Source organism: Cellulomonas aerilata (assembly GCF_007991755.1).
Lineage (GTDB): Bacteria > Actinomycetota > Actinomycetes > Actinomycetales > Cellulomonadaceae > Pengzhenrongella > Pengzhenrongella aerilata.
This window is the reverse complement of the sequence record NZ_BJYY01000013.1, coordinates 285,884-341,002: the sequence shown is the minus strand read 5'-3', so window position 1 is coordinate 341,002 and position 55,119 is coordinate 285,884. Positions and strand designations below refer to the sequence as shown.

The 55,119-nt window shown below is 74.8% G+C and carries 56 protein-coding genes and 2 tRNA genes (2 of these 58 only partly in view); 41 read left to right on the top strand and 17 right to left on the bottom strand.

The genetic code is table 11. The features are described 5' to 3' along the window. The 3 genes in view from CAE01nite_RS09735 to CAE01nite_RS09725 are tightly spaced (each overlapping or abutting the next) and all read right to left on the bottom strand, a layout consistent with a single transcriptional unit that may run on beyond the window. Nucleotides 1-480: the 5' portion of a carbohydrate ABC transporter permease gene (locus CAE01nite_RS09735; protein WP_146903378.1), read on the bottom strand. Its footprint begins 468 nt before the window's first position; 480 of the gene's 948 nt are visible here — the first part of the coding sequence; the start codon lies at nucleotides 478-480; the stop codon falls past the left edge of the window. After that, complete coding sequence (locus CAE01nite_RS09730; RefSeq protein WP_246131124.1) at nucleotides 477-1,490, bottom strand: carbohydrate ABC transporter permease; 1,014 nt, start codon at nucleotides 1,488-1,490, stop codon at nucleotides 477-479. The genes CAE01nite_RS09735 and CAE01nite_RS09730 overlap by 4 nt, the downstream gene beginning before the upstream one ends. Then, a complete protein-coding gene (locus tag CAE01nite_RS09725) occupies nucleotides 1,487-2,902 on the bottom strand; it encodes an ABC transporter substrate-binding protein (RefSeq protein ID WP_146903375.1) in 1,416 nt (471 codons plus the stop codon). The genes CAE01nite_RS09730 and CAE01nite_RS09725 overlap by 4 nt, the downstream gene beginning before the upstream one ends. A 234-nt stretch (nucleotides 2,903-3,136) precedes the next feature. On the opposite strand from CAE01nite_RS09725, the gene CAE01nite_RS09720 reads away from it, so the two are divergent. Further along, nucleotides 3,137-4,288 (top strand): ROK family transcriptional regulator, encoded by a 1,152-nt coding sequence (locus CAE01nite_RS09720; protein WP_146903372.1) that lies wholly within the window; start codon nucleotides 3,137-3,139, stop codon nucleotides 4,286-4,288. A gap of 17 nt (nucleotides 4,289-4,305) precedes the next feature. On the opposite strand, the gene CAE01nite_RS09715 is transcribed toward CAE01nite_RS09720, so the two are convergent. Next, complete coding sequence (locus tag CAE01nite_RS09715; protein ID WP_146903370.1) at nucleotides 4,306-5,409, bottom strand: AAA family ATPase; 1,104 nt, start codon at nucleotides 5,407-5,409, stop codon at nucleotides 4,306-4,308. 150 nt (nucleotides 5,410-5,559) lie between these two features. Between CAE01nite_RS09715 and CAE01nite_RS09710 the strand changes: the two genes are divergently transcribed. After that, nucleotides 5,560-6,414 (top strand): SRPBCC family protein, encoded by an 855-nt coding sequence (locus tag CAE01nite_RS09710; protein WP_146903367.1) that lies wholly within the window; start codon nucleotides 5,560-5,562, stop codon nucleotides 6,412-6,414. Between the two features lie 140 nt (nucleotides 6,415-6,554). Here the strand turns inward: CAE01nite_RS09710 and CAE01nite_RS09705 are convergent, their stop codons facing one another. Then, on the bottom strand, nucleotides 6,555-7,994 hold the full coding sequence (locus tag CAE01nite_RS09705; RefSeq protein ID WP_186816495.1) for a PAS domain S-box protein: 1,440 nt from the start codon (nucleotides 7,992-7,994) through the stop codon (nucleotides 6,555-6,557). A 184-nt stretch (nucleotides 7,995-8,178) separates the two neighbouring features. Here CAE01nite_RS09705 and CAE01nite_RS09700 point away from each other — a divergent pair, with 184 nt between their 5' ends. From CAE01nite_RS09700 to CAE01nite_RS09670, 7 genes are all read left to right on the top strand, one after another. Next, complete coding sequence (locus CAE01nite_RS09700; protein ID WP_146903361.1) at nucleotides 8,179-8,391, top strand: hypervirulence associated TUDOR domain-containing protein; 213 nt, start codon at nucleotides 8,179-8,181, stop codon at nucleotides 8,389-8,391. Between the two features lie 87 nt (nucleotides 8,392-8,478). Next, the gene (locus CAE01nite_RS09695) at nucleotides 8,479-9,651 is read left to right on the top strand and encodes a LolA family protein (protein WP_146903358.1); all 1,173 of its coding nucleotides are present in this window, start codon (nucleotides 8,479-8,481) and stop codon (nucleotides 9,649-9,651) included. A gap of 14 nt (nucleotides 9,652-9,665) precedes the next feature. Then, nucleotides 9,666-10,634, top strand: a complete 969-nt coding sequence (locus tag CAE01nite_RS09690; protein WP_146903356.1) for an ABC transporter ATP-binding protein — start codon at nucleotides 9,666-9,668, stop codon at nucleotides 10,632-10,634. Further along, nucleotides 10,621-11,538, top strand: coding sequence for an ABC transporter permease (locus CAE01nite_RS09685; protein ID WP_146903353.1), 918 nt, complete (start codon nucleotides 10,621-10,623; stop codon nucleotides 11,536-11,538). The genes CAE01nite_RS09690 and CAE01nite_RS09685 overlap by 14 nt, the downstream gene beginning before the upstream one ends. A 108-nt stretch (nucleotides 11,539-11,646) precedes the next feature. Next, nucleotides 11,647-12,564, top strand: coding sequence for a pentapeptide repeat-containing protein (locus tag CAE01nite_RS09680; RefSeq protein WP_146903350.1), 918 nt, complete (start codon nucleotides 11,647-11,649; stop codon nucleotides 12,562-12,564). A 92-nt stretch (nucleotides 12,565-12,656) separates the two neighbouring features. Next, nucleotides 12,657-13,055, top strand: a complete 399-nt coding sequence (locus CAE01nite_RS09675; protein WP_146903347.1) for a YciI family protein — start codon at nucleotides 12,657-12,659, stop codon at nucleotides 13,053-13,055. Then, a complete protein-coding gene (locus CAE01nite_RS09670; protein ID WP_146903344.1) occupies nucleotides 13,033-14,376 on the top strand; it encodes an RNA polymerase sigma factor in 1,344 nt (447 codons plus the stop codon). The genes CAE01nite_RS09675 and CAE01nite_RS09670 overlap by 23 nt, the downstream gene beginning before the upstream one ends. Before the next feature lie 37 nt (nucleotides 14,377-14,413). Here the strand turns inward: CAE01nite_RS09670 and CAE01nite_RS09665 are convergent, their stop codons facing one another. Then, the gene (locus tag CAE01nite_RS09665; RefSeq protein WP_146903341.1) at nucleotides 14,414-14,662 is read right to left on the bottom strand and encodes a YbdD/YjiX family protein; all 249 of its coding nucleotides are present in this window, start codon (nucleotides 14,660-14,662) and stop codon (nucleotides 14,414-14,416) included. After that, complete coding sequence (locus CAE01nite_RS09660; RefSeq protein ID WP_146903339.1) at nucleotides 14,662-16,953, bottom strand: carbon starvation CstA family protein; 2,292 nt, start codon at nucleotides 16,951-16,953, stop codon at nucleotides 14,662-14,664. The genes CAE01nite_RS09665 and CAE01nite_RS09660 overlap by 1 nt, the downstream gene beginning before the upstream one ends. 209 nt (nucleotides 16,954-17,162) lie before the next feature. Between CAE01nite_RS09660 and CAE01nite_RS09655 the strand changes: the two genes are divergently transcribed. From CAE01nite_RS09655 to nagB, 6 genes are all read left to right on the top strand, one after another. Beyond that, nucleotides 17,163-17,540 (top strand): VOC family protein, encoded by a 378-nt coding sequence (locus CAE01nite_RS09655; RefSeq protein WP_146903337.1) that lies wholly within the window; start codon nucleotides 17,163-17,165, stop codon nucleotides 17,538-17,540. An 86-nt stretch (nucleotides 17,541-17,626) separates the two neighbouring features. After that, nucleotides 17,627-19,582: a DNA helicase RecQ gene (recQ, locus tag CAE01nite_RS09650; protein WP_371862894.1), complete on the top strand. Its 1,956-nt coding sequence runs from the start codon at nucleotides 17,627-17,629 to the stop codon at nucleotides 19,580-19,582. Between the two features lie 46 nt (nucleotides 19,583-19,628). Further along, on the top strand, nucleotides 19,629-20,243 hold the full coding sequence (locus tag CAE01nite_RS09645) for a GXWXG domain-containing protein (protein ID WP_146903334.1): 615 nt from the start codon (nucleotides 19,629-19,631) through the stop codon (nucleotides 20,241-20,243). Nucleotides 20,244-20,343: 100 nt separating this feature from the next. Further along, nucleotides 20,344-20,676, top strand: a complete 333-nt coding sequence (locus CAE01nite_RS09640) for a DUF2087 domain-containing protein (RefSeq protein ID WP_146903331.1) — start codon at nucleotides 20,344-20,346, stop codon at nucleotides 20,674-20,676. A gap of 278 nt (nucleotides 20,677-20,954) precedes the next feature. Further along, complete coding sequence (locus CAE01nite_RS09635; RefSeq protein WP_146903328.1) at nucleotides 20,955-21,890, top strand: DUF72 domain-containing protein; 936 nt, start codon at nucleotides 20,955-20,957, stop codon at nucleotides 21,888-21,890. A 207-nt stretch (nucleotides 21,891-22,097) separates the two neighbouring features. Next, entirely contained in the window at nucleotides 22,098-22,880 is a 783-nt protein-coding gene (nagB, locus tag CAE01nite_RS09630; RefSeq protein WP_146903325.1) for a glucosamine-6-phosphate deaminase, read from the top strand. 4 nt (nucleotides 22,881-22,884) lie between these two features. Here nagB and CAE01nite_RS09625 read toward each other — a convergent pair whose 3' ends face one another. Further along, nucleotides 22,885-24,645, bottom strand: coding sequence for a glycosyl hydrolase family 28-related protein (locus CAE01nite_RS09625; protein ID WP_186816494.1), 1,761 nt, complete (start codon nucleotides 24,643-24,645; stop codon nucleotides 22,885-22,887). 178 nt (nucleotides 24,646-24,823) lie between these two features. On the opposite strand from CAE01nite_RS09625, the gene CAE01nite_RS09620 reads away from it, so the two are divergent. Further along, nucleotides 24,824-25,192: a DUF3039 domain-containing protein gene (locus CAE01nite_RS09620; protein WP_146903319.1), complete on the top strand. Its 369-nt coding sequence runs from the start codon at nucleotides 24,824-24,826 to the stop codon at nucleotides 25,190-25,192. Further along, nucleotides 25,189-26,997, top strand: coding sequence for a DEAD/DEAH box helicase (locus tag CAE01nite_RS09615; protein ID WP_146903316.1), 1,809 nt, complete (start codon nucleotides 25,189-25,191; stop codon nucleotides 26,995-26,997). Before CAE01nite_RS09620 ends, CAE01nite_RS09615 begins: the two co-directional genes overlap by 4 nt. A gap of 122 nt (nucleotides 26,998-27,119) precedes the next feature. On the opposite strand, the gene CAE01nite_RS09610 is transcribed toward CAE01nite_RS09615, so the two are convergent. Beyond that, the gene (locus CAE01nite_RS09610) at nucleotides 27,120-27,371 is read right to left on the bottom strand and encodes a hypothetical protein (protein ID WP_146903313.1); all 252 of its coding nucleotides are present in this window, start codon (nucleotides 27,369-27,371) and stop codon (nucleotides 27,120-27,122) included. 250 nt (nucleotides 27,372-27,621) lie between these two features. Between CAE01nite_RS09610 and CAE01nite_RS18105 the strand changes: the two genes are divergently transcribed. After that, entirely contained in the window at nucleotides 27,622-27,777 is a 156-nt protein-coding gene (locus CAE01nite_RS18105) for a hypothetical protein (protein ID WP_186816493.1), read from the top strand. 79 nt (nucleotides 27,778-27,856) lie between these two features. Here CAE01nite_RS18105 and CAE01nite_RS09605 read toward each other — a convergent pair whose 3' ends face one another. Next, complete coding sequence (locus CAE01nite_RS09605; RefSeq protein WP_246131149.1) at nucleotides 27,857-29,140, bottom strand: nicotinate phosphoribosyltransferase; 1,284 nt, start codon at nucleotides 29,138-29,140, stop codon at nucleotides 27,857-27,859. Between the two features lie 178 nt (nucleotides 29,141-29,318). Here CAE01nite_RS09605 and clpS point away from each other — a divergent pair, with 178 nt between their 5' ends. From clpS to rdgB, 6 genes are all read left to right on the top strand, one after another. Continuing rightward, a complete protein-coding gene (clpS, locus tag CAE01nite_RS09600; RefSeq protein ID WP_246131122.1) occupies nucleotides 29,319-29,612 on the top strand; it encodes an ATP-dependent Clp protease adapter ClpS in 294 nt (97 codons plus the stop codon). Next, nucleotides 29,612-30,406, top strand: coding sequence for a DUF2017 family protein (locus tag CAE01nite_RS09595; protein WP_146903304.1), 795 nt, complete (start codon nucleotides 29,612-29,614; stop codon nucleotides 30,404-30,406). Before clpS ends, CAE01nite_RS09595 begins: the two co-directional genes overlap by 1 nt. Nucleotides 30,407-30,416: 10 nt before the next feature. After that, entirely contained in the window at nucleotides 30,417-31,232 is an 816-nt protein-coding gene (murI, locus tag CAE01nite_RS09590; protein ID WP_146903301.1) for a glutamate racemase, read from the top strand. Between the two features lie 10 nt (nucleotides 31,233-31,242). After that, nucleotides 31,243-32,031, top strand: coding sequence for an MBL fold metallo-hydrolase (locus CAE01nite_RS09585; RefSeq protein ID WP_146903298.1), 789 nt, complete (start codon nucleotides 31,243-31,245; stop codon nucleotides 32,029-32,031). 41 nt (nucleotides 32,032-32,072) lie between these two features. Beyond that, nucleotides 32,073-32,840: a ribonuclease PH gene (rph, locus tag CAE01nite_RS09580; protein WP_146903295.1), complete on the top strand. Its 768-nt coding sequence runs from the start codon at nucleotides 32,073-32,075 to the stop codon at nucleotides 32,838-32,840. A gap of 83 nt (nucleotides 32,841-32,923) precedes the next feature. Beyond that, a complete protein-coding gene (gene rdgB / locus CAE01nite_RS09575) occupies nucleotides 32,924-33,589 on the top strand; it encodes an RdgB/HAM1 family non-canonical purine NTP pyrophosphatase (protein WP_146903292.1) in 666 nt (221 codons plus the stop codon). On the opposite strand, the gene CAE01nite_RS09570 is transcribed toward rdgB, so the two are convergent. Continuing rightward, a complete protein-coding gene (locus CAE01nite_RS09570) occupies nucleotides 33,528-34,001 on the bottom strand; it encodes a DUF3054 domain-containing protein (protein WP_146903289.1) in 474 nt (157 codons plus the stop codon). The two genes, rdgB and CAE01nite_RS09570, sit on opposite strands and share 62 nt — an antisense overlap. A gap of 129 nt (nucleotides 34,002-34,130) precedes the next feature. On the opposite strand from CAE01nite_RS09570, the gene CAE01nite_RS09565 reads away from it, so the two are divergent. Next, entirely contained in the window at nucleotides 34,131-35,846 is a 1,716-nt protein-coding gene (locus CAE01nite_RS09565; protein ID WP_146904042.1) for an ATP-binding cassette domain-containing protein, read from the top strand. Nucleotides 35,847-35,912: 66 nt separating this feature from the next. On the opposite strand, the gene CAE01nite_RS09560 is transcribed toward CAE01nite_RS09565, so the two are convergent. Further along, nucleotides 35,913-36,338 (bottom strand): YsnF/AvaK domain-containing protein, encoded by a 426-nt coding sequence (locus CAE01nite_RS09560; protein ID WP_146903287.1) that lies wholly within the window; start codon nucleotides 36,336-36,338, stop codon nucleotides 35,913-35,915. Between the two features lie 160 nt (nucleotides 36,339-36,498). Between CAE01nite_RS09560 and CAE01nite_RS09555 the strand changes: the two genes are divergently transcribed. Further along, nucleotides 36,499-36,954 carry a PNPOx family protein gene (locus tag CAE01nite_RS09555; RefSeq protein ID WP_146903284.1) on the top strand — a complete coding sequence of 152 codons (456 nt, stop codon included), beginning with the start codon at nucleotides 36,499-36,501 and terminating at the stop codon, nucleotides 36,952-36,954. Between the two features lie 34 nt (nucleotides 36,955-36,988). On the opposite strand, the gene CAE01nite_RS09550 is transcribed toward CAE01nite_RS09555, so the two are convergent. Beyond that, nucleotides 36,989-37,552 (bottom strand): NUDIX hydrolase family protein, encoded by a 564-nt coding sequence (locus CAE01nite_RS09550; protein WP_146903282.1) that lies wholly within the window; start codon nucleotides 37,550-37,552, stop codon nucleotides 36,989-36,991. Between the two features lie 120 nt (nucleotides 37,553-37,672). Between CAE01nite_RS09550 and CAE01nite_RS09545 the strand changes: the two genes are divergently transcribed. Further along, complete coding sequence (locus CAE01nite_RS09545; protein ID WP_146903279.1) at nucleotides 37,673-38,053, top strand: thioredoxin family protein; 381 nt, start codon at nucleotides 37,673-37,675, stop codon at nucleotides 38,051-38,053. Between the two features lie 101 nt (nucleotides 38,054-38,154). Here CAE01nite_RS09545 and CAE01nite_RS09540 read toward each other — a convergent pair. Both CAE01nite_RS09540 and bcp read right to left on the bottom strand, forming a co-directional pair. Beyond that, nucleotides 38,155-38,235: transfer RNA gene (locus CAE01nite_RS09540), tRNA-Leu, on the bottom strand. A 40-nt stretch (nucleotides 38,236-38,275) separates the two neighbouring features. Further along, complete coding sequence (bcp, locus tag CAE01nite_RS09535; protein WP_146903277.1) at nucleotides 38,276-38,746, bottom strand: thioredoxin-dependent thiol peroxidase; 471 nt, start codon at nucleotides 38,744-38,746, stop codon at nucleotides 38,276-38,278. 137 nt (nucleotides 38,747-38,883) lie between these two features. Between bcp and CAE01nite_RS09530 the strand changes: the two genes are divergently transcribed. The 3 genes from CAE01nite_RS09530 to CAE01nite_RS09520 all read left to right on the top strand — a co-directional run bounded on the left by CAE01nite_RS09530 (nucleotide 38,884) and on the right by CAE01nite_RS09520 (nucleotide 39,690). Then, nucleotides 38,884-39,180, top strand: a complete 297-nt coding sequence (locus CAE01nite_RS09530) for a GroES family chaperonin (RefSeq protein WP_146904039.1) — start codon at nucleotides 38,884-38,886, stop codon at nucleotides 39,178-39,180. Nucleotides 39,181-39,264: 84 nt separating this feature from the next. Continuing rightward, the gene (locus tag CAE01nite_RS09525) at nucleotides 39,265-39,534 is read left to right on the top strand and encodes a hypothetical protein (protein WP_146903274.1); all 270 of its coding nucleotides are present in this window, start codon (nucleotides 39,265-39,267) and stop codon (nucleotides 39,532-39,534) included. 80 nt (nucleotides 39,535-39,614) lie between these two features. Then, nucleotides 39,615-39,690: transfer RNA gene (locus CAE01nite_RS09520), tRNA-Lys, on the top strand. Nucleotides 39,691-39,945: 255 nt separating this feature from the next. Here the strand turns inward: CAE01nite_RS09520 and CAE01nite_RS09515 are convergent. Continuing rightward, nucleotides 39,946-40,635 carry a FadR/GntR family transcriptional regulator gene (locus CAE01nite_RS09515; RefSeq protein ID WP_146903271.1) on the bottom strand — a complete coding sequence of 230 codons (690 nt, stop codon included), beginning with the start codon at nucleotides 40,633-40,635 and terminating at the stop codon, nucleotides 39,946-39,948. Nucleotides 40,636-40,748: 113 nt separating this feature from the next. Between CAE01nite_RS09515 and CAE01nite_RS09510 the strand changes: the two genes are divergently transcribed. The 6 genes from CAE01nite_RS09510 to CAE01nite_RS09485 all read left to right on the top strand — a co-directional run bounded on the left by CAE01nite_RS09510 (nucleotide 40,749) and on the right by CAE01nite_RS09485 (nucleotide 47,059). After that, entirely contained in the window at nucleotides 40,749-41,612 is an 864-nt protein-coding gene (locus CAE01nite_RS09510) for an amidohydrolase family protein (RefSeq protein ID WP_186816492.1), read from the top strand. Between the two features lie 230 nt (nucleotides 41,613-41,842). Next, entirely contained in the window at nucleotides 41,843-43,228 is a 1,386-nt protein-coding gene (locus CAE01nite_RS09505) for an enolase C-terminal domain-like protein (protein ID WP_146903266.1), read from the top strand. Next, entirely contained in the window at nucleotides 43,225-43,980 is a 756-nt protein-coding gene (locus tag CAE01nite_RS09500) for an SDR family NAD(P)-dependent oxidoreductase (protein WP_146903263.1), read from the top strand. Before CAE01nite_RS09505 ends, CAE01nite_RS09500 begins: the two co-directional genes overlap by 4 nt. After that, the gene (locus tag CAE01nite_RS09495) at nucleotides 43,977-44,963 is read left to right on the top strand and encodes an aldo/keto reductase (RefSeq protein ID WP_246131121.1); all 987 of its coding nucleotides are present in this window, start codon (nucleotides 43,977-43,979) and stop codon (nucleotides 44,961-44,963) included. Before CAE01nite_RS09500 ends, CAE01nite_RS09495 begins: the two co-directional genes overlap by 4 nt. An 11-nt stretch (nucleotides 44,964-44,974) precedes the next feature. Beyond that, nucleotides 44,975-45,841 carry a fumarylacetoacetate hydrolase family protein gene (locus tag CAE01nite_RS09490; protein WP_146903260.1) on the top strand — a complete coding sequence of 289 codons (867 nt, stop codon included), beginning with the start codon at nucleotides 44,975-44,977 and terminating at the stop codon, nucleotides 45,839-45,841. A gap of 81 nt (nucleotides 45,842-45,922) precedes the next feature. Beyond that, nucleotides 45,923-47,059 carry an ROK family transcriptional regulator gene (locus tag CAE01nite_RS09485; protein WP_146903257.1) on the top strand — a complete coding sequence of 379 codons (1,137 nt, stop codon included), beginning with the start codon at nucleotides 45,923-45,925 and terminating at the stop codon, nucleotides 47,057-47,059. A 42-nt stretch (nucleotides 47,060-47,101) separates the two neighbouring features. Here CAE01nite_RS09485 and CAE01nite_RS09480 read toward each other — a convergent pair whose 3' ends face one another. Then, entirely contained in the window at nucleotides 47,102-48,070 is a 969-nt protein-coding gene (locus tag CAE01nite_RS09480; RefSeq protein ID WP_146904033.1) for an acetylxylan esterase, read from the bottom strand. A 133-nt stretch (nucleotides 48,071-48,203) separates the two neighbouring features. Between CAE01nite_RS09480 and CAE01nite_RS09475 the strand changes: the two genes are divergently transcribed. From CAE01nite_RS09475 to CAE01nite_RS09455, 5 genes are all read left to right on the top strand, one after another. After that, nucleotides 48,204-49,541 carry an ABC transporter substrate-binding protein gene (locus CAE01nite_RS09475; protein WP_146903254.1) on the top strand — a complete coding sequence of 446 codons (1,338 nt, stop codon included), beginning with the start codon at nucleotides 48,204-48,206 and terminating at the stop codon, nucleotides 49,539-49,541. A 2-nt stretch (nucleotides 49,542-49,543) separates the two neighbouring features. Further along, nucleotides 49,544-50,482, top strand: a complete 939-nt coding sequence (locus tag CAE01nite_RS09470; protein ID WP_222595871.1) for a carbohydrate ABC transporter permease — start codon at nucleotides 49,544-49,546, stop codon at nucleotides 50,480-50,482. After that, nucleotides 50,479-51,420, top strand: coding sequence for a carbohydrate ABC transporter permease (locus CAE01nite_RS09465; protein ID WP_146903251.1), 942 nt, complete (start codon nucleotides 50,479-50,481; stop codon nucleotides 51,418-51,420). Before CAE01nite_RS09470 ends, CAE01nite_RS09465 begins: the two co-directional genes overlap by 4 nt. A gap of 7 nt (nucleotides 51,421-51,427) precedes the next feature. Then, nucleotides 51,428-53,749 (top strand): glycosyl hydrolase family 95 catalytic domain-containing protein, encoded by a 2,322-nt coding sequence (locus CAE01nite_RS09460; protein ID WP_146903248.1) that lies wholly within the window; start codon nucleotides 51,428-51,430, stop codon nucleotides 53,747-53,749. 95 nt (nucleotides 53,750-53,844) lie between these two features. After that, a protein-coding gene (locus CAE01nite_RS09455) for a beta-galactosidase (RefSeq protein WP_146903245.1) crosses the window boundary here: on the top strand, nucleotides 53,845-55,119 show its 5' portion. 777 nt of this gene lie beyond the right edge of the window; only the first 1,275 of its 2,052 coding nucleotides appear in the window; the start codon lies at nucleotides 53,845-53,847; its stop codon lies off the right edge, out of view.

Here is a 55,119-nt window from a genome sequence, read left to right as displayed (position 1 = left end):
CGCGAGCAGGATCGCGGGGAAGAAGTAGACCGCCAGGAACAGCGCGCTGATCCGGCGCCGCCCGAAGAACTCCAGGCGGCTGACCGCGTACGCGCCCGGCACCGCGACCAGCATCGACAGGGCCACCGTGGCCAGCGCCACGACCAGGCTGTTGCCGATGAAGGTGAGGAACCCCTGGCCGCCGGACTGCACGGAGCGGAGCACGTCGGCGTAGGTGTCCGGGTCCACCTGGTCCGGTGGCACCCACAGGGCGCCGGGGTCGCGCAGGACGGCGTCCAGCGGCCGCAGCGACAGCACCACCATGTAGTAGAAGGGGAAGACCGAGACGAGCAGCAGCACGACGACCACGAGAGGCCGCAGCAGGCGGATCGTGGCGTTCTCCACCGCGTCCCGGGACAGGCCACCGCCTGCCGACCGTGGGCGCCGGCTGCGGCCGCCGTCGACGGCGGTGCGGGCGGGAGGGGTCCGGGTGGTGCTCATGCCACCTCCTCCGGTCGGCCGAAGAGCTTGAGGTACGCCGTCACGGCGACCGCGAGGATCGCGGCGAGCACGAGGGACTGCGCCGCGGCGGCGCCGATGTCCCCGCGCGCGGTGAGGAAGTCGAAGACCCGGACCGAGACCACCTCGGTGCCCGCGCCGCCGCCGGTCAGCAGGTAGATGTCGTCGAAGTTGTTGAACGTCCAGATGAAGCGCAGCACGCTCAGGACGGCGATGGTCGGCAGGAGCTGCGGCATGAGGATGTGCCGCAGCCGCTGGGTCGGCGTGGCGCCGTCCACCCGCGCGGCCTCGTCGAGGGTGTCCGGGACGGCCTGGAGCCGCGCGGTGAGGAAGAGGAACGCGAACGGGAAGGACCGCCACGCCTCGAACGCGATGACCGTCAGCAGCGCGGTGGGGACCGAGACGTCCAGCCCGAGCAGGGAGACCTCGTCGGACCGCGAGCTGAGGAAGGCGACGGGCTCGTCCCAGCCGAGCAGCCGGGTCCCCCAGTGGTTCACGACGCCGAACTGCGGGCTGAGCATCGTCGTCCACACGAACGTCGCCGCCACGACGGGCGCGACGTACGGGAGCAGGAGAGCGGCCCGGATGACCCCCCGGCCGCGGAACGGGTGGCGCAGCGCCAGCGCCGCCACGAGGCCGACGAGGATGGCGCCGGCGGTCCCCAGCACGGAGTAGAGGACCGTCGTGAGCAGCGACTCGGCGAAGCCGGACGACGTCAGCACGTCGACGAAGTTCTCCACCGTGTAGTCGCCGATGATCCCGGTGGTGCGGAGGTTGAGCAGCCGCACGGACTGGAACGCGAGCGAGACCGTCCACAGGACCGGCAGCACCACGACCGCGACGACGATGACGACGGTCGGCGTGATGAGCAGGAGCCCGGTGCGGCTCTCCTCCCGACCCCGGGCGGACCTGCGCCTGCGGGGCCCGCGGGGCGACGGCGCGCCGGGGGCCTGGCCCCCGGCCACGACCGCCGGCCCCGCGATCTGGCTCACGAGACCGATTCCTGGATCTCACGGGCGGCCTCGGCGGCCTCCGTCGCCGCGTCCTCGGCAGGCGTCCCCTGCGTGACGTCGTTGACCGCGGTCGCGACCGGCTGCTCGCCCTGCAGCGCGCCGAGCAGGTCGCCCTGGCCCTGCGGCAGGGCCCACCGCGCGATGCGCTCCGGGCCGGTGCCCAGCTCCTCGAGCACCTCCGGACCGTAGAACTCCGACAGCGGGGCCTTCCGGTCGACGCCGACCTCCATGTCGCCCCACGCGTCGGAGTATTCGGTGGGGTTGTCGGAGGTGCCCAGCCGCACCGGGACCTTGCCCTCCGGCGCGATTTCGATCCACGGCAGGTACCCGTCGGAGAGCATGTACTGGATGAGCTGCTGGGCGGGCTCGGAGTCGGCCCCCGCGGTGACGGTCCACGAGGTGATCTCGCCGAACTGCGCGGGCTCGCTGCCGCCGGGACCCTCCAGGGCCGTGACCACGGCGCTGTTCTTGGCCAGGAAGGCCGGGTCCGCCGCGCACTCGGCGCAGGACGGCAGCGCCTCGTCGCGCAGTCCGGCCATCTCGTCCAGGATGAAGCTCGACCAGATGAACATCGCCGCCTGCCCGGCGAAGTACGTGGCGCGCACGGTGTCGACGTCCTGCGCTCCGGGCACCGAGTAGTTCTGGATGAGGTTCCCGTAGAAGTCGAGCGCCTCGACGCACTCGGCGCTGTCGAGCTGGATCTCGCCCTCCTCGTCGACCAGCTGGCAGCCGTTGCCGAGCGCGACATGCTCGAACGTCTGCTCGGTGAAGGCGTCGCCCGGCGCCGTCGCACCGACGAAGCCGGCGACCTCGGGGGAGTGGAGCGCCTCGGCGGCCGCCAGCACCGCCTCGTAGGAGGTCGGTGCGTCCAGGCCGGCCGCCTCGAACAGGTCGGTCCGGTACACGAGCAGCTGCAGCCACGACTCGCTCGGGATGGCGAGCTGGGTGTCGCCGTCGGAGGTCAGCTCGATCGCGCTCTCGGCGAACGTGTCGGCGCCGAGCTCCTCGAGCACGGCGCCGACGGCGTCCGTGTCGACCAGCTCGTTGGCCGAGAGCGTGCGCACCTGGGGCAGCGAGATCCCGCCGATGACGTCGGGGAGGTCACCTGCCGCCGCGGACGACGTGAGCAGCTGGTCGAACTGGTCCTCGGCGACGGGGATCAGCTCGACCTCGACGCCGCTCGCGGCGGTGAACTCGTCGACGATCGCCTGCGTCGCGGCGACCCGGTCGGGCAGGTCCTCCTGGATCCACAGGGTGATGCTCCCGCCGGCCTCGTCGGTGCCGTCCCCGCCGTCGCCGCCGCCGTCGTCACCACCGCCGCTGCAGGCGGCCAGTGCGGTGACGGCCACCAGGCCGGCGGCAGCGAGGGTCCGTCGTCTCGTCCGTGTCATCGCCGAGCTCCTTCTCGGTGCGGCAGGTCGAGCCTCGACGCTCCGTCGCGCCGGCGCGCGGACCGTCGTCGGCCGCGTCGACCCTCCTGCACATCAGCCACGACGCTAGCGACGCTATGCATAATGGTCGAGCAGAAGACGCCCACGCGTTGCGCAAACGTGACGTGGGCGTCGGGCCGCTGTGCCGCAGGTCCCCGGTGGACGTGGGACCGCACGACGACGCGGAGGTGCGCCATGCCGTCCGGCCCCGGCGACGTGTTCGAGCTCATCCGGCACGGTCGCGCACGCACGAGGGGGGACCTCCTGGGCCTCACCGGGCTGTCCCGGATGACCGTGGCCCAGCGCGTGGACGTGCTGCTGGCCGCGGGGCTGATCCGCGAGGCCGGGTCCGAGCGGGCGTCCGGCGGGCGCCGCCCCGCGCGGCTGGAGCTCGACGTCACGCACTCGGTCGTCATCTCCGCGACGGTCGACACCACGCACTCGCGCACGGCGCTGACGGACCTCTCCGGCCGCATCCTGGCCGACCGGCAGCTCGACGTCGCCGTCGAGGACGGCCCGGAGGCGGTGCTGTCCGGGATCGCCGGCGCCGCACGCGACCTGCTGGACGGTCAGGGCCTGCCGGCCGCACGGGTCAGCGGGTTCGGCATCTCGGTCCCCGGTCCGGTGGACCCGGCGACGCTGCGGCCGAGCCAGCCGCCGATCATGCCGGGCTGGGACGCCTACCCGGTCGCCGAGCACCTGCACGACGGCTTCGGCGTCCCCGTCCTCGTCGAGAACGACGCCAACGCGATGGCGCTGGGGGAGTACTCCTCGGGGTACCTCGACTGCCGGGCGCTGTGCCTGGTCAAGGTCTCCACCGGGATCGGCACCGGCATCGTCATCGACGGCCGCGTCTACCAGGGGATCGACGGCGGGGCGGGGGACATCGGCCACGTGCGGCTGTCCGGGCACGACGACGCCGTCTGCCAGTGCGGCGCCCGCGGGTGCCTGGCCGCGGTCGCCAGTGGACGCGCCGTGGCCCAGGCGCTGACCGCGGAGGGGATCCCGGCCGCCTCCGGGCGTGACGTCCGCGCGCTGCTGTCGCGCGGCGACGTCGCGGCGACCCGCCGCACCCAGGAGGCGGGCCGGGTGATCGGCGGCGTCATGGCGACGGTGGTGTGCCTGGTCAACCCCGGGGTGCTGCTCGTCGGCGGCGCGCTGGCGTCGTCGGCGCTGATCAGCGGTGTGCGCGAGACGCTGTACCCGCGCTCCCTGCCCCGCGCGACCCGTCACCTCGAGGTGCGGCTCGCCTCGCTCGGGGAGGACGCCGGGATCGTCGGCATGACCCGGATGGTGGTCGACCAGGTGTTCGCCCCCCGCGCGGTCGACGCGATGCTGGGCGCCTGAGCCCGCCGTCCCGACGGTCAGCGCTGCGGCCACGCCCACGCCGGACCGTCCAGCGACGGCTGCCCGGCGATCGTGGTAGCACCCCCGGACTTCTCCAGCTCGACCAGTCGCGCCTGCGGCCGCAGGGCACGGACCAGGTCGGGGGAGTGCGTGACGACCACGACCTGGCTGCGCTCGGACGCGTCGACGACCAGGGCGGCCAGGGCGGGCATGAGGCTCGCGTGCAGGCTGGACTCGGGCTCGTTGAGCACCAGCAGGCCGGGCGGGCGGGGCGAGAGCAGTGCCGCGGCGAGCAGCAGGAACCGCAGGGTCCCGTCGGACAGCTCGGCGGCTCCCAGGGGCCGCCGGATGCCCGGCTGGCGCAGGGCGAACCGGCACCCGCCGTCGTCGTCCTCGGTCGTCAGCAGGGCCGAGCCGTCGAAGGCGGACGCCACGGCGTCCTGCAGCGCCTGCGCCCACCCGATCCGCTCGATCGTCAGCAGCGCGGCCGCGAGGTCGTCCCCTCCCGCGGCGAGCACCGGGGTGAAGGTCGCCACCCCGGGCCTGCGGGCGTCGGCGCCGGAGTCGGTCCGGAAGTGGTCGTAGAACCGCCACCGCGTGGCCTGCTGCCGGATCGCGTACAGCTCGGGGGTCTGCGACGGGTCGGCGAGCGCCGACATCAGCGACTCGTGGTCGCCGACCGTCCAGGGCGCCGCCTGCCACACGCCGTCGGCGTCGCGGGTCCGCACGCGCGGGCCGCGGCGCTCGGCGAGCAGGGTCGCCGGGCGCAGCACCGGCCCCGCCCACACCGCCTCGGTCTTGACCTCCGGGTCGAGGTGGAACGGCCCCAGCGGCGGCAGGCCCAGGTCGATCGCGTAGGACAGCTCGTCGCTGGCGAACCCCAGGCGCATGGCCACGGGGCCGCGCTCGCGGACGCCCGCGTGCAGCGCGGACCGCATCCCGCCCTCCTTGGCGAGGGTCGAGATGGCACCCTCGCGCACGAGGTCCGCCAGCAGGCGCAGCGCACGGTAGACGCTCGTCTTGCCCGTGCCGTTGGCGCCGGTGACGACGTTGAGCGTGTCGAGCTCGGTCACCACGTCCCGCAGCGACCGGTAGTTCTCGATCGCGACGGTGCGCAGCATGGCCGCACCCTAGCGGCCGGTGCAGGCCGGTCCCGAGCGGCGACCTGCTCGGCGCGCGAGCGCCGACGCCTTCGGCCATGCTGGACGGGCACGGTACCGACGGGGCAACGAGGTGACGCCTCGTCATCGAGGTCAACGTGAGGAGAGGTCATGACGACGAAGGTCGAGAAGTCGATCCTGGTGAACGTGCCCGTGAGCGTCGCGTACAACCAGTGGACGCAGTTCGAGGAGTTCCCGCACTTCATGGGCGGTGTCAAGAAGGTGACGCAGCTGACCGACGACCGCCTGGAGTGGGTCGCCGAGATCGCCGGCGTGAAGCGTCAGTGGGAGGCGAAGATCCTCGAGCAGGTCGTCGACCAGAAGGTCGCCTGGGCCGCCTCGGAGGGCGCCACCAACGCCGGGTCCGTCACGTTCGAGGACCTCGGTGGCGGTCAGAGCCGCGTGCACCTGTCCCTCGAGTACGAGCCCGAGGGCATCGTCGAGAAGATCGGCGACAAGCTCAACATCGTGGAGAACCAGGCGGAGTCGGACCTGGAGCGGTTCAAGGCCTTCATCGAGGCGGAGGGCTACGCCAGCGGAGCCTGGCGCGGCAACGTGAACGCCGGCGCGGACGTGAACCCGGGCATCGAGCACGCGTCCGCCTCCCAGGGCGACAAGGGCCACGCCGGGGTGTCCGGCAAGGCCGCCGCCGTGGGCCTCGGGGTCGCGGCCGCCGCCGCGGCCGCCGTGGTCGCGTCGAAGAGCGGCGACAAGGAGGAGACCGTCGAGACGGACGTCGTCACGACGGTCGAGCCCGTGCCGGTCGACACCGTGACGCTGCCCCCGGCGACCACCACCCCGGAGCCGCTCGGCACCGTGGGCTCCGCCCCCGTGCTGGACCCGGTCACGGCGACCGCGCCGGGCGCCACGCCGGCCCTGGACGACGTGAACGACGGCCGCGAGCTCGGCACCGGCGCCCTGGTGGACGACCGGGACCTGACGGACGACGGCCGCGACCGGCTGTGACCGGCTGAGCCGGTCGACGACCGGGACGTGACGGACCGAGGGGAGCGGCGCGAGCCGCTCCCCTCGATGCGTCCGGGGCGAGGCGCGGGGGCCGCTGCCGACGGGCGGTGGGACGTGCGGGCGGTGAGAGGTACCGGTGGTCAGACGGCCCGGCGGTCGGACGCCCCGGCCACCTCGTCGACCGGCTCGATTGACGCGACGTACATCGAGCGCCCCCCGGTGGCGGTCGACCGCTCGATCAGGAGGCGGCAGAGCACCTCGCTCCCGTCGGCGCGCAGCACCGGGACCGTGACAGGGACGCCCAGGACGTGCACCTCGCCGGTGCTCAGGTGGCGGGTGAACCCGGCGACGTGCGCCTCGCGGAACCGGGGCGGGACCAGCACGACGATGCGGCGCCCCACGAGCTCCTCGGGAGCGCAGCCCACGAGCCGGGCGAGCGGCTCGCTGACCGCGACGATGCGGTTGGAGTCGTCCCCGGCCGCCACGCACGCGGACGAGCACCGCACCGTGAGCAGGTCGAACGCCTCGAGGTCGTCGCCCTGGCGTGGGTGCACCTCCCGGGTGAACCTCTCCTGGTCCGCGCCGGGCCAGGCCGCGGGCTGGACGCCGGCGAGCTGGGCGACGACCTGCTCGCACGCCCAGTCCCGCACCGCCACGACCTCCGCGAGCCCCGGCCGTGCGAGCAGGTGGCCGGTGCGCGCGAGGTGCTCGGCGGCGTCCAGCGTGTCCTGCATCGCGGCGAAGTCGCCGCCCGCCTCCAGCGGGATGTCCAGCGTCAGGTCGACGGGGGCGTTCTCCCAGGGCCCCTGCGTGGTGCCGTCGGGCGGCTCGGCCGCCTGGGTCCGCCGTCGCCGCTCGACCGCCGCCACGACCGCGCCGGACAGGGTGGAGCGCGCGCGGTCGGTCGCCACGACGTCGACGGCGAGCTCGTCGTGCCAGGCCGCGTAGAGGGCGAGCTCGCGCAGCAGGGCGTCGTGGTGCTGTCGCGCGGCGAGCCACAGGCCGGACGGCAGGCCGAGCAGCTGCACCTCGCGCGTGCGGACGGGCCCCGGGGCGGGCGCCTGGCGGCGGGTCGGCAGGTCGGCGTCCCACTCCGCGGCGTCCCAGACGGAGGTCAGCTCGTCGTCGGTGCGGTGGTCGTGGTCGACGCCGACCGTGAACCACATCGTCTTGCCGGCGGTGCCGGCGTCGGTCACGCCGTGCTCGTCGGTGAGTGCGGCGACCAGCGCCAGGCCGCGTCCCGTCGTCGCGTGCGGGTCGTAGTGGCGCCGGCTGGGGAGCGTGGGGTTGCGGTCCCGCACCTCGACCCGCACCACGTCCCCGACCTCGACCGTCACGTCGATCGTGGTGTGCGCGTGCAGCACCGCGTTGGTGACGAGCTCGGTGCAGGCCAGCTCGGCGGCGTCCAGGCACTCCAGGCGCCCTGCCCCCGCGAGGACCTGGCGCAGCAGGTCGCGGGCGTGGGCCGGGCTGGAGGGGTCCGGGGCGAGGGTCACGGTGCGCCGGGGCGCGCCTGCGGACCGGGCGTCCGGACCGCTGCGGGACGTCCCCGGGGCTCGCCCCTCGTCGACCCGTTCCACGCTCGCCACGGTAGTCGACACCCCGCGACAGGGCCGGACGGGCGGACGTGACGTGCACCGCGGCCGGCCTCGCGGGCGGCGGCCGGCCGGAGCATGATGACCGGGGCCGGTCGCTCGCCCGACCCGACCGCCGCACCCCGGAGCCCGAGACACCCATCAGCCCGACCCCACCCTGGAGGACCACATGGCCGACGACGAGCTGCACCCCGGCGACGCGGTGACCTGGAAGAGCCATGGCGGCACCGCCGAGGGCAAGGTCGAGAAGAAGATCACGGAGGACACCGAGGCGGCCGGCCGCACGGTCCGCGCCTCGAAGGACGACCCGCAGTACCTGGTCAAGAGCGACAAGAGCGGTGGCGAGGCGGTGCACAAGCCGTCCGCCCTGCACAAGGAGTGACCGCCGCGCGAACGGCCGCGCGACGCCGTGGGCGAACCGCCCGCCCGCGCTCTCGACGCCTGCCGCTCGCGGGGTGAGGATGGGGTCATGACCACCCTCACGCGCCCCGGCCTACGCTGGGCCGTCCCCACCGGCGTCGCCGCGCTCGTCCTCGGGGGCGCCGTGGCCGGGCCCGCCCTGAGCGCCTCGGCCGAGGTCGAGCTGCCCGAGCGGTCGGCCGCCCAGCTGCTCACCGACCTGCAGACGGCGGACGTGGACGCGTTCTCCGGGACCGTCCGGCACCACGCGGACCTCGGCCTGCCCGTGCTTCCGGGCGGCATGGGTGGCGGTGAGCACAGCACCGACCTCAGCGCCCTGCTGGACGGCACCACGGAGCTGCGCGTCTGGGCCGCGGGGCACAAGGGCCGGGTGTCGCTCGAGGGCCGGCTCGGTGAGTACGGCATCGTCACCGACGGCGCGGACCTGTGGACCTGGTCCAGCGACGAGAACGCCGCCACGCACGTGGCGCTCCCCGACCACGACGGCGACCCGGCGTGGTCGCGCGAGGTCCCGCCGGTCACGCCGGAGCAGGTCACCCAGGCCGTCCTCGACGCGCTGGAGCCCACCACGACCGTCACGAGCGGCCCCAACGACACCGTCGCCGGCCGCGCCGCGTACGAGCTGGTCCTGGAGCCGGCGACGAGCGGGTCGCTGATCGGCTCCGTGCGGATCGCGGTCGACGCGGCCGAGCACGTGCCGACCCGCGTGCAGGTGCTGCCGGCGGGGTCGTCGGTGCCGGCCCTGGAGGTCGCGTTCACCGAGCTCAGCTTCGCCACCCCGGCCGACGACGTCTTCGCCTTCACCCCGGCGCCCGGCGTCAGCGTCGAGGAGCACTCCCTCGAGGGCCACACGCGCGCGGGCCACGACGGTGCGGGCGAGCACGGCCTCCCCGGCGCGGCGCCCGCCGACGGGGCGTTCCCGGGTGCCGCCGCCGGTGACCGGGTCGCCGTCGTGGGCGAGGGCTGGTCCGCCGTCGTGGTGTCGGCGCTGCCCGACGGCGCCGACCTCACCGACCTGCTCGGCGCCGAGGGCGCCGGTCGCGACGCCGGCGCGTTCCTCCAGGCGCTGCCGCGGGTCGAGGGTTCCTGGGGCAGCGGCCGGCTGCTGACCTCCCGGCTGGTCTCGGCCCTGCTCACCGACGACGGCCGGCTGCTGGTCGGCGCCGTCGACCGCGCCACCCTCGAGTCGGCCGCGGGGGACCCCGCCGCCGCGCTCGGCTGACCGGCGCCCACCGCGTGACGGTCCTGGACACACCCCCGGGCCAGGCGCCCGGGGGCCTGGCCATCTCGTCCCAGGGGCTGACCAAGCGCTTCCGCTCCGGTCAGGTCGCGGTCGACGGGGTCGACCTCGCCGTCCCCACCGGCTCGGTCTACGGGTTCCTCGGGCCCAACGGCTCGGGCAAGACGACGACGATCCGCCTGCTGCTCGGGCTGCTGCGCCCGACCGGGGGGTCGCACCGGATCCTCGGCGAGGCGATGCCGGACCGGTCCGCGTCCGTCCTGCCGCGGGTCGGCGCGCTGGTCGAGGGTCCGGCGTTCCACCCGTACCTGTCCGGGGTGGACAACCTGCGCCGGATCGACGCCGCCGACCGCACGGTCGACCCGGCCACCGCGGCCGCACGGATCGAGGTCGCGCTGGAGCGGGTCGGGCTCGCCCACGCCGCCGGCAAGCGGTACCGGCACTACTCGCTCGGCATGCGGCAGCGGCTCGGGATCGCGGCGACGCTGCTGCGCCCACGCGAGCTGCTCGTCCTGGACGAGCCGACCAACGGCCTGGACCCGCAGGGGACCCGGGAGGTGCGCGCGCTGCTCCTGGAGCTCGCCGCGGCCGGCACGACGGTCGTCCTGTCCACGCACCTGCTCTCGGAGGTCCAGCAGGTGTGCACGCACGTCGGCGTCATGCACCGCGGCCGGCTGGTGGCGCAGGCGCCGCTGGACGAGCTCGCCGCCCGCTCCGTGGCCCGGGCCGCGGTGCGGACCCCCGAGCCGGCTCGCGCGTCGCAGGTGCTGGCCGGGCTCGGCGTGGCGGACGTGCGCGTGGACGGCGACGCGGTGAGCGGGGACCTGCGGTCGCTGGCGCCCGAGGCGGTCGTCGCCGCGCTCGTCCACGCCGGCGTGCCGGTCCGCGGGTTCGAGGTGCGGTCGGCCGACCTGGAGGAGATGTTCGTCGAGCTGACGGGGGAGGGCTTCGATGTCAGCGGCTGAGCAGCGGACGGCCGCGGACGTGGGGGACCCCGCCCCGGGGCGCGGGGCGACGCCCGCACGACGGTCACCGGCACCCGCCACGACCGCGGTGCGCGGCGGGTGGCTGCGCTTCCTGCGCTCGGAGCTGTGGCTCGTCTACGGGCGCCGCCGCAACTGGGTGGGCGCGCTGGTGCTGGCCAGCGTGCCGGTCATCATCGCGGTCGCCGTCCGGGTGTCGCCGCCGTCCGGGGGCGGCCCGGGCTTCTTCGACCTCATCACCGCCAACGGGCTGTTCGTCGCGCTCGCGGCGCTGACGCTCGAGCTCCCGCTGTTCCTGCCGATCGCCGTCGCCACGATCGCCGGGGACGCCGTCGCGGGCGAGGCCAACCTCGGCACGCTGCGGTACCTGCTCGTCGTCCCGGTCGACCGGACCCGGCTGCTCGTGGTGAAGTTCGCGGCGCTGGTCATCTTCACGGTCTCCGCGACGCTGCTGGTCGCCGCCGTGGGCGCCGTCATGGGGCTCGTGCTGTTCGGCGGTGGGCCGATGCTCACGCTGTCCGGGACGACCGTGAGCTTCGCCGCCGGGCTCGGCCGGCTGGCGCTGGTGTGCGCCTACCTCAGCATCTGCCTGGTGGCGCTCGGCGCGATCGGGCTGTTCATCTCGACCCTCACCGAGCAGCCGATCGGCGCGACCATCGCCGTCCTGGTCCTGACCCTGGCCAGCCAGATCATGGACGCGATCCCGCAGCTGTCGGCCATCCACGAGTACCTGCCCACGCACTACTGGCTGGCGTTCGGGGACCTGCTGCGTGACCCGATCGCCCTCGACGGCCTGGAGCCGGGCATCGTCAGCGCGCTGGCCTACACGGCCGTCTTCACCACGGCCGCCTGGGCCCGGTTCACCACGCGCGACATCAGCTCCTGACCGCCCAGGACGGCCTCGGCCCGTCCTGCCCTGCGCTGCCCTGCGCTGCCCTGCGCTGCCCTGCGCTGCCCTGCGCTGGCGTGCGCCGCCCTGCGGGAGACTGACCCCGTGCCCGACGTCCCCGAGCCCACCGCCCCACCGGCGGACCCGCGCCGCGACCCGGGCCTGCGGGCCGACTGCGCGCGCTGCGTCGGGCTGTGCTGCGTGGTCCCGGCGTTCGCGGCGTCGTCGGACTTCGCGATCGACAAGCCCGCCGGCACCCCGTGCCCGCACCTGGCGGAGGACTCGCGCTGCGGCATCCACACCGAGCTGCGCCCGCGCGGGTTCCCCGGGTGCGTCGTCTACGACTGCTTCGGGGCGGGCCAGAAGGTCACCCAGGTCGTCTTCGGCGGGCGTGACTGGCGCGAGGGCCCCGCGGTGGCGGCCGGGATGTTCGCGGTGTTCCCGGTGGTGCGCCGCCTGCAGGAGCTGCTCCGGTACCTCGCCGAGGCGCTCGCCGTGGTGGGGGGCAGGACCGACGGCGCGGCCCTGCGCGGCGCCCTGGCCGATGCCGTCGAGCGGACCGACCGGCTGTCGTGCGGGACGCCGGACGAGCTGCTCGCCCTGGACGTCGACACGCTGCGCGCGGAGGTCGCCGTGCTGCTGCGCGAGGCGAGCGCGCTGGTCCGCGGTGACGTCCCGCCGCGCCGGCGGATGCGCGGCGCCGACCTGCTGGGAGCCCGGCTGAGCGGTGCGGACCTGCGCGGTGCGGACCTGGGCGGCGCGCTGCTGGTCGGCGCCGACCTGCGGGACTCCGACCTGCGCGGCGCGGACCTCGTCGGGGCGGACCTGCGCGGTGCGGACCTGCGCGGCGCGGACCTGACCGGGTGCCTGTTCCTCACCGGGTCCCAGCTGGAGTCGGCCCGGGGCGACGCCCGTACCCGGACCTCGCCGTCGCTCGACCACCCCGGCCACTGGGCGACGGGGGAGCGGGCGGTGCCGGTGGCCGCGCCGACCGTGCGGCGACCGCGGTCCCGCCCGCGCTGAGCCGGCGGCGGCGGGATGTCGATCCCGGTCCGGACCGTTCGTCCAGAGGGTGACAGGCCGGCACGAGGCCGGCCACGACGCAAGGAGCCACGATGTCCCAGTACCTGCTCAGCGTGTACCAGCCCGACGGACCCGCCCCGGCGGCCGCCGACCTCGAGAGGATCATGGCTGACGTCGACGCCCTGGACGCCGAGATGCGCTCCGCCGGGGTCTGGGTGTTCTCCGGCGGCCTGCACCCGGCGAGCACCGCGACGGTGCTGCGGCCGGCGGGCGACGAGGTGCTGATGACGGACGGACCGTACGCCGAGGCGCGCGAGCACCTGGGCGGGTTCACGGTCATCGACGCACCGCACCTGGACGCCGCCCTGGAGTGGGGGCGCCGGCTGGCGCGTGCCACCACGCTCCACATCGAGGTCCGGCCCTTCGTCGACGGCGCGGACGACCCGGCCGGCCCGCACGGCGTGGTCGATGCGGCCCACGCCGTCGGTTGACCCCGTGACGGAGGAGGTCGGGCCGCAGGTGGTGGCGGACGTGTTCCGTGCCGAGCACGGCCGCGCCGTCGCGGTCCTGACCCGGGCCTTCGGTGACCTGTGCGTGGCCGAGGACGCCGTGCAGGACGCCTTCGCCGCGGCACTCGAGCGGTGGCCGGCCGACGGGGTGCCGCCCAGCCCCACGGGCTGGATCCTCACCACGGCCCGCCGCCGTGCCATCGACCGCCTGCGCCGCGAGGCGTCCCGGCACGACCGGCACGCCCAGGCCCTGCTGCTGCACGCGCGCGACCCCCGCCCCGAGGAGGGACCCGTGCACGACGACCGGCTGCGCCTGCTGTTCACGTGCTGCCACCCGGCGCTGTCGCCCGCGGCCCGGGTCGCCCTGTCCCTGCGCCTGATCGGCGGGCTGACCACCCCGGAGATCGCCCGGGCGTTCGGCGTCCCGGAGGCGACCATGGCGCAACGGCTCGTCCGGGCGAAGGGCAAGATCCGTGACGCCCGCATCCCGTACCGGGTGCCGGACGACGCCGAGCTGCCGGACCGCCTCTCGGCCGTGCTCACGGTCGTGCACCTGATCTTCACCGAGGGGCACACGGCGACCGCGGGCGACGCACTGGCCCGCGACGACCTGGCCGCCGAGGCCGTCCGGCTCGGTCGCCTGCTCGCCGAGCTCATGCCGGACGAGCCGGAGGCGCTCGGGCTCCTCGGACTCATGCTGCTCACCCAGGCGCGCCGTCCGGCGCGTGTGACGGCGGGCGGCGACCTGGTGCTGCTCGCCGAGCAGGACCGTTCCCGGTGGGACCGCGCCCTGGTGGAGGAGGGGCAGCGGCTGGTGCGCCGCTGCCTGCGGCTGGACCGTCCCGGGCCGTACCAGCTGCAGGCGGCGATCGCCGCCGTCCACAGCGACGCGCCGGACGCCGCGGGGACCGACTGGCGGCAGGTCGTCCTGCTCTACGAGCACCTGCTGCGACTCGCACCCGGCCCGGTCGTCGAGCTCAACCGGGCCGTCGCCGTCGCGGAGGTCGACGGGCCGGCGGCCGGGCTGGAGCTGGTGGACCGGCTCGGGCTGCGGGGCCACCTGGTGCACGCAGTCCGGGCGGACCTGCTGCGACGCGTCGGGCGCACCGCCGAGGCGGACGCCGCCTACGCCGAGGCGATCGAGCGGTGCGAGAACCGGGTGGAGCGGACGTTCCTCGAGCGGCGGCGCGCCGAGCTGACCGAGGCGGGCCCGGAGCCCCCGGCCACGCCCGGGGCCGCCGGCAAGCCTCCACCGGGTGCACTCCCCGCAGCGCGGCGGTCCGGTCGACCAGCACCGAGATGAGCAGCTCCCCGTCGCCGTCGCCGTCCGGCACCGCCCGTCAGCAGCACCGGCCCTGCGGGTTGGCGTCCTGCCGGTCGGTGCGGTCCCGCCAGAACTCCCGCTCGGTCAGGCACGGGTGGTCCGGTTCGCCGGCCGCCCGCTCGGCCCGGACGTGGTCGCAGTACCGCTCGTAGGCGTCCTCGCCGACGACGCCCCGCCAGATGCGCGCGAGGTCGTGCAGCCCGGCACCGACCGACCGCCGGACGGCGTCCAGGACGGCGACCGGCGTCACGACCTCGCGCGCCATCAGTGCCCCGTCCGGACCGGCCGGCGGTCCGCCGGCACCGCGGCCCACTGCGTCTCGAGCTCCTTCTCGGCCGGTGTGGGGAGCAGGCCGGCCGGGGCGAAGATCCGCGACGGGACGGCGTCGTCCTCGCTCGTCGCGCTGGAGCCCGAGCGGTACGCCCGCCACGTGGCCCACAGCGCGGTCGCGATGACGATGATCGACAGCGTCACGAACAGGATCGACAGCACGCCCTGGATCATCGTGTTGCGGATGACGGCGTCCATCGCCTCGGGCGTGGCGGCCGTGCCGAACGTCGTCTCGCCGGCCGCCCGGGCGTCGCGGAACGCCCGGTTCTGCGCGAAGTACCCGATCGCCGGGACGTCCGAGAAGATCTTGTGGAACGACGCGGTGATGGTGACCACCGACGCGAACGCGAGCGGGAGCGCCACGACCCACAGGTACCGGAACAGGCCTCGCTTGGCGACGATCGCCAGGCACACCGCCAGCGCGATCGCCGCGAGCAGCTGGTTGGCGATGCCGAACAGCGGGAACAGGGTGTTGATCCCACCGAGCGGGTCGGTGACGCCCATGAGCAGGACGGCGCCCCAGGCGGCGACCATGACCGCCGTCGCGAGCCACGCGCCCACGCGCCAGGAGGTGTCGCGGAACCGCGGCACGAAGTTGCCGATGCTGTCCTGCAGCATGAACCGGGCGACACGGGTGCCGGCGTCGACGGCGGTGAGGATGAACAGCGCCTCGAACATGATCGCGAAGTGGTACCAGAACGCCATCAGCCCGCGGCCCCCGACGAGCTGGGCCATGATGTTCGCCAGCCCGACGGACAGCGTGGGCGCCCCGCCGGTGCGCGAGACGATGGACTCCTCGCCGACGTCGGACGCCGTCTGGGCGAGCAGCTCGGGCGTCACGTCGACCCCGGTGAGGCCCAGCCCGTTGACGAACGCGGCGGCGCCCTCGACGGTGCCGCCCGTCGCGGCGGCCGAGGAGTTCATCGCGAAGTAGATGCCCCGGTCGATGGAGAGCGCGGCGACCAGCGCCATGATCGCGACGAACGACTCCATGAGCATGCCGCCGTAGCCGATGAAGCGCGTCTGGCGCTCCTTCTCGAGGAGCTTGGGCGTCGTGCCGGACGAGATCAGCGCGTGGAACCCGGACAGGGCGCCGCAGGCGATGGTGACGAAGAGGAACGGGAACAGGGGGCCGGCGACGACCGGGCCCTGCCCGCCGGCGGCGAGCGGCTCGATTGCCGGCACCTCGAGGGTCGGCCGGACCAGGACGATCGCGACGGCGAGCATGACGATCGTGCCGATCTTCATGAAGGTCGACAGGTAGTCACGCGGCGCGAGCAGGAGCCAGACCGGCAGCACGGCGGCGACGAAGCCGTAGACGACGATCGCCCAGGCGATGGTCACCTTGTCCAGCGTGAACAGCTCGGCGCCCCACGCGGTCTCGGCGATGGCGCCGCCGCCGATGATCGCGGCCATCAGCAGCACGAAGCCGATGAGGGAGACCTCGGTGACCTTGCCGGGACGCCAGAACCGCAGGTAGCAGCCCATGAACAGGGCGATCGGGATGGTCATCGACACCGAGAACACGCCCCACGGGCTCTCCGCCAGGGCGTTGACCACGACCAGGGCGAGGATCGCCACGATGATGATCATGATGACGAGCGTCGCCACCAGGGCGGCGGTGCCGCCGATGACGCCGAGCTCGTCCCGCGCCATCTGCCCCAGCGAGCGGCCACCGCGGCGCATCGAGAAGAACATGACGAGGTAGTCCTGCACGGCTCCGGCCAGGACGACCCCGACGATGATCCAGATCGTCCCGGGCAGGTAGCCCATCTGGGCGGCCAGCACGGGCCCGACCAGCGGACCGGCACCGGCGATCGCGGCGAAGTGGTGCCCGTAGAGCACGCGCCGGTCGGTGGCGACGTAGTCCTTGCCGTCGGCCTTGTACTCCGCGGGCGTCGCCCGGCGGTCGTCGGGTCGCAGCAGGTGCTTCTCGATGTAGCGGGAGTAGAAGCGGTACGCGATGAGGTAGGTGCAGACCGCCGCGAAGACGAACCAGATGGCGTTGACCGTCTCCCCGCGCACGACCGCCAGCACCACCCAGGCGACCCCGCCGAGCAGCGCGATCGCGGCCCACACGGCGATGCGCACGGGGGTCCAGCGGCGGTCCTGGGCGTCCAGGACGTCGTCGTCCAGGGCGACCGGCGGAAGGCTGGGGTCCTGCTCGAGGACGTCTCCGACGTCGCGGCCGGCCCGGCCCGGCCGATCACTGCTGTACGCGCCCACGTCTCCCCCTCGAGATCGGTGCGGCCGAGGAGTCGGGCGCCACCGTCGCCCACCCTAGTGACGTGCGCCCCGCCGCTCGCGTCGACGGGACGGCGCGCCGGAATGCCCCGCGGCGGGCCGCCGGGCACGGCCCGGGGCCCCGCCTGCCTGGCGCCCGGACCGGCGGCGCGGGCATGCTGCGCCGGACGACGTCGACCTCGAGGAGCCTCATGGACGCCCCCCGGCTCACGCTGTCCGGCATCGTGCTGGACACGCCCGACCCCCGCGCCCTCGCCGCCTTCTACAGGCGGCTGCTGGGCTGGCCGATCGGCACCGACGAGCCGGACTGGGTCACGCTGCGCTCACCGGACGGCGGGGCCGGCCTGTCGTTCCAGACGGAGACCGCGTACCGGCGACCGGTGTGGCCGGCCGGCCCGGGCGACCAGCAGATGTCGGTCCACCTCGACATCGGCGTCCGGGACCTGGAGGCCGCGTGCGCCCACGCCGCGGAGGCCGGCGCGGAGCTGGCCGCCTACCAGCCGCAGGACGACGTCCGCGTGCACCTGGATCCCGACGGGCACCCGTTCTGCCTGTTCCTGCTCGACTGACGCCGGCAGCTGGGCCGCTCGCGAGGCAGCCGACGCCTGTCGACAGCGGTCCGCCCCGGCGCGGACCGGCTCGTACCCTGGTGGGCGTGAACCCGGGGTGGACTGTGCTGGACGAGGAACCGCCGTACGACCCCGAGTACGACGACGTCCCGCCCGACCTCGGGGCCGACGTCCCCCCGGCACCCGAGCCCTCCGCCCCCCGCGCCCGTGCGGTCACCGGACCCGCGCCCACGCCGCTGGACGTCCTGCGGACCGTCTTCGGCTACGACTCCTTCCGCGGCGACCAGGCCGAGATCATCGACACGGTGGTGCGCGGCGGGGACGCCCTCGTGCTCATGCCGACCGGCGGCGGCAAGTCGCTGTGCTACCAGGTGCCGGCGCTCGTGCGCCCCGGCACCGGCGTCGTCGTCTCCCCGCTGATCGCGCTCATGCAGGACCAGGTGGACGCGCTGTCCGCGCTGGGGGTCCGGGCGGGGTTCCTCAACTCCACGCAGGACGGCGTCGAGCGGCGCCGGGTGGAGGGCGCGTTCCTCGCCGGGGAGCTCGACCTGCTCTACCTCGCCCCCGAGCGCCTGCGGGTGCCGAGCACCCTGGACCTGCTCGAGCGGGGCGAGATCTCGGTGTTCGCGATCGACGAGGCGCACTGCGTGTCGCAGTGGGGGCACGACTTCCGGCCCGAGTACCTGCAGCTGTCCCTGCTGCACGAGCGCTGGCCGCAGGTCCCGCGGATCGCGCTGACCGCCACGGCGACGGCGGCCACCCGCGCCGAGATCGCGCAGCGGCTGGACCTGGCCGACGCCCGGCACTTCGTCGCGAGCTTCGACCGGCCGAACATCCAGTACCGGATCGTCCCCAAGGACAACCCGCGGGCCCAGCTGCTCGAGCTGCTGCGCACGGAGCACGCCGGCGACAGCGGCATCGTCTACTGCCTGTCGCGCGCGTCGGTGGAGACGACGGCGCAGCACCTGTCCGACCACGGGATCCCGGCGCTGCCGTACCACGCCGGTCTGGACCGCTCGGTGCGGGCGGCCAACCAGTCGCGCTTCCTGCGCGAGGACGGCCTGGTGATGGTCGCGACCATCGCGTTCGGCATGGGCATCGACAAGCCGGACGTCCGGTTCGTCGCCCACCTGGACCTGCCCAAGTCCGTCGAGGGGTACTACCAGGAGACCGGCCGCGCCGGACGGGACGGCCTGCCCGCCACGGCATGGCTCGCCTACGGCCTGCAGGACGTCGTCCAGCAGCGGCGGATGATCGACACCTCGGACGGCGACGCGGCGCACCGCCGCCGCCTCGGGGCGCACCTGGACGCGATGCTCGCCCTGTGCGAGACGGTGGACTGCCGCCGGCAGCAGGTGCTCGCGTACTTCGGGCAGGACGGCGGCGAGCCGTGCGGCAACTGCGACACGTGCCTTCAGCCGCCCGAGTCCTGGGACGGGCTCGTGCCGGCGCAGAAGCTGCTGTCCACCGTCGTGCGCCTCGAGCGTGAGCGCGGCCAGCGGTACGGCGCCGGGCACCTGGTCGACATCCTGCTCGGGAAGACCACGCCCCGGATCACCCAGCTCGGGCACGCCTCGCTCAGCGTCTTCGGCATCGGGACCGAGCTGAGCGAGGCGCAGTGGCGCGGCGTCGTCCGGCAGCTGCTCGCGCAGGGCCTGCTCGCCGTGGACGGTGACGGCTACGGCACCCTGCGCCTGAGCCCGACGAGCGCGGAGGTGCTCAGCGGCGCGCGCCCGGTGCGGCTGCGCCGCGAGGCCGCCGCCGCGCCACGGGCACCGCGGTCCGGCCGGCGGACGGCGTCCGCCGGGGCGCCGGAGCTGGACGCGGCGACGACCGACGTCTTCGAGCGCCTGCGGGCCTGGCGCGCGGCCACGGCCAAGGAGCAGGGCGTCCCGGCGTACGTCGTGTTCCACGACGCCACCCTGCGCGAGATCGCCACCCGCCGGCCCTCCTCGCTGGAGGCGCTCGGGTCGGTCGCCGGGGTGGGTGTGACCAAGCTCGAGCGGTACGGGCCCGGGCTGCTGGAGGCGCTCGCGGCCTGAGCGGCCGCCGGTTGCGGGGCCCGCCCGGCGGGGTGACGCTCACCGCATGGGTCTGCCCGCACACGTCCCGTCCGGCGACGTGCTGCCGGGCCCCGGTGCGCCGGACGACGCCGCCGAGCGGTGGCTCCTCGCGCACCGGCGCGGCACCGACGCCGACACCGCGCTGCGGTTCTTCGACCGGTGCGCCGCGATCGAGCCCGAGGAGGTCGTGGGCCGCTGGCACGGCTCCGGCTGGCACACCGGGCACCCCTGGGACGGGCTGCTCGAGGCGATGGGCTGGTACGGCAAGGACGTCGACGACCCGGAGCACGTCCGGCCGACGCTGTTCCGCGACGGTCGCGGCGACCCCGTCCCAGTCGACCCGGTCCTGGCGCCGGTGTCGCTCATCCGGCTGTTCCCGCAGGGTCTGCGCCGCTCGGGCCTGCCGGCCGCGTTCCGCGCGGTGGTCCCGCTGCTCCGCTCGCCGCGACCCGCCGGCCGGATCCGGTCGGTGCAGACCCGCGGCGTGGTCAGCGCCGCGCTGGTCTACGACGCTGTCCCGATCGTCGACGCCCTGCGCCGCGTGGCACCCGACCTGCTGCTGGGCGCGGCGGACATCCGCGGCGAGCCGGCGCCCCTGATGTTCGTGCTCCGCCGTCGTCGCCCGGCTGCGAGGGGCTGACGGCGCCCGGTGTCGCCGGAGGCGAGGCCAGGCTCCACCGACGGCGGCCGCCCAGCCGTCGCAGCGGCGCCCGCACGGGCTGCGACCTACGCTCGGCGGCATGGACCGCGCGCGCTCCTCGGACCCGACCGGCGTCGGCGACCCGGCGCCGGCCACCCCGCCGGCGTCGGTCGCCCGGTTCTTCCGCCACGGCACGCTGCCCGTGATGCCGCGCCGCCTGGCGGACCGCGACCGCGTGCTCGCCTACGTCGCCAGCCGCACCCTGCCGGTCGACGACCCGGTGGGGGAGCGGGCCCTGACCCTCCGGCTGGCGGAGCTGACCCGCGACCCGGTCGGTCTGCGCCGGGCCCTGGTGGACGCCGGCCTCGTCACCCGCACGCGTGACGGCGCCGAGTACTGGCGCACGCGCGTCACCGAGTTCGACGCGCTCTAGCCGCCGTCCGGCCGCCTCGCGCCCGCCGTCGGGCCGCCGTCGAGGACGCGCGGTAGCGTGCGCCACGCCTCGGCGCCGCGCGGTCCACCCGCCCCGCCGCGCCGTCGGGCACGCCGCCGGCGCTCGCGGACCGCGCCGAACCCCGACCCCGGAGGCGCAGTGAAGTCAGTCATGGAGGCGCAGCCCCTCGCCGCGCGCACCGGACGTCGCCGGGTCATGGACGTCGTCACCCATCGCACGCACGGCGTGGGGCTCGTCGACGTGCTCGCCGGCGGGTGGTGAGCACCGTGTCGGCGGGCGCCTACATCGGGATCTCGGGGTGGCGGTACGCCCCGTGGCGCGGCTCGTTCTACCCGCCGGGGCTGCCGCAGCGCCGGGAGCTCGAGCACGCGTCCGGCCTGCTGTCCTCCATCGAGATCAACGGGTCGTTCTACTCGCTGCAGCGGCCGGAGAGCTACGTCCGGTGGGCCGAGCAGACGCCGCCCGAGTTCGTGTTCTCGGTCAAGGGGCCGCGGTTAATCACGCACATGAAGAAGCTGGCCGACGTGCGCACGCCGCTGGCCAACTTCTTCGCCTCCGGCCCGCTGGCGTTGGGGCCCAAGCTCGGGCCCGTGCTCTGGCAGCTGCCGCCGCTGCTGCGCTTCGACGCCGACCGACTCGACCGGTTCTTCGACCTGCTCCCGCGGACGACCACCGCCGCGGCCCAGCTGGCGACGGAGCACGACGAGCGCCTGGACGACCGCGCGTGGCTCACCACCGACGCCGACCGGCCGATCCGGCACGCCCTGGAGGTCCGGCACGCCACGTTCGACACGCCGGAGCTCGTCGACGTCCTGCGCCGGCACGACGTGGCACTGGTCGTGGCCGACACCGCCGGCAAGTGGCCGCACCTCGAGGACGTCACGTCCGACTTCGTCTACGTGCGTCTTCACGGCGACACCGAGCTGTACGTCAGCGGGTACGACGACCCGTCCCTGGACACCTGGGCCGCGAAGGTGCGCGGCTGGATGGCGGGGGAGGCGTTCGTCGGCGGCCCGGTGGCCGCACCGCCGGGCGTCGCAGCACTCGCGCCCCCCGAGGCTCCGCAGGGCCGTGACGTGTACGTCTACTTCGACAACGACGTGAAGGTGCGCGCTCCGTTCGACGCGATGGGGCTCGCGTCGCGCGTCGGCGGACGGGATGCGTCCGCGGCGCAGAACCCGCCCGGCGCCTGACGCGCTCGACCAGGCTCGTGCTGGGCGGGAGTCCGCACGAGATCGGGGACGAGCTGCTGCGCACCCCACGTCGGCGCCACGGGCGAGCAGGCCGCGCACCTCACGTCCCGCACGTGCTGCCGCTGACCGAGCGGGTGGAGCCGGGCCGCCCCGGCGGCCCGCCACGGCGATTGGCGCGGCCCTCGCCGCGCGTGGGACGGTGGCCCGATGGAGGTCGTGATCGCCCCGGCGGACGAGCTCGCACGGCTCGCCGCGGACGCCGTCGAGTCCCTGCTGCGCCGCAAGCCCGACGCGGTCCTGGGGGTCGCGACCGGGTCCAGTCCCCTGAAGGTGTACGACGAGCTCGCGCGCCGGCACACCCAGTCGGGCCTGTCGTTCGCACGGGCCACGGCGTTCATGCTCGACGAGTACGTGGGGCTTCCCGCGGACCACCCCGAGCGGTACCGCAACGTCATCGAGACCGAGATCGCGTCCCGGGTGGACTTCGCACCCGGCGCGGTCCAGGGGCCGGACGGGCTGGCCGAGGACCTGGCCGCCGCCTGCGCCGCCTACGAGCAGGCGATCGCCGACGCCGGGGGCGTCGACCTGCAGCTGCTCGGCATCGGCACCGACGGGCACATCGGGTTCAACGAGCCGGGCTCGTCGCTCGCGTCGCGGACGCGCATCAAGACCCTCACCGAGCAGACCCGCGCGGACAACGCCCGGTTCTTCGGCGGCGACGTGACCCAGGTCCCGCAGCACTGCCTCACCCAGGGGCTCGGCACGATCATGTCGGCCCGGCACCTGGTGATGCTGGCGACCGGACGCAGCAAGGCCGAGGCCGTCCACCAGGCGGTGGAGGGCCCGGTGAGCGCGATGTGGCCGGGGACGATCATGCAGCACCACCCGCACGTCACCGTGCTGGTGGACAACGCGGCCGCGAGCCGGCTGCAGCTGGCCGACTACTTCCGCAGCACCTACGCGTCCAAGCCGGCCTGGCAGGGCCTCTAGGGGGTCACCGGCGGGTGAGGTCGACCCGCCAGGCGAGCTCGGCCGGCTGGCCCAGGGGAGTCGGCACCGCGATGCGGAACGACGTCGCGGTGATCGCGGTGACGAACCAGCCGCTCGTCGCGGCCGACCCGCTGACCGGCATCACGCCGACGTGCGACGGTCCCGGCACCCGACCGGACCCGGCGAGCCCGTGCGGCACGGTCACCGAGGTCGCACCGGGCGGGATGGTGGCGGTGCCGGCTGCTTCGGTGCTCGCGCCGACGTTCCCCCGCAGGACGGTGTCGGGCGCGGCGTCGGTGACCGGCGTCCGGTTGGTCAGCCCCGTGAGGTCGTCGTCGACCAGCACCACCCGCCGTGAGGCAGCGGTGATGCGCACGGCACGGGCCGTCGTGCTCCCGGCGGCCGCCGCGAAGGAGGTGCCCACGATCCGGGCGCCGTCGACGGCGACGAGGTTGATCCCCCACACGCCGTCCGGGATCTCGGTGAAGCGGCAGCCGTCGACCAGCAGGTCCGTCACCTGCGTCACGGGTCCGACCGTCAGGGGGCGCTTGCCCGGTGCGGCCGCCACGGTGCACCGCCGGAAGGTCACGCGGTCGGCGGCGTCGACGACCGCGATGGTGGCGCCGGCGCCGGAGGGTGCGGTGAACGTGCAGCCGTCGAAGGTGACGCCGCTGATGTTCGGGCCACCGATGCGCAGCGTCGCGTTGACCGGGCGGGTGATCGAGGTGCGCGTGAACGACACGTCGCGGATCGCGCCGGTCGACGTCGCGCCGGTCTGGATCCGGATCTCCTGGGTGTCGGCGTCCGACGCACCGGCCATGTCGACGGAGCAGTCGACGAAGGACACGCGCTCGATGGCCCCGCTGCTGTGCGTGTTCTTCACGACGATGCCGCGATCGGCGCCGGAGCCGTGGCAGGCCACGAACGAGCAGTCCGTCACCGAGGACGTCATCCCGCCCTCGCCGCTCGTCCACTCGAGGCTGGCGACCATGAAGCGGCTCGCCGAGCTCGCGCCGGTGCAGGCGACGTACGAGCCGCGCCGGATGCTCAGGTCGTGCAGGACGGCCGTCGGGTCGCCGATCGGCACGAACTGCAGGCAGTCGTCACCGGACTCGACGTGGCACCCGGTCGCGACGAAGTCCTCGCCGCCGAACATCCGGATGCCGCCGGTGCCGAAGGCCGGGGCGCTGCCCCGGATCGTGACGGCGTCGATCCGGCCACGGTCGCCGGCGAACAGGATCGCCTGACCGCCCGCGTAGGTGTCGATGGTGAAGTCGCGGAGCCGGACGTCGTCGCCGTAGAGGGCCAGCACGACCCCGGTGCGGCTGTGGTCGACGGCGCCGATGGTGCCCGGTCCGGTGATGCTCACCCGGTCGGACCTCGTCCCGAAGTCGACGTTGCGCAGGAACGCGTTCACCAGGCCCGGGCGGGCTGCCCAGTCCTTGAGCAGGTGCGCTCCGCCCTCCAGGTGCAGGGCCGTGCCCGACGACAGCAGCAGGCTGCGCGTGCAGCGGTAGGTGCCCGCCGGCACGACAGCCGCGGCGCCGCTCGCCGCCGACGCGTCGAGGAGGTCCTGCAGCGCCTGGGTGTCGTCGGCGACCCCGTCACCGACGGCCCCGACCGGCAGGAGCGCCGGCGCGGCCGAGGTGCGGGCGCCCGCGGCAGGCGCGGTAGCCAGTGCGGCGGCGGCGGCGGCAGGCGCGGTGGGGAGGGAGGCTGCGGCACCGACGCCGGCGAGCCCGAGGACGAACGTCCGACGATGCATCGGAGCCTCCATCGGCTGTGCGCAGGGACCGTGCGGGACGGTCCTGTCCGGACCATCGCAGGCTAGCCCCGGCCCGGACGGACCGCCCTGGGAGCGGGCCCGTGACGTGCGCGGCGAGCCTGTCCGCGTCGTGGGTGCACCGTCGGCGGTGTCGGACCCTCGACGTAGACTCGGGCCCATGAGTGAGCCGTTCGCCTCGACCACCGGACCCGACGACCCGTTCACCCAGCCGGGCACCCAGCCGGACTCCACGGGCGGCACCTCGACGAGCGTCCTGGAGCGCACCGAGGCGACCGAGCAGGTGGAGCCGGGGGACCACGAGCGCTTCGCCCACTACGTGCGCAAGAACAAGATCATGGACTCGGCGCTGTCCGGGAAGCCGGTCATCGCGCTGTGCGGCAAGGTCTGGGTGCCGGGCCGCGACCCGAACAAGTTCCCCGTCTGCCCGATCTGCCAGGAGATCTACAACGGCCTGCGCCCCCCGCAGGACGACGACGCCGGCTCCGGTGCCGGGTCCTCCGGCGGCTCGTCCTCCGGCGGGAAGTGAGCACCCCGCACCGCCTGCCTCCGACCCACGCCTCGGCCGCCGCGGCCTCCCAGCTCTCGCCCGCCTTCCCCGGGCGCGCGCCGTGGGGGACCGCGGGGAAGCTGCGTGCCTGGCAGGCGCAGGCGCTCGAGCAGTACCGGACCGCCGCGCCGCGCGACTTCCTCGCCGTGGCCACCCCCGGGGCGGGCAAGACGACGTTCGCCCTGCGCATCGCGACGGACCTGCTCGCTGCGGGCGTCGTGCGACGGGTGACCGTGGTGGCGCCGACCGAGCACCTCAAGCGGCAGTGGGCCGACGCCGCCGCGCGGGTCGGGATCCGCATCGACCCGAGCTTCACCAACGCCCAGGGCCGCCACGGCGCCCACTACGACGGCGTCGCGCTGACCTACGCCCAGGTCGCGATGAAGCCGGCGCTGCACGCCGCCCGGACCGCCGCCGCGCCCACCCTGGTCATCCTCGACGAGGTGCACCACGGCGGGGACGCGCTGTCCTGGGGCGACGGCATCCGCGAGGCGTTCGAGGGCGCGACCCGGCGGCTGGCGCTGACCGGGACGCCGTTCCGCTCGGACACCGCCGCGATCCCGTTCGTCCGGTACGAGCGCGGCGGGGACGGCATCCGGCGCAGCGCGGCCGACTTCGTGTACGGCTACGGCGAGGCCCTGCGGGACCACGTCGTGCGCCCGGTGCTGTTCCTCACCTACTCCGGCCAGGTGCGGTGGCGCACCAAGGCGGGCGACGAGATCAGCGCCCGCCTCGGGGAGCCGCTCACCAAGGACATGACCGCGCAGGCGTGGCGCACCGCGCTCGACCCGAACGGCGAGTGGATCCCCTCCGTGCTCGCCGCGGCCGACCGGCGGCTCACCGAGGTCCGGCGGGCCGTGCCGGACGCGGGCGCCATGATCATCGCGACCGACCAGACGGACGCACGCGCCTACGCCGGTCACCTCGCCCGGCTCACGGGGGAGTCGCCGACGGTCGTGCTGTCCGACGAGGACGGCGCCTCGGACAAGATCGACGCGTTCTCCGCCGGGACCAGCCGGTGGCTCGTGGCGGTCCGGATGGTCTCCGAGGGCGTCGACGTGCCGCGCCTGGCGGTCGGGGTCTACGCGACCTCGACGGCGACGCCGCTGTTCTTCGCGCAGGCCGTCGGCCGGTTCGTGCGCGCCCGCCGGCGCGGGGAGACGGCGTCGGTGTTCCTGCCCAGCGTCCCGCAGCTGCTCGAGCTCGCGAACGCGCTCGAGGCGGAGCGGGACCATGCGCTGGACCGCCCGCTGACCGTGGAGGAGCAGGGCGAGGGCTTCAACCCGGAGGACGCGCTGCTCGCAGCGGCGAACCGCACCGACTCGGGGCCGGACGCCGTCGGCCCGGACGGCACGCAGGGGTCGTTCGAGGCGCTGGAGGCGCAGGCGTCGTTCGACCGGGTGCTGTTCGACGGCGGCGAGTTCGGCACCGGGGCGGACGTCGGCTCCGAGGAGGAGCTGGACTTCCTGGGCCTGCCCGGGCTGCTGGACGCCGACCAGGTCACCACGCTGCTGCGGCAGCGTCAGGCCGACCAGCTCACGGCCCGCAAGGGCCGGGGCGCGGCGCCCCAGCCGGCGGTGGTGGACCACCGCCGGGTCGCCGAGCTGCGCAAGGAGCTCAACTCGCTGGTGTCCGCGTGGGCACGGCGCAGCGGGCAGCCGCACGGGTCGGTCCACGCCGAGCTGCGCCGGCGCAGCGGGGGACCGGAGGTCGCGCTGGCGACCGTCGAGCAGCTCGAGCAGCGGGTCGCCGTGGTCCGCGCCTGGTTCGTCGGCAAGCGCTGACGGGACCGGCCGGCTCCCCCTGGCCGACTCCGACCCGGCCGGCTCCGCCCCGGCCGGCTCCGCACCGACCGGAGCCGCGGGTCCGGGCGGGCTCGGCGGCCGACATCGGCGAGCGGGCCCGCCTACCGCCCGTGCGGGCTCGGCACGGCGGCGAAGACCCTCCGGGCGGCGTCGCTGCGCCAGCCGGGTGCCCAGGTGTCGAGCAGGGCCACCTTCGACGCCGGCATGGTGCCGGAGTCGAGCGCGTGCAGCCACGAGCGGTGGATCGCGAACCGCTCCCGGTCGCTGGGCATGCCGTCGGGACGGTCGGGGGCGTCGTCGTAACGCACGAAGACGAACTCCGGCCGGGTGGCCGGGGCGGTGGCGGTGCTCATGGGACGCAGCTCCTGCGGGCGGTGTGGTGTCGCCCGTCCCATCGTCCGGCCGGGTGCCGGGTGTAGGAGCCCGCGGGAGGGACACCCGAGCGGCGGAGCGGCCGACGGGACGGCACCGTCGGGTGCACCCCGGCCGTGACCCGGCGTGCGACCAGCCATGACGCGCGGCCGGTGCCGCCGCGGTGCCATGCTCCCCACGTCGGACCGCCCGCACCGAGATCCGGCGCGGGCTCACACAGGGAGGGGCACCATGCCCAGCTGGTTGCTCATCATCGTCGTCGGTGTCGTGCTGCTGATCCTCGGCGTCGCGATCGAGGCCGCCAAGATCCTCATCTGGATCGGCGTCGCCGTGCTCGTGATCGGCCTGGTCCTCAGCATCGTGCGGCGAGGCAAGGCACGGGTCTGACCCCGCACGCCCCGGGTCGGCCCCGGCGCGACCCGGGGCCCGACCGGCGCGACCGGCGCCGGTCGGGGACGCACCCGGGTCAGACCAGCGTGACCGTCTCCGTGGGGACCGCCGGCTCGTCCGCGGACAGCCGGCGGGCCCCGCGGGGCAGCTCGGCGCGCGAGAGCCCGTGACGCTGCTGCGCCGTGTGCACCCCGTGCGCCCCGCACCAGCGGGTGTCCACCGCCCCGCCGATCACGAGCGGGACGTGCAGCGCGCGCAGCCCCTGCTCCTCCGGCGACCACGCCGCGACCTCGCCGTCCCGGCCGACGATGATCACCTCGGCCTCGGCGCGGCCCTCGGCGTCCAGGCGCCGGGCGGCGTTCTTGCGGCCGCCCGAGCTCGTCTTGGACGCCGACGCCTTGGCGACCGGCTCCATGACGCCGTCCTCCCCGGCGCGCGCGACGAGCTTGTAGACCATCCCGCAGGTCGGCGCCCCGGACCCGGTGACCACCGACGTCCCGACGCCGTACGCGTCGACCGGCGCCGCGGCGAGGGCGGCGATCGCGTGCTCGTCCAGGTCCGAGGTGACCACGATCCTGGTCGACGTCGCCCCGAGGGAGTCCAGCGTGCGGCGCACCTCCTGCGCCAGGGACAGCAGGTCCCCGGAGTCCAGCCGGACCGCGCCGAGCCCCGGGCCGGCCGCCGCGATCGCGGCCTCGACCCCGCGCCGGACGTCGTAGGTGTCCACCAGCAGGGTCGTGCCCTTGCCCTGGGAGGCGACCTGGCTGGCGAACGCGGACTCCTCGTCGTCGTGCAGGAGGATGAAGGCGTGCGCGGCCGTGCCGATGGTGGGCAGCCCCCAACGGCGCCCGGCCTCGAGGTTGGACGTCCCGGCGAAGCCCGCGACCACCGCTGCACGTGCGGCGGCGACGGCCGCGTGCTCGTGCGCCCGCCGCGACCCCATCTCGAGCACCGGCCGGTCGACGGCCGCGCTGGTCATGCGTGACGCCGCCGACGCGACCGCGGAGTCGAAGTTGAGGATCGACAGCACGAGGGTCTCCAGGAGCACGCACTCGGCGAAGGTCCCCTCGACGACCATGACCGGCGAGCGCGGGAAGAAGACCTCACCCTCGGCGTACCCGGAGATGTCACCGGTGAAGCGGTAGTCGGCCAGGAACCCCAGGGTCGCGTCGTCGACGACCTTCTCCGCCTGCAGCCACTCCAGCTCGGGCTCGCCGAACCGGAAGTCGGCCAGCGCCTCCAGGACGCGGCCGGTGCCGGCCAGCACCCCGTACCGCCGGCCGGGCGGCAGCCGGCGCGTGAAGACCTCGAAGATCGAGTGCCGGTGCGCGGTGCCGTCCGCCAGCGCCGCCTGGAGCATGGTGAGCTCGTAGCGGTCGGTGAGCAGCGCGGTCGACCCGTGGGCGGACGCCGTCCTGGGGGCGGCGCGCCGTGCGGCACCGGTGCCGCCGACGCGCGCCGAAGGCTCCGGAGCACTCATGGTGCTCACCGTAGGGGGCCGCGCGGAAGCCGTCGACGGGAGCACCTACAGTGGGACGGTGCCCGTGCAGACCCTCCCCGAGCAGGACGTGCGGGTCGAGGAGCAGGCGGCGACCGACGACGCGTGGGTGACCATCGTCTGGAACGACCCGGTCAACCTCATGACGTACGTCAGCTACGTGTTCCGGTCGTACTTCGGCTACCCGGCTCTCGAGGCGGAGCGGCTGATGCGCCAGGTGCACGAGCAGGGGCGCGCCGTCGTGTCGACCGGCAACCGCGAGCAGATGGAGACCGACGTGCAGGCGATGCACGAGTTCGGGCTGTGGGCCACCCTCCAGCAGGGCGGCCGCTGATGCGCGCGTTCCGTCCGGCCGGGGGGTACTACGTCGCCGGGCTGGACCGCACCGAGCGCGAGGTGTTCGCCACCGTGGTGGCCGACGTCGCGGAGCTGCTCGGCGCCGAGCGCTTCCGCGCCGAGGCCTCCGACGGCGAGGGCTCCGGCGACGGGCCGGTCCCCGACGGAGCCCCGGACGGCGGCCCGGACGCCGCGCACCCCGGCGTGCCGCCCGTGCTGCTGCGGATGAGCACGGGCCGCGTCGCGCCGCCGGACGACCCGGCCGTGCGGCGGCTGCTGCCGGACGCCTCGCGGGACGACGACGAGGTCACCGCGGAGTTCCGCCGGCTCACCGACGCCGACCTCCGCTCGACGAAGATCGCGCGGCTGCGCGACCTGTGGACCGCGCTGGACGGCGCGCAGGACGCCGTCCGGGCCCGGCGGCTGGGCCTGCCGGCGGACGACGACGAGGACCTCGTGGTCCCGCGCGGTGACGCGCAGGCGCTGGCCGCCGGGCTCACGGACGTGCGCCTCGTGCTGGCCGAGCGCCTCGGCCTGCGGACGGAGGAGGACGCGGACCGGCTGTACGAGACCCTCGAGGCGCAGGCGGCGGCCCTGGACGACGCCGACGAGCTGGACGAGGGCGCCGACGTCGACGACGACCGGCCGGCCCGGGAGATCGTCGCGGCCGAGGTCCGGGCCTACCTGGGCTCGGTGTACGCGGCGCTCACCTGGCTGCAGGAGTCGCTCATGGCGCTGCTGCTGGCCGACCTCGACGGAGGCGCGGACGGGGCACGGACCGGGCTCGACTAGGCTCGCCCGCGTGAACGACGCGCCCATCGGGATCTTCGACTCCGGCGTCGGCGGTCTGACGGTCGCGCGCTCGATCCTGGACCAGCTGCCGCACGAGTCGCTGCTCTACATCGGCGACACGCTCAACTCCCCGTACGGCCCCAAGCCTCTCGCCGCGGTGCGCGCGCACGCGCTGGAGGTCATGGACGACCTCGTCGACGCCGGGGTGAAGATGCTGGTCATCGCGTGCAACAGCGCGTCGTCGGCGGTCCTGCGCGACGCCCGCGAGAGGTACACGCTGCGGCGCGGGCTGCCGGTCGTCGAGGTGATCCTGCCGGCGGCGCGACGGGCGGCGTCCGCGACCCGCACGGGCCGGATCGGGGTGATCGGCACGAAGGCGACCATCCAGTCACGGTCCTACGACGACGCCTTCGCCATCGCCCCGCGGCTGTCGCTGACCATGCAGCCGTGCCCCCGGTTCGTGGAGTTCGTCGAGGCGGGGGTCACGTCCGGGCCCGAGGTGCTCGCCGTCGCGCACGAGTACCTGGACCCGGTGCGCGAGGCCGACGTCGACACGCTCGTGCTGGGCTGCACCCACTACCCGCTGCTGACCGGCGTCATCTCCTACGTGATGGGGGACGACGTGACCCTGGTGTCCAGCGCGGAGGAGACCGCCAAGGACGTGTACCGCACGCTCGTCGCGCACGACCTGGAGCGCTCGCTGCAGCTCGGCGCGCCCGAGCACCGGTTCCTGGCCACGGGCGACTCCGACTCGTTCCAGCACCTGGCGCGCCGGTTCCTCGGTCCCGAGGTGGGCGCGGTCGAGGCCGCGACGGTGCTGCGATGAGGCCCGCCCGGTGAGGGTGACCGTCGTCGGCTGCGCGGGGTCGTTCCCGAGCGCCGACTCCGCCGCGTCCAGCTACCTGGTGGAGGTCGACGACGACGCCGGACGCACCTGGCGCGTCGTGCTCGACCTGGGCAACGGCGCCCTCGGCGCCCTGCAGCAGTACTGCGACCCCGCGGACGTCGACCTCTTCGGCGTCTCGCACATGCACTCCGACCACTGCGCCGACCTCGTCGTCCTGGGCGTCTACCTCAAGTACCGCCCGGAGGGCAGCCGCCCGGCCGTGCCGGTGCACGCCCCGGACGGCGCGGCGGCCCGGCTCGCGCAGATGGCCGGCTCGGACCCGGCGACCGGCCTGACCGGCTGCCTGGACGTGCGCCCGTGGGTCGAGGGCGAGCCGGTCGACGTGGGGCCGCTGCGGCTGGAGCCGGTGGGCGTCGAGCACCCGGTGCCGGCGTTCGGGCTGCGGGTGACCGGGCCGTCCGAGGCCGACCCCGGGCGACGCGTGACCTTCGCGTACACCGGCGACACCGACGAGTGCGCCGGGCTGGGCACGCTCGCCACGGACGTCGACCTCCTGCTCGCCGAGGCCGCCTACCTCGAGGGCCGCGACGACGCCCTGCGGGGGGTCCACCTGACCGGTCGCCGGGCGGGTCACGCCGCGACCGCGCACGGGGCCCGCCGCCTGGTGCTGACCCACCTGGTCGCCTGGAACGACCCGGCGGTGACCCTCGCGGAGGCCCGCGGCGAGTACGCCGGCCCGGTCGAGCTCGCCCGTCCCGGAGCGGTGTACGAGCTCTGACCCGGGCGGCGGTCCGCTGCCCGGCGGATAGGCTCGGGGCCATGACCACCCCCTCGACGCCCCCTTTCTCGCGCGCCGACGGCCGCCGCCCGGACGAGCTGCGGGAGGTCACCCTGACCCGCCGCTGGCTGGACGCGGGCGAGGGCAGCGTGCTGGTCGAGTTCGGTGCGACGAAGGTGCTGTGCGTCGCGTCCTTCACCGCCGGCGTGCCGCGGTGGCGCAAGGGGTCGGGCGAGGGCTGGGTCACCGCGGAGTACGCCATGCTGCCGCGGGCGACCTCCACCCGCTCGGACCGCGAGTCCGTCAAGGGCCGCATCGGTGGCCGCACGCACGAGATCTCCCGCCTCATCGGCCGCTCGCTGCGCGCCGTCGTCGACGTCGCCGCGCTGGGGGAGAACACCCTGGTGCTGGACTGCGACGTCCTGCAGGCCGACGGCGGCACCCGCACCGCGGCGGTCACCGGCGCCTGGGTCGCCCTGGCGGACGCGATCGCCTGGGGGCAGCGCGAGGGTGCGATCAAGGGGTCCCGGCCGGTGCTCATGGACTCGGTGGCGGCCGTCAGCGTCGGCATCGTCGACGGCGTCCCCGTGCTGGACCTGCCCTACGAGGAGGACGTGCGCGCGCACACGGACATGAACGTCGTGGTGACCGGCAAGGGCCAGTTCGTGGAGGTGCAGGGCACCGCCGAGCAGACGCCGTTCGACCGCGCCGAGCTCGACGCGCTGCTGGACCTGGCGCTGCAGGGCACCGCCGAGCTGACCCGCCGCCAGGAGCTCGCGCTGTCCAACGGGACCCGGACGAACCCGTGACGTCGGACCTCCCCGGCACCGGTGCGTCCGGCGCCGCGCCGTCGGGTGCTGCGCCGTCGAGCGCCGTGCCGTCGGGTGCTGCGGTGAGCGGGGCGCGGCTCGTGCTCGCGACCCACAACGCGCACAAGCTCGGCGAGCTGCGCGCGATCCTGGCGCCGGCCGTCCCCGGCCTGGACCCTGCGGCCGTCGTCGGCGCCCGGGACGTCGGCGCCCCGGAGCCCGTCGAGGACGGCGTCACGTTCGCCGAGAACGCCCTGATCAAGGCGCGCGCGCTCGCCGCGTTCACCGGCCTGCCGGCCGTCGCCGACGACTCCGGGCTCGCGGTGGACGTCCTCGGCGGGGCGCCGGGGATCTTCTCCGCCCGGTGGGCCGGGCAGCACGGGGACGACGCGGCGAACCTGCGCCTGCTGCTCGCCCAGCTGGCGGACATCGCCCCCCGGCACCGCGGCGCGCAGTTCGTCTGCGCGGCCGCCCTGGTCACCCCGGACGGCGCCGAGCACGTCGAGCTGGGGTACCTGCGGGGCACGCTGGCCACCGAGCCGCGGGGCGCCGGCGGGTTCGGCTACGACCCGGTCCTCGTGCCGGACGGTCAGGAACCGGCCGCCGCCCGCAGCTGCGCGGAGCTGACCGCGCAGGAGAAGAACGCCATCTCCCACCGGGGCCAGGCGCTGCGCGCGCTGGCGCCGGTCATCGCCGCGGTGCTGGGACGCTCGTCGGACGACGGGCCCGACGACGCCGCACGGCGCTGAGCGCCGTGGCCACCGCCCGCCAGCCCACCAGCCCCGCGGCGAGCACCACCGCGGAGACGGCGACGAACGGCGCCGCCAGACCGTCGCCGGACAGCCCGCGCAGCGCCAGCCCGAGGCCCCACGCCGCGGCCCACACCACGACCCCCGTCGGCCGCACCCGGGTCGGTGCCCGCCACGCCCGGGTCACGAGCCACCCGGCGGCGGCCGCGGCGAGGAACGGCCACGCGGTGCCCAGCACGCCCGCCACGTCGCCGGACTCCGCGTGCGAGGACCGGCCGGCGGCCGCGAACCCGACCACGACGGCCACGTCCAGCGCGACGGCGACCGCGACGGCGACCGCGGTCGCGGCGGCGCGGGACGGGTCGCCGGGCGAGGTCGCGGGCGTGCGGAGGGGGAGCGGGGTCGCGGGCATGGCACCGACGGTAGCCGCCGCACGCCGACCTGCCCGGCCGGGTGCCCGACGGGGGAGCGCGCGGTGACGGAGGTGGAGACCGAGGGATCGACCGGCCCGACCGTGGGGGCGCCCGTCGCGCCCGGTGTGGTGCACGTCGCCGCGCGGGACGTCACCTTCGGGTACCCCGGTCGCCCCGTGCTCAGCGGCCTGTCGCTGACCGTGGGGGCCGGCGCCCGGATCGGCGTCGTCGGGGAGAACGGCGCCGGCAAGTCGACCCTGCTGGGGGTGCTCGCCGGGACGCTCGTCCCGCTCGCGGGCGAGGTGCGCCGGGCGGGCTCGCTGGCCACCGTGGCGCAGGAGCTCACCGCACCGGCCGGAGCCACCGTGGGCACCCTGGTCGACGAGGCGCTCGGGGCGGTCCGGGCCGCGCACGCCGACCTGCAGCACACCCTGGACACGTTCGACCACGAGTCCGGCGACCTGCCGGCCCTCAGCCGCGCGCTGGCGCGCGTCGACCACCTCGCCGGGTGGGACGCCGACCGCCGGATGGACGAGGCGCTGACCCGGTTCGGCGCGCCCCGCGACCGCGGCCGGCTGCTGGCCGAGATGAGCGTCGGCGAGCGGTACCGCGTGCGCCTGGCGTGCCGGGTCGCGCAGCGCGCGGACGTGCTGCTGCTCGACGAGCCCACGAACCACCTGGACGCGGCCGGCGTCGGCTACCTCACCGCGGAGCTGCAGCGGTCGACGGGCGTCGTCGTCATCGTGACCCACGACCGCCAGCTCCTCGACGACGTGATGACCGGCATCCTCGACCTGGACCCCACGATCGACGGGCGTCCGGCGGTCTACGGCGCGACCACGTACGCCGCCTACCGGTTCGCCAAGGACGCGGCGCTCCGGCGCTGGCGCCAGCGGTACGCGGCGGAGCGCAAGCGCAAGGAGCAGCTGCTGCGGCGGCTCGACGAGTCGTACGAGGGGCTGTCGGACGCGTGGCGCCCGCCCAAGGGCAGCCACGGGCACCGCCGGGCGACCCGGGCGCGCATCCACGTGAAGGCGGCCGACCGGCTGGTCCAGCGCCTGGAGGCGGCCGCCGTCGAGGTGCCCGTCCCGCCGCAGACGCTGGCGTTCCCGGACCTGCCCGCCCTGCCGACCCAGCGCGGCGGTGTCCCGGACGGCGCCCCGCTGGTGGAGGTACGGGCGCCGCTGGTGCCCGGCCGGCTGGACCTGCCCGGGGTGCGCCTGGGGCTGCCGCCGTGCGGGCGGCTGCTCGTCACCGGGCCCAACGGGTCCGGCAAGTCCACGCTGCTGGCCGCGCTCGCCGGCGCCGCGGCGCTGGAGCGCGGCACCCGCACGGTCGCCCCGGGCGTGCGGATCGGCATCCTCGCCCAGGAGGGGCACGCGTCCGTGGGCCCCCGCGGTGAGGTGCTGCCCGACGTCGCCGACGCGCCCGGCGCCGGACCGTCCGTGGCCGGGCACGACGCGGACCCGGGCCCGGTCGCCGACGGTCCGCCGACCGGGTTCGCCGCCTATGCGCGACGCGCGCTGGACCTGCTGGCGGTCGGGGCGCTGGACCCTGAGCAGCTCGTGCCCGTGGCGTCCCTCGGCCTGCTGACCGAGGAGGACCTCGACCGGCCGATCACCGAGCTGTCGGTGGGCCAGCGCCGCCGGTTCGACCTGGCGTGCGCGCTGCTGTCCGCACCGCACGTGCTGCTCCTGGACGAGCCGACGAACCACCTGTCGATCGCGCTGGTGGACGAGCTGACCACCGCGCTGCGGGCGACGTCGGCCGCCGTGGTGGTGGCCACGCACGACCGCCGGATGCGCGCGGACCTGGCCGACTGGCCCGAGCTGCGCCTGGACTGATCCGGTCGGTCCGGCCGGCCCCCGGTACGGAGGCGCGGGCGCCGGGAGGTCCCGGCGCCTGCGGCGTCAGCGACGGTCCCTCAGGTCCTCCACGTCGACCTCGACCCGCTCGTGGGCGACGTCGTCGGTGAGGACCTCGAGCGTCGTGACCCGGTCGACGTAGGCGCTGACCCGCTCGCGCGGGACGGAGCGGACCGACACCTGCGGCACCTCCTCCGACAGCACGAACGTCAGCACCGCGTCCGTCCCGTGCGGGGCCGGGGCGACGGCGGTCGTCCCGGCCGCGTCGGTCGTGGGGTCGGCCGGCAGGTGCTCGACGACGAGCTCCTCACGCCGCACGGTGACGGTCACCGTGCGCTCCTCGGTGACGACCCGCTTCGCGATCCGGACGCGGCCGCTGACCCGTCGCTCGACCCCGGTGACCAGACGCTGCTCGGAGCGGATCACCTCGACGTGGTCGGCGCCCCGGCGGTCCGGGGTCGGGGCGGTCATCGGTTCGCGCCACGGGGGCGCGGGCTGCAGGCGAGAGAGGTCATGCCGTGATCATCCGACCTCCGGGCCCACTTCGCCCGGCGGGCGCCGTCCGGACGGGCACGGTCGTGGACGCGGCTGCGCACCCGCCCGACGCGGTCGCGGGAGCACGATGGGCGGTATGCGCCGCACGGCGAGGTCGTACGAGGAGGTGGGGCCCGTGCCCGGTCGTGGCCGGCGGCTGTTCCTGCGCGTGCTCACCCACACGCTCAACCCCGTGGCGCTGCGCGCCGCCCGGTCGGGGCGTGGGCCGTTCTCGCTGGTCCGGCACGTGGGCCGCACCACCGGGCGCGTGTACGAGACGCCGCTGATCCTGGCGCGCGTCCCCGGGGCGTTCGTCGCCGAGCTCACCTACGGGCCGCAGGTGTCCTGGTACCGCAACGTCGTCGCGGCCGGCGGGTGCACCGTGGTGCACCGGGGGCGCGAGCACCGCGTCGACCGGGTCGAGCCGTGCAGCCGGGCGGACGGCCTGGCCGCCTTCGGCAACCCGGCCGCGCTCGTCCTGCGCCTGCTGCGCCGGGGCGAGTTCCGGCTGCTGCACGAGGCCCCGGACGGTCCCGCCGGGCCACCCACCTGAGGCGGCCGCTCCGAGGCGGCCGCTCGAGGGGGCGTCAGGGCAGCCGGCCCACGTACGCCATCGCCTGGCGCAGCAGGAGCCCCTGCCCGCCGTTCATCTCCCCGAGCACGGGCCGGCTCACCGCCTCCTCCGGTGTCAGCCAGGCCAGGTCCAGCGAGTCCTGCTGCGGGCGGCAGTCGCCGGAGACCGGGACGACGTACGCCAGGGACACCGCGTGCTGGCGGGGGTCGTGGTACGGGGTGACACCCGGCGTCGGGAAGTACTCGGCGACCGTGAACGGCTGCGGGGACGACGGGATCTGCGGCAGGGCGACCGGTCCGAGGTCCTTCTCGATGTGGCGCAGCAGCGCGTCGCGGACCCGCTCGTGGTACATCACGCGACCCGAGACCAGCGCACGGGACATGACGCCCTCGGGCGTGGCGCGCAGCAGCAGGCCGACCGCGACGACGTCGCCGGAGTCGTCCACCCGGACGGGCACGGCGTCGACGTAGAGCAGGGGCACGGCCGCCCGCACCCGGGCGATCTCGTGCGGCGACAGCCAGCCGGACGGGCGGGGGGTCTCGCGGTCGGGGTCGGGCAGCTCGAAGGTGTCGGTCACCGGTCTTTTCTACCCCGGCCCGCGCCCGGGGTCCGCACCCGACGCGCAGCCGGCGGAATACTGCGGGCGCCTGGGCGTTATCGATGACCGGAGGAACGAGACAGCGAGAGAGGGCGGCTCATGGCCACGAAGGAACTGACCGGCACCACGATCGAGCAGGCGATCAAGGACAACGACATCGTCCTCGTCGACTTCTGGGCCGAGTGGTGCGGACCCTGCAAGCGCTTCGGACCGGTCTTCGAGGCGTCGTCCGACCAGCACCCGGAGATCCTGCACGCCAAGGTCGACACCGAGGCCGAGCAGGCGCTCGCCGGTGAGCTGGGCATCACGTCGATCCCGACCCTGATGGCCTTCCGCGAGGGCATCCTCGTCTTCAACCAGGCGGGTGCCCTGCCCGGGCCGGCGCTGCAGCAGGTCGTCGACGCGGTCAAGGGGCTGGACATGGACGACGTCCGCGCCCAGATCCAGGCGCAGCACGCGGAGCACTCCCACCAGAGCTGAGCCACCACGCGCGCCGCACGACCGGCGCGTGTCGGGCCGCAGAGCCACGAGAGCGGGTGTCGCCCCAGGGGGCGGCACCCGCTCTCGTGCGTCCGCACCGGTGCGGGAGACGGGATTCGAACCCGCACGCCCGAGGGCACCAGGACCTAAACCTGGCGTGGCTACCGTTACACCACTCCCGCGTGGCCAAGCCTTCCACACCGGGCGGTGCCCGGGACGCCGTCAGGCGAGGCCGAGGTCCTTGCGCAGCTTGGCGACGTGACCGGTCGCCTTGACGTTGTACTGGGCCAGCGCCACCGTGCCGTCGGGGTCGACGACGACCGTGGACCGGATGACCCCGGTGACCGTCTTGCCGTAGAGCTTCTTCTCCCCGTACGCGCCCCAGCCCGTGAGCACCTGCCTGTCCACGTCCGACACGAGGGGGAACGTCAGCCCGTCGTGCGCGGCGAACTCGGCCAGGCGGTCCACCGGGTCCGGGGAGACGCCGACGACCGTGTAGCCCTGGCTGTGCAGCGCCTCGAGCGAGTCCCGGAAGTCGCACGCCTGCGTGGAGCAGCCGGGCGTCATGGCGGCCGGGTAGAAGTAGACGATGACGTGCTTCCCGCGAAGGCTGGACAGGGTCAGCTCGCCGCCGTCGGCGGTGGGCAGCGTGAAGTCCGGGGCGGGGTCGCCGGGCGCGAGTCGGGTCGTCATGGCACCCAGCGTAGTGAGCGTCGCGGGCAGCACCTCCCCGCGCCGCCCCGCCGTCGTGGGCCCTCCGGCGTGCGGGTACGGTCGGCGGCGTGACCACCGCGCCGCCCGACCCGGACGCCACCACCCCGCCGATCCGCATGCTCGGCGACCGCCTGCTCGTGCACCTCGACGCCGAGTCCGCGGAGCGACGCTCGACGTCGGGCATCGTCATCCCGTCGACCGCGTCGGTGGGACGCCGGCTCGCATGGGCGCACGTCGCGGCGGCCGGGCAGGGCGTGCGGCAGGTGCGGGTGGGGGACCGGGTGCTGTTCGACCCGGAGGACCGCGCCGAGGTGGAGCTCGGCGGCACGGTCTACGTGCTGCTGCGGGAGAAGGACGTGCACGGCGTCGCGCAGTCCGACGCCGCCGGCACGGGTACCGGCCTGTACCTGTGATCACCCGCGGCACGCGGGTGACGCGCTTGAGACGCTGCTGCGGGGGTGGTCCGATGAGCGCCCACCGCCCCGAGGGGAGCTGACGTGAACGACGTGCCCGACGCCGACCCGACGGCCTCCACCGGCGACCCGCGGCCGTCCGAGCCCGACGACGGTCCGGTCCCCGAGCAGGTCATGGACCTGCTGGCCGATCACGTGCCGCTCGCGCTGCTGATGGACCTGGTGACACCGGACGGCCCGGACTCCGCCGACATCCTGGCCGCCGAGGGCATGCCCGACGACGCCTGGTGGGAGCCCGGGGTCGACGACGGCACGTCCCGCGGGCGGTCGACCGACGGCCTCCCGGGGCCCTGACGCCTCGCGCGTGATCTGCGCCACGTCGGGGGCATCCGGTTCGCCGGTCGCCCGGACCGGGTGCTAACGTTTCTCACCGCGCGCCATTAGCTCAATTGGCAGAGCAGCTGACTCTTAATCAGCGGGTTCGGGGTTCGAGTCCCTGATGGCGCACCATCACCGCAGGCCAGCGACTTAGTCCCAGTCGCTGGCCTGTGGCATGTCCGGGCCGTTCGTGGCCGCCCCCGCGGACGGTGGAGGCAGCCGCGACTGGACATCGGTGGAGGTGCGAGCCGCCGTCGACGACGTAGGTCGCTCCTCGCCCACGTGCGTCGCGTACCCGCCATCGTCCTGGAGCGTCACCCACGGTCGAACCGGCGCGCCGACGGGGGCGACGTCTGGTTCAGCCGTTCACCGTGCATCCGGGTCACGTCAGTCGCCCGACGCTTGTTCGCCTGCCCTCTGAAGCCACTGCAGCACGCCCGAGATGTGCACGAGGGTCCGTGCCGAGGCGAGCTCGGGGTCGTGCGACTCGATCGCCTCGATGATCCGCAGGTGCTCCTCGATGGTCCTGGCGACGGCGTTCTCGTCGGTGAGGCCGCGCCAGATCCGCGCCCGTTCCGTCGGCATGGAGACGGTGTCGACCATGGACGCCAGGACGGCGTTGCCGGTGCTCACCGCGATGGCGGAGTGGAACGCCAGGTCATGGCGCACGAGCTCGGTCACGTCGGTGGACGCCCCGGTCGCCTGCACCGAGGCGCGCAGCCCGGCCACCTGCTCGGGCGTCATCGTGCGCGCCGCGATGGCCGCGGCGGCCGGCTCGAGGATCCGGCGAACCTGGAGGAACTCCACGACCCCGGAGTCGCGGCGGAACTCGAGCAGGAAGCTGAGGGACTCCAGCAGGCTGTCGGTGCTCATGCTGGAGACGTAGGTCCCGTCACCCTGCCGGACATCGAGGATGCGCACCATGCTGAGCGCCCGCACGGCCTCCCGGAGCGAGTTGCGGGACACGCCGATGAGCGCCGCGAGGTCGGCCTCGCGCGGCAGCCGGTCACCCGGCTTGAGCTCACCCGAGGTGATCATCGCCTTGATCTGGGTGATGGCATCGTCCGTGAGCGCCATGAGGGCCTTTCTGCTGCTCGAGGGGGCACCCTCGCGAGACGTCGGACCTTTGTACCATCCCCCAGGGAACCACTGACCCCACCCACCGATCCGGCCCTGCCCTGGAGGTCTGCGTGCCCGCGCCCACGCTCGTCGACACGCACGTGCACGTCTGGGACGTGACCGGAGGGCCGTCCGGGGTGACGTACCCGTGGCTGACCTCAGGCCCGCTGCACCGGACGCACACCCTCGCCGAGGTGGAACCGGCCATGCGCGAGGTCGGGGTCGACGCGGTGGTGCTCGTGCAGGCGTCGGACAGCCTCGCCGAGACCGACGAGCTGCTGCGCGTCGCCCGCCGGGCCGGGCTCCCGGCGTCGGTGGTGGGGTGGCTCCCGCTCGCGGACCCCGACGGATGCCGTCGCGAGCTGGAGCGGCGCACCGACCCCCGGCTGGTCGGCGTCCGCCACCTCATCCATGACGAGGCAGACCCGCAGTGGATGCTCCGGCCGGACGTGGCCGCCGGCATGCGGGTCCTCGACGAGGCAGGGCTCACTTTCGACGCCGTCGCCGAGCGTCCCGACCTCCTGGCACAGGTGCCGGTCGTCGCCCGGCGCCATCCGAACCTCACGATCGTGCTCGACCACCTCGGCAAGCCGCCGGTCCGGTCCGGCTGGGCGGGGGAGGCCGCGCAGCGGTGGGCACAGCAGCTGCGGGACGTCGCCGCCGCGCCGTCGACGGTCGCGAAGATGTCCGGTCTCGAGCTCGCGTGGGGTGGGGCGGGCGCGCAGGAGGCGGTCCGGCCGTTCCTCCAGCACGCGCTGGACTGCTTCGGCAGCGACCGGCTCATGCTCGGGAGCGACTGGCCGGTGTCCACCCTTCGTGGCGACTATGCCGACGTCATGGGAGGTCTGCGTGCCGCGCTGGACCGGTTGACCCCGCAGGAGCAGACCGCGATCCGCAGCGGGACGGCGCAGCGGGTCTACGGCACAGGGGCCTGAGCGGGCTCGAGGACGCAGTCGTCACGCGTGCGGACGCGTGGCGGACGGCGTGCGCCGCCGTGGCGAGCGGCGCCCGGCGACAGGCCTTCGCCCGGCCTGGGGGCTGGGCATGCAGGTGGTCGGCATGGTAGACATCGGATGTCTCACCATCACTTCCGGCCACAGTGGACCGGCGAAGCGCGGATGCTTCCCGACGTCGCCTGTCGCGCCAGAGAGGACGCACAGGCGACATGCCCACTATCACCGCGCTCGAGACGCGCGACGTCAGGTTCCCGACGTCGCGCTTCCTGGACGGCTCCGACGCGATGAACCCGGACCCCGACTACTCCGCGGCCTACCTCGTGCTGCACACCGACGAGCGGACGCCGGACGGCGAGCCGCTGGCGGGGTACGGGCTCGCCTTCACCATCGGCCGGGGCAACGACGTCCAGACGGTCGCGGTCGCGGCGCTGGCCCACCACGTCGTCGGGCTCGACCTCGACGACGTCTGCGGCGACCTGGGGACGTTCGCCCGTCGGCTCACCGACGACTCCCAGCTGCGCTGGCTCGGCCCGGAGAAGGGCGTCATGCACATGGCCATCGGCGCCGTGGTGAATGCCGCCTGGGACCTCGCCTCGCGCCGCGCCGGCAAGCCGCTGTGGCGGTTCCTCGCGGACCTGAGCCCGGCGGAGATCGTCGCCTGCGTGGACTGGCGCTATCTCTCCGACGCCCTGACCGCGGAGGAGGCCCTCGCGATGCTCGAGGACGCCGCGGTCGGACGCGAGGCGCGGCGGGCCCACCTGGAGCAGCACGGCTACCCGGCGTACACCACGTCACCGGGCTGGCTCGGGTACTCCGACGACAAGCTCGCCACGCTGTGCCGCGAGGCGGTCGCCGACGGGTACCGGATCATCAAGCTCAAGGTCGGTGCGTCGCTGGAGGACGACGTCCGGCGCCTGGGCGTCGCCCGGTCGGCCGTCGGTCCCGACGTCCGGCTCGCGATCGACGCGAACCAGCGCTGGGACGTCGCCGAGGCGGTCGGCTGGCTCTCCGAGCTCGAGCGCTTCGACCTCGCCTGGATCGAGGAGCCGACCAGCCCGGACGACATCCTCGCCCACGCCGCGATCCGTGCGGCCGTCACGGTGCCGGTCTCGACCGGTGAGCACACCCAGAACCGCACGATGTTCAAGCAGCTCATGCAGGCGCGCGCGGTCGACCTCATCCAGATCGACGCCGCCCGGGTGGGGGGCGTCAACGAGAACCTGGCGGTGCTGCTGCTGGCGCGGAAGTTCTCGATCCCGGTGTTCCCGCACGCCGGCGGGGTGGGGCTGTGCGAGATGGTCCAGCACCTGGCGATGGCGGACTTCGTGGCGATCTCGGGGTCCATGGAGGACCGTGCCATCGAGTACGTCGACCACCTGCACGACCACTTCGTCGACCCGGTGCGGGTCGAGGGCGGGCGCTACCGTGCCCCGGTCGCCCCTGGCATGGGCGCTCGCATGTGGCAGCGGTCGGTCGACGACCACGCCTTCCCGGACGGGCCGGCCTGGCAGGCGCCCGCGCCCGTCCCCGCCATGCCCGTCCCCGCGCGCGTCCCCGCTGAGGGACACGCGCTCGCCGAGGGAGCCGTCGTATGAGCGACTTCGCAGGCCTGGTGGCCGTCGTCACCGGTGGCGCGTCCGGGATCGGGCTCAGCACCGCCCGGACGCTCGCGGACCGGGGCGCCCGGGTCGCGGTGCTCGACCTCCCGCACGCGCTGGAAGGCCTCCCGGCGCCGCTCGTCGGCGTGCCCACCGACGTCCGGGACGACGCGGCGGTGCGCGAGGCGGTCGAGGCGGTCGCGGCGCGGTTCGGCGGCATCGACGTCGTCGTGAACAACGCCGGCATCGGCGCGCAGGGCACGGTCGCGGACAACGACGACGCCGAGTGGGCCCGGGTGCTGGACGTGAACGTCCTGGGGATGGTGCGCGTCTCGCGGCACGCGCTGCCGCACCTGCGCCGCTCCCCGCACGCCGCGATCGTCAACACCTGCTCGATCGCGGCCACCGCCGGGCTGGCCCGCCGGGCGCTGTACTCCGCCTCCAAGGGCGCCGTGCAGGCGCTCACCCTGGCGATGGCCGCCGATCACGTCCGCGAGGGGATCCGGGTCAACTGCGTGAACCCCGGCACCGTGGACACCCCGTGGGTCGGCCGGCTGCTGGAGGCCGCCGCGGACCCGGAGGCGGAGCGCACCGCGCTCGGGGCGCGCCAGCCGCTCGGGCGCCTCGTGACGGCGTCCGAGGTGGCCGCGGCCATCGCCTACCTGGCTTCGCCCGCGTCGGGGTCGACCACGGGGACCGCGCTCGCCGTCGACGGTGGGTTGCAGGGGCTCCGGGTGCGTCCGGCGTGACCGGTCACGAGCCCGACCGCGCGCTGCTGCCGCCCGGGTCGGACGCAGGGTCCCGCACGACCGTCTTCGGGTGCGCCGCCCTCGGGGGTCTGTACCGGCCCAGCTCGCGCGAGGAGGCGCACGCCGCCCTCGGTGCCGCGTGGGAGCTCGGGTTCCGGCGCTTCGACACCGCACCGCACTACGGCGTCGGACTGTCGGAGGAGTACCTCGGGGAGTTCCTGCGCGGCCGGCCGCGGGACTCGTTCACGCTCTCGACGAAGGTCGGTCGGCTCCTCGTGGACGACCCGACCGTCGCCGACGGGACCGACGGCTTCTTCGGGGCACCGGCGCGTCGACGTGTGACGGACTACTCCGCGGACGGGGTGCGTCGGGCCCTCGAGGAGTCGCTCGAGCGCCTCGGGCTCGACCGCGTCGACGTCGTGCTCGTGCACGACCCCGAGGACCACCTGGACGCCGCCGTCCGTGAGGCGGCCCCTGCGCTGGCCAGGCTGCGGGACCAGGGCGTCGTCACCGGGTACGGCGTCGGGACGAACTACGCGCACGTCGCGGAGCGCTTCGTCCGGGAGACCGACGCCGACCACGTGCTGGTCGCCGGCCGGTACTCGCTGCTGGACCGCCGCGCGGAGCGGGGCCTCCTGCAGGCCTGTGCCGAGCGGGGTGTGCAGGTGCTCGCGGGCGGGGTGCTGAACTCCGGGCTGCTGGCCGACCCCCGTCCTGGTGCGCCGTTCGACTACGCACCGGCACCGGAGCGGCTGCTCGACGCCGCCCGGCGGATGGCGGCCGCGTGCCGGGCCCGGGGGCTGAGCCTGCGCGCCGCGGCCCTGCAGTTCCCGACCCGGCATCCCGCCGTCGGTGCGGTGGTGACCGGCGCCGGACGCGCGGACGAGGTCCGGGACACCGTCGACCAGCTGCGGGCCGCCGTCCCCGACGACCTCTGGGCCGAGCTCGACACGCTCGTGCCCGACCAGGACCTGCTGCCGTAGGAGGGCACGAGATGAAGCTGTTGCGACACGGCCCCGCGGGCGCCGAGAGCCCCGCCGTCCTGCACGACGACGCGGCGTTCTCCCTGACGCCGCTGACCGCCGACATCGACGGGGCCTTCCTCGCGGGCGGGGGGATCGCCCGCGTGCGTCGCGCGCTCACCGACGGCTCCCTGCCGCTGGTCGACCTGGACGGGCAGCGCCTCGGGCCTCCGGTGGCCCGTCCCTCGGCCGTGGTCTGCATCGGGCAGAACTACGCCGCGCACGCCGCCGAGTCCGGCGCGCAGCCCCCCGCACTTCCGATCGTGTTCCTCAAGACGCCGAACACCGTCGTCGGCCCGTTCGACGACGTGGTGATCCCGCCGGCCAGCACGAGGACGGACTGGGAGGTCGAGCTCGCCGTGGTCATCGGCGCGCGCGCCTGGTGCCTGCCCTCTCCCGCCGACGCCGCCGGCTGCATCGCCGGCTACACGATCTCCAACGACGTCTCCGAGCGCACGTGGCAGATCGACCTGTCCGGCGGGCAGTGGTCGAAGGGCAAGTGCGCCCCGACGTTCAACCCGCTGGGCCCCTACCTCGTCCCGGCCGACGAGCTCGACCCCGGCGACCTGCGCCTGGGGTCGACGGTGAACGGGGAGGTCCGGCAGGCCTCCGTCACGGCCGACATGATCTTCGACGTGCCGTACCTGATCTGGCACCTGAGCCAGTTCATGGCGCTGGAGCCGGGGGACGTCGTCAACACCGGGACGCCGGAGGGCGTCGCCTTCTCCGGCCGGTTCCCCTACCTGAGCGACGGCGACGTCATGACCATGCACGTCGAGGGACTCGGCGAGCAGACCCAGACCGTCCGCCGCGCCGTCCGGGCCCCGTCGGGCGCGTAGCGGCGCAGGTCGGGCCCGGGCGACAGCCGTCCGACGTCTGGCGACCGGCCTCGGACCCCGGCCGACCTCTACGCTCGCGCCATGGTCGACCCTCCCGGGACGGCGTGGGCGTGGCCGTCCCTGACGTCGGCGAAGCGCACGGTCCTGCTCGACGTCCTGGTCCACGGGCCGAGGTCCCGCTCGCAGCTGACGCGGCGCACGGGCCTGTCCCGCGCGACGCTCTCGCGGCTCACGCGCGACCTCACCGAGGCGGGTCTGCTGCGGGACGGTGTCCCGGCCGAGGTGCTCGGGCCCGGGCGCCCCTCCGACGTGGTCGCCCTGCGGGCCGACGGGGGCCGGTTCGTCGGGCTCAAGCTCACCGGCACCACCCTGTACGTCGTGGTGACCGACCTCGGGGCCGGCGTGCTCCACACCGAGGAGATCGGGCTCGCGTCGCGCGACGTCGACGACGTCGTCGCGACGATGGCCGGGGCCGTCCTGCGGGCGCGGTCGGCGTTCCCGCGGGTGTCGGCGGTCGGTGTCTGCCTCGCCGGTGACGTCCACGTCGTCGACGGGTCGGCGTGGGTGATCGGCTCGGACTTCCTGGGCTGGGACCGGGTGCCGCTCGAGGCCGCCGTCGTCGCCGCCACCGGCCTGCCCACCGCGATCAGCAACGACGTGCAGGCGCTGACCGTGGCCCACCACTGGTTCGGTGCAGGGCGCGGGGCGGCCTCGCTCGCCGTGGTCGCGGTGGGCGCCGGCGTGGGGGCCGGTCTGGTCCTCGACGGGACGCTGCTCCGCGGCGCGCACGGCCGGCCGGGCAAGGTCAGCCACCTGATCGTGACCGGCGGCGGGCCGCGCTGCGACCGGGGGCACGTGGGGTGTGCGTCCGCCTACGTCACCGTCCCGGCTGTGCTGGCCAACGCGGGCCTGTCGTCCTTCGACGACGTCCTGCGTGCCGCCGAGGCGGGGGAGCGGCGGGCGGACCGGGCGCTGCGGGAGGCGGGCACGGCGCTCGGTGCGCTCGCCGCGAACCTGGTCAATCTAATCGACCCGGAGAAGGTCGTGCTCACCGGGGAGGGCCGGGCCGTCGGGGAGTACGCCCGGGCCGAGCTCGACGCCGCGCTGCGCCGGCGGCTCGACCCCTCGGCGATCGCCCCGCCGGTCGAGGTGCACCCGTTCGCGTTCACCGACTACGCCTGGGGAGCGGCCATCACGGCGATCCGCCACCTGGTCTGAGCGGTGCGGCCGATCGCGCCCCCCGAGCGGGGAGCCGGTCCGTCAGAGCCGGGGACCCAGCCACTCGACCTGGCGGGCCCAGTGCGGGACCTGACCGCCCTCGTGGCCGTTCCAGGGATAGACCTCGATCGAGCGGTCCTCCCCGGCATAGGCGTTGAAGGCCGCGAAGACCGTCGACGGCAGGACGATCGCGTCCATGAGGGCGACCGAGAAGAGCGCCGGCACCCGCGCGCGACGCGCCAGGACGGCGCCGTCGAAGTAGGACAGCGTCCGGAACACCGCCGCGTCGCTGCCGCGGTGCACGGCGAGGTAGCGGACGACTTCGGTGAACGGCAGCTCCGGGGTGAGCTCGACCGCACGGCGGAAGTGGCACAGGAAGGGGACGTCCGGCAGGCACGCGGCGACGAGGTCTCCGGCGAGGGCGGCCGCCGCGAGGCTGATGCCGCCACCCTGGCTCGCCCCGGTCACCGCGACCCGGTCCCGGTCGACGAACGGCAGCGTCCGGACGGCGTCGACGAGCCGGACGGCGTCGGTGAAGACGCGCCGGTAGTAGTACGTCGCGGGCGCCTCGATGCCCCGGGTCATGAACCCCGGCACGGCCGGCCCCGCGCCGTGCGGGTCGGGGGTGTGCCCGCCGCTGCCCCAGCCGCTGCCCTGCCCCCGGGTGTCCATCACGACGTGCACGTACCCGGCCGCCGCCCACTGCAGCTTCTCTCCCGGCACGCCTCGCCCGCCGTTGTAGCCCAGATACTCCACGACGCAGGGGTGCGGTCCGGGAGCCGGCGGCCGGACGACCCAGGCCCGGACCGGCTCACCGGCGAAGCCCGGGAAGGTGAGGTCCTCGACCACCAGCTCGCGGACGGGGGTGTCGACCGGCGCGAGGACCGGGGCGGCGCCCAGCGCGCGCGACTCGGACAGCGTGGCGGCCCAGAAGTCGTCCAGGTCGTCCGGCTCGGCGAGGTCCGGCGAGTACGTCCGGAGATCGGCGAGGGGAAGGTCGGTGAGCGGCACGGGGATCTCCTCGATGAAGGAAGTGCTCTGGCAGGAGGCAGTCATCCTACCTTTGTGTTGACAGTATGTTGCGGCGTGCGACAAACTTCCGGACGTTGGCCGACGAGGGCCACCACGACGGAAGGACGGTCTTGTGGACGCGAAGACGCTCTCGGGGCACGGGTGGCGGCGGCGGACCGCGATCATCACCGCAGGCATGCTGTCCCTCGCCGGGCTCACGGCGTGCGGTACAGGCGACTCGGGCGACTCCGGCGACGCCGCGGCCGGGGGTGCGTCCGCGGACGGACCGGTCGAGGTCGACTTCTGGGGCTGGGTCCCGGGCCTGGAGGGTCTGGTGGACACCTGGAACGCCGACAACCCCGACATCCAGGTGTCCTTTCATCGGATGACCGGGGACGACGGGCAGAAGGTCGAGGCGGCAGTCGACGCCGGCACCGGGCCCGACCTGGTCCAGCTGAGCACGCACAACCTGCCGGACTACGTCATCCAGGGGCGCGTGCAGGACATCACCGAGTACGTCACCGAGCACGAGGACAACTACACGGAGGCGTCCTGGGCCTCGGTGTCGTTCGACGGCAAGGTGTACGGCGTCCCGCAGGGCATCGGCCCGAGCGGGATGATGTACCGGACGGACATCCTCGAGCAGCACGGCATCGCCGTCCCCACGACGTGGGACGAGTACCTCGAGGCCGCCCGCGCGCTGCACGCCGCCGATCCCGAGGTGTACATCGCGAACATGTCGCCCGGCGAGATCGGCCAGTGGGTCCAGGAGGTCCAGCAGGCCGAGGGCAGCTGGTTCGGCATCGACGGCGACGCGTGGACCGTCGGGGTGAACGACGAGGCGAGCAAGCAGGTGGCCGAGCGCTGGCAGACCCTGCTCGACGAGGGCCTGGTCACCACCGAGCTCATGTGGACGCCGGAGTACTGGGCCCGCGTCAACGCCGGTGACATCGCGACCATCAGCTACGCGGCCTGGTTCCCGGTCGCGCTGGCCGAGAACGCCGCCGACACCTCGGGCCGGTGGCGCGTGGCGCCGATGCCGACCAACGAGGGCTCGGACAACCAGGGCGACTCCGGTGGTGCGGCCGTCGTCGTGCTCGACGGCGCCCAGGACCCGGCCGCCGCGGCGGAGTTCGCGTCCTGGCTGAACGGCTCGGACGACACCCAGGACACGCTCATCACCGAGGGCGGGCTGTTCCCCTCGACGAAGAACGGCCTGGCCTCGCCGGCGCTGCGTCAGGAGCAGGAGTTCTACGGCGGCCAGGTCATCAACGAGGTCTTCATCGAGTCGGCCGAGCACACCCCGTCGACGTGGACCGAGGGCCCGAACTGGGGCACGGCGCAGACCGCGGTGCTGGACGAGTTCGCCAAGGTGGTCGGCGGGTCGCAGACCTTCACCGAGGCGCTGGACAACGCCCAGGCAGCCACGGTCGCCGATCTCGAGGCCCGCGGTCTCACGGTCAAGGACTGACCGTGGTCGCCCAGGCCCCGTCGGCCGTCGTCCCCCGCCGCCGTGTGATCGGCGGCGGGGGACGGTGGGTCCCCTACGCGTTCGTGACCCCGTTCGTCCTGGTCTTCCTCACCTTCATGCTGGCGCCGATCGTCATCGCGGTCGTGAACGGCCTGTACTCCAGCCAGAGCTCGGGACTGGGCTTCGGCGGTGCCGAGACGGTGTTCGTGGGCCTGCGCAACTACGCACGGGCGTTCGCCGACACCGACTTCCTGTTCAGCTTCGTGCGCGTCGCGCTCTACGGCGTCGTCCAGGTGCCCGTGATGATGGTGATCGCGGCGGTCCTGGCCCTGCTGTTCGACTCGGCACTGGTGAAGGCGCGCCGCTTCTTCCAGTTCGCGGTGTTCCTGCCCTACGCGGTGCCCGGCGTCATCGCGGCGCTGCTGTGGAGCTTCTTCTACCAGCCGTCGGTCAGCCCGCTGGTGCAGGGGCTGCAGGCGATCGGCGTCGACGCCGACCTGCTCGCGCCCGGGACGGTCCTGTGGTCCGTCGCCAACGTCAGCATCTGGTCGAACGCCGGCATCAACATGATCATCCTGTTCTCGGCGCTGCAGTCGCTGCCGCGCGACACCTTCGAGGCGGCGCGCCTGGACGGGGCGGGGGAGCTGCGGATCGCGCTCAGCCTGAAGCTGCCCATGATAGCGCCGGCGGTGATGCTCACGACCCTGTCCACGGTGATCGGCACGCTGCAGCTGTTCAACGAGCCGCAGGTCCTGCAGTTCATCACCCCGAACATCTCCAGCGACTGGACGCCCAACATGGCGATCTACGCAGTGTCGACACTCGGGCGCGACGCCCACCTCGGCTCGGCGATGGCCGTGATCCTCGGCCTCGTGACCCTCGTGGTCTCCCTGGTCCTGGTCCGGTTCACGAACTCCTCCGCACGCGGAGGTGCCCGATGACCGCCGGCCTGCAGCAGCGTCCTGCCGCCCCCGTCGCCCCGGCTTCGCAGCCACGCCGTCGTGGTCGCGCCTCCCGGACGGTCGTGTCCGGCGGCGACCGGGTCAGCCGGGGCTGGATGATCGCCGCCACGGCGCTCGTGGCGGTCGCCTCGCTGTACTTCCTGGCGCCGGTCCTGTGGCTGGTCGTCGCGTCCACCAAGTCGGCGTCGCAGCTGTTCAGCACCCCCGGCTTCTCCCTGGCCGACTGGCACCTGTGGGACAACGTGCGTGAGCTGTCGACCTACGACGGCGGCATCTTCTGGCGCTGGGCGCTCAACTCGGTCGTCTACTCGGTGGTCGGGTCGCTGCTCACCACGCTGCTGTGCGCCGCCACCGGGTACGCGCTGGCGGTCTACCGGTTCCGCGGCCGCTCGCTGCTCATCGCCGTCGTGCTGGGCAGCATGCTCGTCCCGGGCACGGTCCTCGCCCAGCCGACGTACGTGCTCCTGGTCAACCTCGGCCTGAACAACACGTACTGGGGCCTGCTGCTGCCGGGCCTCTCGTACCCGTTCGGCGTGCTGCTGGCCTGGATCTTCGCGCAGAACGCCGTCCCGCTCGAGCTCATCGAGGCGGCGCGCCTCGACGGGTCGGGGGAGTTCCGCACCTTCGCCACGCTCGGCCTGCGCCTGATGTCCAGCGGGCTGGTGACGATCCTGCTGTTCGCGTTCCTCGGCAGCTGGAACAACTACCTCCTGCCGCTGCTGGTTCTCACCGACGTGGAGCTGATGCCGCTGACGGTCGGGCTGACGGGCTGGAACCAGGCGTCCATCACCATCCCCGGCCTGCAGATCCTCACCGTGGTCGGCTCGATGATCTCGGTCGTCCCGATCGCGGCGGTCTTCCTGGCGTTGCAGCGGTTCTGGCGCGCCGGCCTGACCGCGGGCAGCGTGCGCGGGTGACCGCGAGGTGACGGTGCTCGACCACGACGGACCGGCGACCCAGTGGCTGCACGCCCTGCCGCTGGGCAACGGCCGGCTCGGCGCGATGTGCTGGGGCGGGTCGCCGGCCCGGTTCGACCTCAACCATGAAGGGGTCTGGTCCGGTTCGCCGGCGAGCGAGGGCGCCTGGGCGGCACCGTCCGACGAGGAGGCGCGCGAGCTGCTGGCGCAGGCGCGCGAGGCGGCGACCTCCGGCCGGGGGCTCGAGGCGACCGAGCCGCTGCAGGCCCTGCAGCTGCCGTACGCCCAGGCGTTCGTGCCCCTGGCCACTCTCGAGGTCGCCACGCCGGACAGCGGCGCCGGACGTCGCTCGCTCGACCTGCGCACCGGGACGCACACCTGGACGGACGCCCGCGGACGGGCGCGCACCGTGGTGTCCGCCGTCGACGACGTGCTGCTGCACGTCGTCGACGGCGCGGCGCAGCAGACGCCGGCGGACCCTGTCGTGGTCTGGCTCACCTCGCCGTTGCGTGAGCTGCGCCGGCAGGAGGACCCCGAGGGGCTCGAGGTCTGGCTGCGCGCACCGTCCGACGTCGCGCCGGGTCACGAGCCGCGGCTTCCTGCTGTCACCTGGGGACCCGTGGCGGTCGAGGCGTGCGTCGTCGTCCGCTGGCGCCGGCTCCGGAGCCGGCACGGCGACCGGCTGGTGGTCGCCCTCGCCGTCGAGACGACGTACCGGGGACCGGGCGCTGACCTGGCCGGCACCGCGGCCGACGTGGCCGGACGGGCGCGGGACCGCGTCGCCCGGGTCCTGGCCCAGGAGCCGGACGACGTCATCCGCCGCCACCGGGCCGAGCACACGGCGCTGGTCGACCGGTGCGGTGTCGCACTCGGCGACGCCCACCTGCCAGGCCCTTCCCGGACGATCGAGGAGCGCCTGACCGCGGCCCGGGCCGACCCGCGGCGGGTCCTCGAGGTCGACCCCGGCCTCGCCGGGGCACTGCTCGACCACGCCCGCTACCTGCTGCTGTCCTCCTCGCGGAGCTGCCGGTTGCCCGCCAACCTGCAGGGCCTGTGGAACGCCGAGATGCAACCACCGTGGAGCTCGAGCTACACGCTCAACATCAACACGGAGATGAACTACTGGCCCGCCGAGGTCCTCGCCCTGCCCGAGACCGTCCGGCCTCTGGAGGATCTCGTCGTGGCGCTGGCATCGTCCGGCCGGACCACGGCCGACCGGCTCGGCGCCGCGGGGTGGGCCGCGCACCACAACAGCGACGCCTGGGCGTTCACCTCGTCCGTCGGCGCCGGGCACGGCGACCCGTCGTGGGCGTTCTGGCCGCTGGGAGGGCTGTGGCTGGCCCGCCACCTCGTCGAGCGGGTTCGCTTCGGCTCGGTCGACGACGACCACGCGCGCACGGTCGTCTGGCCGGTGCTGCGCGGCGCCGCGGAGTTCGCCCTCTCGTGGCTCGTCCGCCTGCCGGACGGCCGCCGGGGCACAGCCCCGTCCACCTCCCCGGAGAACACGTTCGTCGACACCGGCGGACGCACGGTCGCGGTGACCTGCTCCAGCGCGATGGATCGGGCCCTCGTGCGGGACGTGCTGCGCTCCGTCGTCGAGGTCGCACCGCGGATCGGGCCGGACGCCGCCAAACTCGCGGACCGTGCCGCCGGCGCCCTCCTGAACCTGCCGGCCGTGCTGGTCACCGCCGACGGTCGGGTGCAGGAGTGGGGCCGGGACGAGGTCGAGAGCGACCCGCACCACCGGCACGTGAGCCACCTGTACCCGCTGTTCCCCGGCGACGAGCCGCTGAGCGACACCGAGCTGGGGGCGATGGCGGCCACCCTCGACCGCCGCGGAGACGACTCGTCCGGCTGGTCGCTCGCGTGGAAGATCGCCCTGTGGGCGCGCTTGCACCGCCCCGACCGCGTCTCGGACCTCCTCGACCTGGTGTTCCGGGATGCGACCGGCGTGCAGGGGCAGTGGGCCGGTGGCCTGTACCGCAACCTGTTCGCGGCGCACCCGCCGTTCCAGGTCGACGGCAACCTCGGCTACGCGGCGGCGCTCGCGGAGTGCCTGCTGCAGAGCCACCGGGGACCGATCGAGCTGCTGCCGGCCCTCCCGGCCGAGCTCGCCTGCGGGTCCGCCCACGGCCTGGTCGCGCGGCCCGGCGTGCTGGTCGACCTCGAGTGGTCCGACGGCGAGCTGGTGCGGGCGGTGCTGCGGCCACGCTCGCCGGCCCAGGTGGGCCGGACGGTGCACGTCCGGTGGCAAGGGCGGGAGGTCGCGCGCCGCCTGACCGACGCGGCCACCGAGCTGGGGCCGGGCGACTTCGGGACGACGACCTGACACGACGTCCGACCGCGCCCACCGACCACGCCGACCGACCACGACGACCCGACCACGACGACCGAGACGCTGACCTGAGCACGACGAGGGGACCGATGACGACCGCCCACCTGACCCCCGACCCCGGACCGCCGGCCACGGCGCGTCCGAGCCTGGCCGACCTGACGGGCGAGCTGGGTCTGCTCTTCGGAGCGGACTACAACCCCGAGCAGTGGCCCCGTGAGGTGTGGGACGAGGACGTGGCCCTCATGCGGGCAGCCGGCGTGAACGTGGTGACCGTCGGCGTCTTCAGCTGGGCGCAGCTCGAGCCGCGTCCCGGGGAGCACACCTTCGGGTGGCTCGACGACGTGCTCGCGCTGCTGCACGCGAACGGGATCGCCGTCGACCTGGCGACGCCGACCGCGTCGCCCCCGCCCTGGCTCGGGGTGCGTCACCCCGAGACGAACGCGGTCCGGCCCGACGGTGTCCGGCTGAGCCACGGCTCGCGCAACCACTTCTGCCCGTCGTCGCCGGTCTACCGCCGGCACGCGCTGGCGATCGCCGGCGCCCTGGCCGAGCGCTACGCCGGCCACCCGGCGGTGCGGATGTGGCACGTCGGCAACGAGTTCGGGCAGGTCTGCTCGTGCGACCTGTGCGCCGCGGAGTTCCGGCGGTGGCTGGCCGCGCGGTACGGCGACCTCGTCGAGCTCAACCGCGCCTGGGGGACGGCGTTCTGGAGCCAGCGGTACGACGACTGGGCGGAGGTCCTGCCGCCCCGCGCCGCGCCGTACGTCCCCAACCCCAGCCACTCGGTGGACCACCGCCGCTTCGCCTCCGACCAGCTGCTGGCCCTGTTCACCGAGCAGCGGGACCTGCTGCGTGCGCTCGACCCGGGCACCCCGGTGACGACCAACTTCATGGGCTTCCACCAGCACACCGACTACGCGCGCTGGGCCCCGGAGGTCGACGTCGTCTCCGACGACACCTACGGCGACCCGGCGGACCCCGGGTCCCCCCTGCTGCAGGCACTGACCCACGACCTGGTCCGCGGGCTGGCCGGCGGGGAGCCCTGGCTGCTCATGGAGCAGGCGGCGGGCGCGGTGAACTGGCGCACCCACAACGTCCCGAAGTCGGCCGCGCGCATGCGGCTGGACTCGCTGCGCGCCGTCGCCCGCGGCGCCGACGGCTCATGCTTCTTCCAGTGGCGCCAGTCCGCGTTCGGCGCGGAGAGGTGGCACTCCGCACTCGTCCCCACCGCCGGCCCGGACACCCGGCTGCACCGCGCCGTCCGCGCCCACGGCCGCGAGCTCGCCGCACTGCGAGCCGTCGTCGGGGAGCGGGTGCCGGCGCGCACCGCTCTCGTCTTCGACTGGTCGAGCTGGTGGGCCGCC

Bases quoted from the DNA above. Each gene is read 5' to 3' on its own strand.
- CAE01nite_RS09725 (WP_146903375.1), bottom strand. From the start codon at position 2,902: ATGACACGGACGAGACGACGGACCCTCGCTGCCGCCGGCCTGGTGGCC.
- CAE01nite_RS09720 (WP_146903372.1), top strand. From the start codon at position 3,137: ATGCCGTCCGGCCCCGGCGACGTGTTCGAGCTCATCCGGCACGGTCGC.
- CAE01nite_RS09715 (WP_146903370.1), bottom strand. From the start codon at position 5,409: ATGCTGCGCACCGTCGCGATCGAGAACTACCGGTCGCTGCGGGACGTG.
- CAE01nite_RS09710 (WP_146903367.1), top strand. From the start codon at position 5,560: ATGACGACGAAGGTCGAGAAGTCGATCCTGGTGAACGTGCCCGTGAGC.
- CAE01nite_RS09700 (WP_146903361.1), top strand. From the start codon at position 8,179: ATGGCCGACGACGAGCTGCACCCCGGCGACGCGGTGACCTGGAAGAGC.
- CAE01nite_RS09695 (WP_146903358.1), top strand. From the start codon at position 8,479: ATGACCACCCTCACGCGCCCCGGCCTACGCTGGGCCGTCCCCACCGGC.
- CAE01nite_RS09685 (WP_146903353.1), top strand. From the start codon at position 10,621: ATGTCAGCGGCTGAGCAGCGGACGGCCGCGGACGTGGGGGACCCCGCC.
- CAE01nite_RS09675 (WP_146903347.1), top strand. From the start codon at position 12,657: ATGTCCCAGTACCTGCTCAGCGTGTACCAGCCCGACGGACCCGCCCCG.
- CAE01nite_RS09670 (WP_146903344.1), top strand. From the start codon at position 13,033: ATGCGGCCCACGCCGTCGGTTGACCCCGTGACGGAGGAGGTCGGGCCG.
- CAE01nite_RS09665 (WP_146903341.1), bottom strand. From the start codon at position 14,662: ATGGCGCGCGAGGTCGTGACGCCGGTCGCCGTCCTGGACGCCGTCCGG.
- CAE01nite_RS09655 (WP_146903337.1), top strand. From the start codon at position 17,163: ATGGACGCCCCCCGGCTCACGCTGTCCGGCATCGTGCTGGACACGCCC.
- CAE01nite_RS09645 (WP_146903334.1), top strand. From the start codon at position 19,629: ATGGGTCTGCCCGCACACGTCCCGTCCGGCGACGTGCTGCCGGGCCCC.
- CAE01nite_RS09640 (WP_146903331.1), top strand. From the start codon at position 20,344: ATGGACCGCGCGCGCTCCTCGGACCCGACCGGCGTCGGCGACCCGGCG.
- nagB (WP_146903325.1), top strand. From the start codon at position 22,098: ATGGAGGTCGTGATCGCCCCGGCGGACGAGCTCGCACGGCTCGCCGCG.
- CAE01nite_RS09625 (WP_186816494.1), bottom strand. From the start codon at position 24,645: ATGCATCGTCGGACGTTCGTCCTCGGGCTCGCCGGCGTCGGTGCCGCA.
- CAE01nite_RS09620 (WP_146903319.1), top strand. From the start codon at position 24,824: ATGAGTGAGCCGTTCGCCTCGACCACCGGACCCGACGACCCGTTCACC.
- CAE01nite_RS09610 (WP_146903313.1), bottom strand. From the start codon at position 27,371: ATGAGCACCGCCACCGCCCCGGCCACCCGGCCGGAGTTCGTCTTCGTG.
- CAE01nite_RS18105 (WP_186816493.1), top strand. From the start codon at position 27,622: ATGCCCAGCTGGTTGCTCATCATCGTCGTCGGTGTCGTGCTGCTGATC.
- CAE01nite_RS09605 (WP_246131149.1), bottom strand. From the start codon at position 29,140: ATGCTCCAGGCGGCGCTGGCGGACGGCACCGCGCACCGGCACTCGATC.
- CAE01nite_RS09595 (WP_146903304.1), top strand. From the start codon at position 29,612: ATGCGCGCGTTCCGTCCGGCCGGGGGGTACTACGTCGCCGGGCTGGAC.
- rph (WP_146903295.1), top strand. From the start codon at position 32,073: ATGACCACCCCCTCGACGCCCCCTTTCTCGCGCGCCGACGGCCGCCGC.
- CAE01nite_RS09570 (WP_146903289.1), bottom strand. From the start codon at position 34,001: ATGCCCGCGACCCCGCTCCCCCTCCGCACGCCCGCGACCTCGCCCGGC.
- CAE01nite_RS09560 (WP_146903287.1), bottom strand. From the start codon at position 36,338: ATGACCGCCCCGACCCCGGACCGCCGGGGCGCCGACCACGTCGAGGTG.
- CAE01nite_RS09555 (WP_146903284.1), top strand. From the start codon at position 36,499: ATGCGCCGCACGGCGAGGTCGTACGAGGAGGTGGGGCCCGTGCCCGGT.
- CAE01nite_RS09545 (WP_146903279.1), top strand. From the start codon at position 37,673: ATGGCCACGAAGGAACTGACCGGCACCACGATCGAGCAGGCGATCAAG.
- bcp (WP_146903277.1), bottom strand. From the start codon at position 38,746: ATGACGACCCGACTCGCGCCCGGCGACCCCGCCCCGGACTTCACGCTG.
- CAE01nite_RS09530 (WP_146904039.1), top strand. From the start codon at position 38,884: ATGCTCGGCGACCGCCTGCTCGTGCACCTCGACGCCGAGTCCGCGGAG.
- CAE01nite_RS09515 (WP_146903271.1), bottom strand. From the start codon at position 40,635: ATGGCGCTCACGGACGATGCCATCACCCAGATCAAGGCGATGATCACC.
- CAE01nite_RS09505 (WP_146903266.1), top strand. From the start codon at position 41,843: ATGCCCACTATCACCGCGCTCGAGACGCGCGACGTCAGGTTCCCGACG.
- CAE01nite_RS09500 (WP_146903263.1), top strand. From the start codon at position 43,225: ATGAGCGACTTCGCAGGCCTGGTGGCCGTCGTCACCGGTGGCGCGTCC.
- CAE01nite_RS09490 (WP_146903260.1), top strand. From the start codon at position 44,975: ATGAAGCTGTTGCGACACGGCCCCGCGGGCGCCGAGAGCCCCGCCGTC.
- CAE01nite_RS09485 (WP_146903257.1), top strand. From the start codon at position 45,923: ATGGTCGACCCTCCCGGGACGGCGTGGGCGTGGCCGTCCCTGACGTCG.
- CAE01nite_RS09465 (WP_146903251.1), top strand. From the start codon at position 50,479: ATGACCGCCGGCCTGCAGCAGCGTCCTGCCGCCCCCGTCGCCCCGGCT.